This is a genomic window from Microcystis sp. M079S1 (assembly GCF_020246425.1).
Classification (GTDB): domain Bacteria; phylum Cyanobacteriota; class Cyanobacteriia; order Cyanobacteriales; family Microcystaceae; genus Microcystis; species Microcystis aeruginosa.
Genome location: NZ_JADBSZ010000074.1, coordinates 1 through 52,846, shown reverse-complemented (window position 1 = coordinate 52,846; position 52,846 = coordinate 1). Strand labels below are relative to the sequence as shown.

Below are 52,846 nucleotides of genomic sequence, written 5' to 3'. Positions count from 1 at the left end.
GATAGGGGACTTGCGTGGGAATAATATCCCAATCGATCGGAGGGCGCAAGCTTTGCGCCCCTACAGTAACGGATTTTGTCCACAATGTAGGGGCGAACTGCGTTCGCCCAAAAGGTACATTATCAAAGCGCAAGTCCCTAGCCTGTGTTTGTTGTGGGAAAAGGGTTTTATCAATTATGCAGGGCTGATTTGTGAGCAGCCAGTTGCGGGTTCAAATCCCATCACCAGCTTTTAACAACTTTTGAGTCAAGACCTAATTTAGCGGCGTGATTGCTCTAAAATAAGGTCATCGCTTGATCAGTATATAGCAATGACCTTAATCGCTGTCATCGATTACGATATGGGAAATCTCCACTCTGCCTGTAAAGGACTGGAAACCGTGGGTGCAGTGCCGAAAATTACCGATTCTCCCCTCGATCTCGAAAAAGCTGACGCTATTGTCTTACCCGGAGTCGGTTCTTTTGATCCTGCTGTCCGGCAAATTCGCAGCCGTCATCTAGAAAAACCGATCAAAGTTGCGATCGCTAATGGTAAACCCTTTCTCGGTATCTGTCTCGGTTTACAAATTCTCTTTGACTCATCAGAGGAGGGTCAAGAGGCTGGTTTAGGGGTTATTCCGGGGACAGTGCGCCGTTTTCGCTCGGAACCGGGCATTACCATTCCCCACATGGGTTGGAATCAATTAAACTTCACCCAGCCTGATCATGCTCTTTGGCAGGGATTACCCCCGCATCCTCACGTCTATTTTGTCCATTCCTATTATGTCGATCCCCTTGATAGTCATCTAACTGCCGCCACCGTCACCCACGGCAGTCAAACGGTGACAGCAGCGATCGCTCGTGATCGTTTGGTAGCGGTGCAGTTTCACCCGGAAAAATCCTCGACCAATGGCTTAAAAATTCTGGCTAACTTTGTTGAACAGGTGCAAAAATTAGCTTTAGTCTCCTAAATAAGCCTTTAAAACCCGATCGTTTTTTTGGATTTCGCTGGGAATGCCATCGGCTAAATTTGTCCCTTCTGCTAATACCCAAACGTGGTGACAAAGGGACATAATCACATCCATATTATGCTCGATAATTAAAAAGGTAATTCCCTGACGATTCCATTCGATAATATGGTCGCTGATTTGAGCGATTAAAGTGGGATTAACTCCGGCGGCTGGTTCATCTAATAAAATTAATTTTGGCTCGGTCATTAGCGCTCGGCCAATCTCTAATAATTTGCGCTGTCCTCCCGATAAAGCCCCCGCATAATCCTGCGCTTTCTCCCCTAGACCAATCGAATCTAATATGTCCAAAGCTTTGGCACGATTTTCCTGTTCCTGTTGGCGAATTTTTGCCCCCTGAAACCAGACTTTGAGAAAATTTTCTCCCGTTTGCCCCGGACTAGCTAAGAGCATATTTTCTAACACCGTTAATCGGGATAATACCCTTGCTACTTGAAAAGTTCTCACACATCCTTTCAGGGCAATTTGATAGGGAGGCAGCTGATGAATGGGCTGACCATCAAGAAAAACTTCCCCTTTATCTGGGCGAATAAAATTAGATAAAAGGTTAAAAAGTGTGGTTTTGCCGGCCCCATTGGGCCCGATTAACCCGGTGATGCTGCCCTGCGGCACATCCAAATAAGCATTATTGACGGCGCGAATGCCCCCAAAACTTTTCGATAATCCTTTGGCAGAAAGTAACATATATAAATTATGAATTATGAATTATGAATTATGAAGTGGGAAGTGTTTTCAGTGAAGAGTAATCGATGAACTGATAACTGATAACTGATAACTGATAACTGATAACTGATAACTGATAACTGATAACTGATAACTGATAACTTAAATTATTTTCCCAAAGTTAACTCCTCTTTTTTGCCGAGGATACCCTGGGGTCGCCAGATCATTAAAACCATGAGCAGCAGACCGATAATCATAATCCGTAAAGCCCCTAATTGGCTATCATTAAAAATATCTAATTGGGGCAGAATAAAGCGAGTCAGGGAATCGTAAGCCCAGAAAATTACTGCTCCTAGTAAGGTGCCGGCATTGCTACCAGAGCCACCGAGAATGATAATAATCCAAGCGTTAAATGTCAATAACGGTTCAAAATTAGTCGGGTAAATAGTGGTTAATTGCCATGCTAAAAAAGCCCCAGCTAAACCAGCGATTGCACCGCCTAACATCAAAGATTGTAACTTATACCAAAAGACATTTTTTCCTAAAGCCCGGGGAATTTCTTCATCTTCCCGGATAGCTTTGAGGATGCGTCCCCAAGGCGATCGCAAAAGTAATTCTAAACCAGTATAAACGAGAGCGAGGAGGACTAAAACTACCACCATCAGCCCCGCTTTGTAATTATAGTCATTCAAGGCAATTACACCGTTTATATACAGAAAAAGCAGGATTATCGCCCCTAACGACCCCCAAAAGATTAAAGCTCTCTTTTGCGTCGGTTGATAGCTTTTACCGCTAATTTGCCCGGCTTCGCGCCATTGTCGTTGCAGATTGCGCCCCAATTGCCAGAGAGCAAAGATAGCAAGCAGGGTAAACAGGGCAATAATTAATAATTTGACGGGAAAACTGGGATTTATATCCAAAGGTAGGGGATAACGTTGTAGTCCGAAACTGCCTTTCGTTAACCAATCCTCGTTAAGCACCAGTAAACGAATTAACTCAGATACCCCGATGGTGACAATTGCTAGATAATCGGCTCTTAATCTCAGGGTGGAAAAACCGATCGCCAATCCCAACAATGCCCCTAGGATCGCCCCGACAATGGCGGCAAAAATCATCGGTACACCCTGTAAAGTTAATAAAACCGTTGCATAAGCCCCTAAAGTGGCAAAAGCAACGTGACCAAAGTTAATTAAGCCAGTAAATCCCCATTGTAGATTTAAACCGAGGGCAAAAATCGCGTAAATACCCGCCCAAATTGTCAGGGAAACTAAATAATCTGTCATGTTATGGCAATTATCTTAATAGTGAGGTACGAAGTTTTCGGTTTCGGGAGTCAGGAGCCAGAAGTCAGGAGTCAGGAATCATGAGACGACGCCCAATCCAGTTATACTTCATACTTATGAGAAACGCTATAACTAAAAAATGATCTTCAAAGTAAAAAGTAAACAAGGGGTTGGGGGAGTGGGAAGTGGGAAGTGGGGAGAAAAAGCTGAAAACTCACATCTAATCACTGATTACTGATTACTGATTACTGATCACTGAAAAAGCTGATTGCTAACTGCTAGTATAATATCAGTTACAACGGCCTCTGTAGCTTGATGGACAATTGTGACGAGCGGAGGGTGCTAGGCTATCAATACTGAAAAAACCTTGTCCTGTTAATTTCTATGCCTCTTTTGATTCTAATTGCCGATGATGACCCCGGTATCCGCCTAGCGGTCAAAGACTATTTAGAATTAGCAGGTTATAGTGTGGTGGCGGCGAGTAATGGTTTGGAAGCTTTGAATTTATTGGATACCTATCATCCCCATCTTTTGGTATCGGATATCAAAATGCCGCGTTTAGACGGCTATTCTTTGGTGACTAAGGTGCGGCAACAGCCAGAATTTAGGTTATTACCAGTAATTTTTTTAACCGAAAGAGGGTCAACAGAGGAAAGAATTCGCGGTTATCAAGTGGGTTGTGATATCTATCTTCCTAAACCTTTTGAGATGGAGGAATTAAAAGCGGTTATTCGCAATCTTTTAGAGCGAGCGCAAATGGTGCAAAGTGAACGTCAATATCAGAAATTAAAACCAGAAGAAAGCCCCAAAACTAGGGATGTTTTAACTTCTTCTTTACAGGACGATTTTAAGTTAACTAATCGCGAGCGGGAAGTGTTAGAACATTTAGCCCGGGGACTTTCTAATAGTGAAATTGGGCAAAAACTGCATCTTAGTTCTCGCACGATCGAGAAATATGTTAGCAGTTTACTCAGGAAAACAACTACTAACAATCGCGCCGAATTGGTTCGTTTTTCCCTCGAACATAGATTAATCGATTAGCTGAAAGAAAAAACTTAAATTTTGTTTTTTACTTCCTCCAAAAGACTGCCACAGGAGTCTAAAAGTAGCTCGATTACGCGGTCAAAACCTTCCCGACCACCGTAGTAGGGATCGGGAACTTCTTTTTCTGGGTGATAACGGGCATAGTCACACATTAACTTGACCTTTTCTTGATATTTTCCTGTCCGATCTAGGGATAAAATATCTTGATAATTGGCTTTATCCATGGCTAAGATTAGAGCAAAATTCTCGAAATCCTCGCAGGTAAATTGTCTAGCTGTCCCTTGCAGAGGAATACCGCGTTTTTTGGCCGCCGTATTCATGCGAGAATCGGGAGGAGAACCGATATGATAACCGGCAGTCCCCGCAGAATCACAGAGGATTTTATTGCTTAATCCTTCTTGTTCAATCAGATAATTCATGATATTCTCGGCAGCGGGAGAACGACAGATATTTCCTAAACAGACGAAGAGTAGTTTATAGGGCATAAATTGACCGGTAGAATCATTACTAAATTGCCAATTATAGGGCATTTTTAACATCCCGATAAAGATTTATCCTCAAAAAACTCCTCGCTGTCCATTAACCTAATTTTGGCTAATCCCAAGCTTTCTAAATGATCTTGCCACCCTTGGGGGGTATCTTCGATCGCTAATAATCCTAATACCCTAGCTACGTCTGCTACCCAGGGTAGGGTATGAATTCTATAACCCTGCCAGTTTACTTCTAAAGATAACCAAGCGGGAATCTCTTGGGGGTTAAATTGTTGGGAGGCAATATAATCAGCTTGAAAGCAGTAAATCCGAGGGGGTTTTTGACTCTCTAACAAGGGTAAACACTCCTTCTAATCTGGACATTAATCTCTTGACTCGTATTTTAGGGGAACCTCAGCATAATTTCTGTTAAATATGAACTTCTCTTGTCAAGAAATAGTTAAAAAACAACTGATAACTAGGCCGAGTTTCCCCAAGGCAATTTACCCTTAATTCTCCCCTAAGCGAGGACGAATAATTAAATAAATTGCCGGACCGATTAGAGGCAATAGGGAAATTACCGGCAACAGGAAAGGATTTTTTAATCCCCGTCGGGTTAGATCATCTTGCAGCAAAATTGGACATAATAGGGTTAAAAAACAGAAATCTAAACTCATAACATGAATAAAACGGCTAGTTTGCCACTGATGCCAAAAATCAGACCAATTGCCGTTAATTAATCCGTAAGCGATTAAAATTGCCGCAGTAATTAGGGCAATTACTCCCAACCAAGGTGAGTCTAAAAGTTTAATGACCAGATTTTTTTTACCGGTAAAATTGCTGTTGGGTTGACGGAGAGTTAGATAGGGTAAAATAGCGAAAGCACCCACGGCAAAGGAGGCAAAAGCAAAGGGCCAAGCGATGATTTTTTGGTCACGACCATCGATAATTAAAAGGCTAGTGTAGATAAGTGGCCAAACTCCCATCAGGTTAAAAAGAGCGATAATTAACGGGTTGATATATTGCCATTTCCCAGTGGAAAGATCGATAATTAAATTCACTGTATCTGGTGGATCGGGGGGTGCTAGTAAAAAAGCGTATAATCCGAAGCCTAACCAAAGTAAGCCGAGAATAATTTTTGTTAACATGAGAGTAGATAATTAGATTAATTGAGTAATGGATTTTTCATCGGATATTTTAGTACAAAAGTGATCAAAATGTCAAGCAATATTAGCTAATCAATGATCGCTAAGTAGGTAGGCGTTAAAAATTATCAGATGCCCCCCTTATTAAGGGGAGATCCCCCCGCCTATCGGCACCCCCCTTATCAAGGGGGGCAGGGGGGATCGAACCTAAAATCCATTTTTAATTTAATTATAACCAGCTACTTAATTTTTAGGGAAGACGACGAGGATTCATGGTTTCTACTGGGGTAATTTCTGCACTTTTAGAGTGGAGTAAGCGAGTTTGTTCGAGGATAGTTTCTAAGTCTTCATCCGAGAATTCTTGTACATAGTTTAATTTCACTTCTTCTAGGAAGATAATTAATAACATCTCGATTCTTTCTAAACTGTGACGGGATTGTAATTCCTCGGCGAGAGATTGCCCGAAACGCTGGACTAATTGCTGAACTAAACGCTCAAAAACTTCGTCTTCCTGGGTAATATTTTCAGCTATATTAACAAAGGATTGATACAATTGACTAGATAGACGATTGCTCAAGTCAGTTTTTAACCCTTTCATGCCGGGTAATCGCAATAAGCTTTGATAAGCGGGAGTTTGACTGAGAATTTTCTCGATATTGTATTTAATTAAAGCTTCTGCTTCCGGTTTAACTTGCGGTAAAACCTTGTCAACGGTACTATTAACTACTAACCGAAAAATTTCAATAACTTCATTAGTATCATTGAGATTATTATATCCTCCATTGAGGGATCGATGAAGAAGTTTCTCCACTTGTCCCTGTCGAATATATTCCTGAATTTTATTAATGATTCTCAGGACAATTATCTCAGTAATATCTTTAGAAATTAGCGCAACTAAGCCTTTAACTGCCTGTTCTTTAATCAACCTTAAGTTAATAATTTTAACTTGATCTAGGCGAATAACGGTAGGAATAAATCGCAGCCATCTCCAGATAGGAATAAACAGAAAAATATCATACCAACGCCATAACATAGCCTCGCGCCAACGCAGGCCTTTATGAGTGCGAGCAATCCACCAAGTTCTCAGCATAAATTCCCAGAAAAAGATGGTACCAAATAAAAAATCGATCGCCTCAAAGTTATCTATCGGTCTCCCATCTTCTCCCAGGGGACGAAAATAATTAGTTTCTATTAAAGGTTGAATTTCTTGATTAAAAAACTTCAACTCTTTTTCCCAGCCATTTTGACTGAGATAATCCCAAGTCCAAAACTTCTGAAAGGCTGTTTTTGCGGAAACATTTTCTGTTTGAAAAACCCGCAAGCGCGTTTTATTTTTAATCTTCTCTAAAGTCCCAGTTTTCTCCGCCAAGGCAAAGGGATTATTATCAATCATATTGACACTTTTTTGGCGCAAATTGTCTAAAATTTTCTCGATTTCTTGGCGATATTCTTGCAGATTAAACTCTGGGTTAAAGAGCTTTTGATTAATTATTTGATTAAGTTTATTAACCGTCTCTAAATATTCACTGGTACTGCGATAGGGTTTAATTCCTTTCACCACATCATACTTAGCGATTCCTTTAACAAAGGGAATTTCTAGGGGTTTATCGGGAGGTATTTGTAATTCTTGAAAGGAAATCGGCCCGAGTTTTATTGGTTCATTAAATCTTAATAAAGTTATTTGCAAGCGTCCCTGTAACCAAAAATCTCGCAGGGGAATATAGGTTAAATCGAAAATAACCAGAATATAATTGCATAACACCAATAAGGCCATGCAAGTCTCAAAGAGATTGCGCGGGGAAAAACGACGGTTTCTGATCACGGGGTTTTTAGTCAAAGTCATTAGCCTAGAAAGCACACTTTGACCATGGTAAACCGAAAACGCCTAAACAGAGATGAGAAAACTAGAAAATAAACGTTTGGGTCTATAGTCGGCTCTCCAGCTTGTAGATTTTGTAGGCTGCATTAATCAAAGGTAACACACCTTATCTGAGGTGAAAATTTGTTCTTTCTAATTGTTGCTAGAAATGGGTTATGATGTTTATATGTTTAGGGGCTAAAGGAGAAAAATCATGGTACGTTGGTCACTAACCGGATCAGCTTTAGGACAAAAAGGCGCAAAAAAGGGAAGCTTATCCCAATACGTTGAAGAAGCGGTTAAACAAAGACTGAGCTTTGAAGAAACCGTAGATTCTGTCCAAGAACGTAACTTGCGTTATTCCGAGGAAGAAATCGAAGAATCTATCAATGAGGCTATCCGAGAAACTCGTGCTACGTCTCGTTCTTGATACCAATATTCTAATTTCTGCACTGTTACGCAAAAACACACCGCCTTATCTTCTTTATACAGCATATCCCTACCTAGGATGAAAATAATTATAAATTTCCTTAGCTAATTGTTCCCCAATGCCTGTCACCTGTTGCAATTGTTCTAGGGAAGCTTCGCGAATATAATCCAGAGAATGAAAATGAGCTAATAAATCTTTTTGTCGCTTAAAACCTAACCCCGGTATCTCATCAAGACGGGAACGGCGACTTTTTTGCATCCTTTGTTGTCGGTGAAAGCTAACAGCAAAGCGATGCGCTTCATCCCTGACTCGACGTAATAATTGCACTCCGGGTTGTTCCTTATCTGTCTCTAAAGGAGAGGATTCTCCGGGTAAAAAAATCTCCTCTCTCTGTTTAGCTAAACTAACAACTTTTACCTGTTCTAATAAATTCATCTCCCCTAAAACTGCCACCACTGCTGATAATTGTCCCTTTCCCCCATCAATCATGACCAAATCGGGAAAATCATCACTTTCGGCAATATTATCGGGATTTTCGGCATAAAGACGGAAACGCCGCCGAATTACTTCTGCTAAACTGGCAAAATCATCGGAATGGCCGATTTTAACCTCGGGATTTTTGATTTTATAGTGACGATAATGTTGATTAGCGGCCACCCCATCGATAAACACCACTCCCGACGCGACTGCATTAGAACCCTGAATATGAGAAATATCATAACCCTCGATGCGGTGGGGTAGTGCCGGTAAATCGAGAATTACCGCTAAATCCTGCAAAGACTGTAAATCTCGTTCGGCGCTTCTTTTCGTCTTTTCTAACTCATAAAGAGCGTTTTTCTCGACCATAGCTAATAAATCCGCTTTACTTTGCCGTTGGGGGACAGTTAACTCGACTTTGCGACCTTTTTTTTCCCTTAACCACCCCGCTAACACCTCACCTTCCGGTAATTCGCAGGGTAGCAGGATTTCGCTGGGAATTTCCACCCCTTCCACCGATAAATAATGTTCTTCCAGGACTTTTTGCAGGATTTCTCCCTCGTTTGCTGACTGACTATCGGCAAAAAATCCCAAACGTGCCACCAAACGACCAGAACGCACTTGGAATAATTGTATGCAACAATGCTGCTCGTCTTTAGCTAAAGCGATCGCGTCCCGGGATACGGTATCATCGGGTAAAGAGACTTTTTGATCGGTATTAAGAGCCTGTAATCCGCGAATTTGATCCCTAATCGTGGCCGCTTTTTCAAAATCTAGGTTTTCCGACGCTTCTAGCATCTTTGCTGCTAATTTCTCTAATAATTCCCCCGTCCTTCCCTGAAAAATCATCGCCACTTTCTGCAAGGTTTCCCGATAATCTTGGGGACTAATTAATTTTTGACAAACCCCTGGACAACGACCGATATCATAATTTAAACAGGGACGGTCTTTAAACAGAGGTTGGGGACGTTGACGCAGGGGAAAAGTGCGTTTAATTAGGTGTAAAGTGTGGCGCAGCAGCCTGGTATCGACGTAGGGACCATAATAACGGTCTTTTTGGTTATTTATCCTACGTTTGCGGGTGATAAAAATGCGCGGGTAGGTTTCCGACCAAGTAATACAAATGTATGGATATTTTTTATCGTCCTTGAGGAGAGTATTAAAATGGGGCTGATGTTGTTTAATTAGATTAGCTTCCAGGGCCAAAGATTCTGCTTCCGTGTCGGTGACGATAAATTCAATTTCTGTCACCTGTCGCACCATTAAAGCAATGCGGGGACTGAGGGGTTGACTGGGACGAAAATAGGAACGGACTCTAGACCGGAGTTTTTTGGATTTACCGATGTAGAGAATTTCGCCATTTTGGTCGCGCAGGAAGTACACTCCCGGTTCGAGGGGAATTTCCCGAAGACGATTTTCTAGGCGATCGAGGTCTTGGATTAGGGTAGAGTTAAGATTATTCCCGAACATCTTTTTATATTAGGGTTTGCGGCAAAAAGTTTGTCTTGGGTGTGGGGTGTGGGGTGTAGGGTGTGGGGTGTAGGGTTTTACCGATTTTCAGGGAAAAAGTCCCGGAATTTTCCCCCCCATTACTCCAATGGCCGGTACTTTTGGATTTCAAAAAGGTCTAAAAGTCTTATCGAACAATGTTTTTAGATTTATTCAGCAAACCCTATATTAGACAAAAAATTACGCCAGTGGGTATTAGCTGACGTTTGGCAAGATATTCAGGGCAAATCTTCACAAAAATTAATAGGCTTCTGATTCGATTTGCTTAATCGGGACGAAACATTCCCCGGGGAGAAGAATCGGTTTATTGTTAAAAATCAATTGTCCCCGATGATTGTCGCGGTTAATAGCGACACCAAAAGGACGTTTACTAACTCTGCTATTGAGGGTACAGTAGATGCGATAAATGCGTCTGGCCGCCCTTAAGACAGTAGGATCTAACAAAATTGGGATTTCCATATCGACACGTTGTTGTTCTGTTTTCTCGGATAGGGCTACCATATCACTCGTCTCCCCACGATTAAATTGACATATTTATTAAATCAATGTTATACGACGATTTCCGATTATGCCACTTTTGTTAGGATTCTAAAACTTTCAGGATGGCCTGGCCCATAGCTTGGCATCCCACTAAGGTCATACCTTCCGAGAAAATATCTCCGGTACGATAACCGAACTCTAAGACTTTTTCTACGGCTTTTTCCAGCGATGCTGCCGCTAAAGGCTGATTTAGCCCATATTTTAACATCATAGCAGCGCTGAGAATCTGGGCGATCGGATTGGCTTTATCTTGGCCGGCGATATCCGGGGCCGAACCGTGGACGGGTTCAAAAACTCCCACCCCAGCAGTCCCTAAACTAGCGGAGGGTAACATTCCGATACTACCGGTTAACATGGCCGCTTCATCGGAGAGAATATCACCGAATAAATTGCCCGTGACGATAGTATCAAATTGTTTGGGGGCCCGGACTAACTGCATGGCTGCGTTATCGACGTAGAGATGGGAAAGTTCCACATCGGGATAATTAGCGGCCATTTTCGTCATCCGGTCGCGCCAGAGTTGGGAAACATCAAGAACATTAGCTTTATCGACGGAACAGAGTTTATTGCCGCGTTTTTGGGCAATTTCAAAGGCTACCTTAGCGATGCGGTCCACCTCCGATTCCAAGTAAACCATGGTATTTACACCGCATTTTTCTCCCGTTTCTGTCTCAAAAATCCCCTTCGGTTGACCGAAGTAGACACCCCCGGTCAATTCCCGGACGACCATGATATCCACTCCCTCGATAATCTCCCGTTTGAGACTAGAAGCGTCGATTAATTGCGGAAAAATGGTGGCAGGACGCAAATTAGCAAAAAGACCTAAGCCAGATCTTAAGCCTAATAATCCCGTTTCTGGCCTTTGCTGCCGGGGCAAATTATCCCATTTATAACCCCCGATAGCGGCCAGGAGAACAGCATCACTATTTTTACAGGCGCTCAGGGTTGCTTCGGGGAGGGGACTGCCGGTTTCATCAATGGCTGCCCCTCCAATTAAAGCGGTTTGGAAGTCAAACTGGAGGTCAAATTTTTTAGCGATGACTTTCAGTATCTCTACGGTGACAGCGAGGATTTCCGGCCCGATGCCATCGCCGGGTAGTAGGGTAATGCGATACTGTTGCGTCATAGTTCTAGAACGGTAAAATAGGTCAGACTCTTAATTATAACATAGTTAGGGTTGGCTGAATAAATCTAAAAACCTTGTTGGATAAGGCTTTTAGACTTTTTTCCCCTCAAAAAGTGCCAGCGATTGCAGTGATTGGGGGGAAAATTCAGGCACTTTTTCCCTGAAAATCGGTAAAATCCTACACCCTACACCCAGGAAAAACTTTTTGCCGCAAACCCTAATTAAAGGGGTAGTTAATCCCCATTAACTACACTAATTCTACATGGGAATCATCCCCGATCATAAAGCGTAAAGCTTTTGGACGTTGGGGGGCAATTTCTAATTTTGCCCGTCGTCCGATCACACTATCAACTATGCGCTGATGAATGCCAATAATCGTGGCATCTTTGAGAATAACACTGTGTTCTATGTCGGCATCGATTAATTTTACTCCATTAGCCACACTACTATAGGGACCGATAAAACAATTCTCAATGTGACAATTTTCTCCAATAATGACAGGGCCGCGAATGGTACTATTAATAATTTTACTACCCTGACCAATTTGTACCCGTCCGATCGCCTGACTATTAGCATCAATTTCTCCCTGCAAAGCGATTTCTAGACTGGTATCAAGGATAATCCGATTTGCCTCTAATAAATCATCTTTTTTACCCGTATCTAACCACCAACCCAGTAGTTTATTGGCTTCTACTGCTTTATTTTGATTGATTAATTCTTGGATAGCGTCGGTAATTTCTAACTCACCCCGGCCCGAAGGTTGAATAGATGCGATCGCTTGGTGAATGGTGGGGGCAAAAAAATAAATCCCCACCAAAGCTAAATTTGAGGGGGGGTCTTTGGGTTTTTCGACTAAGTATAAAACTTTGCCGGTTTCATCGACTTTTGCCACCCCAAAAGCACTGGGATTAGACACTTTTCGCAGGAGAATTAAAGCATCAAGGGACTGTTTTTGGAAAGAGTCTAAAAAGGGCGATAAATCATCCTCAATTAGGTTATCACCCAAGTACATAATAAAGGGGGAATCTGCTAGGAAAGATTGGGCAGTTTTGACCGCGTGAGCTAATCCGGCTGGTTGATCTTGGCGAATATAAGTTATCTTAGCCCCAAACTGTTCACCACTGCCCGTGGTCTGACGAATTTCTTCCCCGGTTTCGGGACTGATAATAATGCCAATATCAGTAATTCCTGCGGCGACAATTGACTCGATTCCATACCATAAAATCGGTTTATTGGCCACGGGAACTAACTGTTTTGCCCCAGTATAGGTTAGGGGACGTAACCTCGTACCTTTGCCACCGGATAAAATTAGTGCTTTCATAGTTTTAAAGATTAAATAGTTGATTGAGCATAGCTTTGAGAGAATCCCGCCAATAGGGAGGAATATAACCCAATTGTTGCGAGATTTTTTGACTGGAAAGAACCGAGTAGGCTGGACGCACCGCCGGGGTAGGATATTCAGCCGTAGTAATCGGAATTACTCTCTGAATTTTTAAGGGAATACCGCTTATTTTTGCCTCCTCAAAAATCGCTTTAGTTAAATCAAACCAACTGGCGACACCGCTATTAGTAAAATTATAGATTCCTGCGGGATTATCGGCATTAATTAAAAGGTGAGTAATTGCTGCGGCGATATCTTTAGACCAAGTGGGACTTCCCAGCTGATCGACAACTACTTTTAACTCCTCTCTTTCCTTGCCTAATCTCAGCATGGTTTTGACAAAATTACTTTTGCCATAACTGCCGTAAACCCAAGCAGTCCGCAGGATAATTGCCTGAGAATTAACAGTCTTAATCTCCTCTTCTCCCCTTAACTTTGATTGTCCATAAACCCCCAAAGGATTAGTCAGATCGGTTTCTAGATAGGGGGTATTTTTTCGACCATCAAACACATAATCGGTGGAAATATGGAGAAATTTAGCTTGAATTTTCTCGGCAGATTCCGCCATGATTTTCGGGGCTGTAGCATTGATAGAATAGGCTAAATCTGGCTCGGTTTCGGCTTTATCCACTGCCGTATAAGCGGCGGCATTAACCAGATAATCGGGGTGAATTTCCCTAATTAACTGGCCGATTTTTTCCGAGTTAGTTAAATCCAGTTCTTCTCGACCGATACTAATAACTTCGCCCAGGGATGGTAAAGTTACTTGTAACTCTTGTCCTACTTGACCTTTAGCACCAATTAGTAAAACTTTTTTCATTGTCTTTAGGGGAAAACTTCCACGGATTTAAAGGGTTGTCCAGCTTGGTCTTTAGGGGAGAGAATCGGGGGGGGCTCTAGAGGCCAGTCAATCCCTAAATCGGCATCATTCCATAAAATTGTTTTTTCGTATTGAGGATAATAATAATTAGTGGTTTTGTAGAGAAATTCGGCTCGATCAGAGAGGACTAGAAAACCATGGGCAAAACCTTCCGGGACCCAGAAAATACGTTTATTTTCCGCACTTAAAACACAGCCTACCCATTGCCCAAAAGTGGGGGAACTTTTACGCGCATCCACTGCCACATCAAAAACACTACCGCTCACTACTCGCACCAGTTTACCCTGGGGATTGGGGATTTGATAGTGTAATCCTCGCAGGACATTTTTTAGGGACATAGAGTGATTATCCTGGACAAAAGTGGTATTAACCCCAGTTTTTTCTCGAAAATCTTTCTGATTAAAACTCTCCAAGAAAAAACCTCGATCGTCTCCGTAAACTTGCGGTTCAATAATTAAAACATCAGGAATTTCCGTCGGAATAACTTTCATAAAATCGGAGACAAGATAACTTTTGCGGGTAGTCTAGCACAAAAGGGTATTTTTTTCTAAATTTTTTGATTAATCTTTCCTCGGTAACTGAATAATGATAAGATGAGCCTAACTTAGTCAGAGCATAAACGACGTGGTACAAGTCTCTACACACACCGCTACTCAATCTATCCCCGTGGAGGGAGAAGCCTTAAAAAACTGGTTACAGACTAGGGCTAATCAGATTATCGCCGGCGATCGACTCAGTAAGCAAGAGGCCCTAGCTTTAACTGCGATCGAAGGTCAGGAAAATATTTTCAGCTTATGTGAGGCTGCCGATCGCATTCGTCAGGCCTGTTGTGGTAATACGGTGGATTTATGTAGCATTATCAACATAAAATCGGGAAGTTGTTCGGAAAATTGCAGTTTTTGTTCCCAATCCGCCCACCATCCCGGACAAGATTCGCCTATCTACGGTTTAAAAAGTCGTGAGGAAATCGTCAGCCATGCGAAAGCAGCAGCCGACGCGGGGGCCAAACGCTTCTGTTTAGTTAGTCAAGGCCGGGGATTAAAGTATAATAGCCCTAAATCGCAGGAATTCGAGGAAATACTGGCCACAGTTCAAGAAATCATCGAAACGGCCAAGATTAAACCCTGTTGCGCCCTCGGAGAGTTAACCCTTGCCCAAGCGCAAGCCTTAAAAGAAGCCGGAGTTACCCGTTATAATCACAATCTGGAGGCTGCCGAGAATTTTTATCCTAACGTGGTCTCCACCCACAGTTGGCAGGATCGGGTAGAAACGGTTAAAAACCTGAAAGCGGCGGGAATTCAGGCTTGTACGGGCGGAATTATCGGTATGGGCGAAAGTTGGACCGATCGCATTGATTTAGCTTTTTCCCTGGCGGAATTAGAAGTGGAATCAGTGCCGATTAACCTATTAAACCCCAGAAGTGGCACCCCTTTAGGTCATTTACCCAAACTGGATCCCTTGACTGCCCTAAAAGCGATCGCTATTTTCCGGTTTATTTTACCCCAACAAATCCTCCGTTATGCCGGGGGACGAGAGGCGGTGATGGGAGAATTGCAAAATCTGGGGCTAAAATCGGGAATTAATGCTATGCTGATTGGGCATTATTTGACCACTCTAGGACAACCCCCCCAACAGGATCAGGCGATGTTGGCTGATCTTAGTTTAATAGGAGGAGAAGCCCCCATCCCCGGTGAATACCAACCCCAACAGGCAACCTAAATCACGTCGAGGACGAGAATCTCCGCCGCGGCGCACTTCCGTATCGGTTCCCAATGAGTTACTCTGGGCTTTGATTGGTTTGTTGCTGACAATTTTTAGTACATTTGTTCCAGTCAGCCTAGCTAGTTGGTCGGCTACTACGGGTCTATCTTCGCAAAAACTGGGCATAACTTACCAAATTGGCGCAGTATTATTAACGGGCTGTCTGGGGGGCAAAAATGCCGGGCTTCTCGCCCAGGTGGCCTATATTTTTCTCGGTTTAACTTGGTTGCCCGTGTTTGCCCAGGGCGGGGGAATGGGTTATCTGAAAGAAGCCAGTTTTGGCTATATTTTAGGCTTTATGCCGGGGGCATGGCTGTGTGGTTGGCTGGCTTTTCGCTGGCGCGCCAAGATAGAAACTCTGGCTTTAAGTGCTTTTGCCGGTTTGTTAGTTATTCATCTGTGCGGTTTATTATATATGCTGGGATTGTCGATTTTTCAGCCCCAAGCCAGTCAAATCACCTTTCCCGATAGTTTGCCCACCCTATTTATGAATTATTCAGTCTGGCCATTTTTAGGGCAGTTAGTAGTAATTTGTGTGGTGGTAATTATTGCCTTTTTCTTCCGTAAATTATTATTTTATTGATGCCACAGCCAATGTTAAAAAAGAATCGCTGGTTTTGGATAGTGGCGGTGATTGGTCTAAGTTTAGACCAAGTAACTAAGTATATAACCGTGCAGAGTTTTGAGCAAATTGGTGAGACTTTCCCGATTATTCCGGGGGTTTTTCATTTCACCTATGTGATTAATACTGGGGCGGCTTTTAGCGCTTTTCGGGGCGGTGTTGGTTGGCTAAAATGGCTATCCTTATTAGTTAGTTTGGGATTAATGGCTTTTGCTTACTTTGGACCGCATTTAAGCCGTTGGGAACAATTGGCCTACGGTTTTATTTTAGCAGGGGCTTTCGGCAATGGTATCGATCGCTTTTTGTTTGGTTATGTGGTGGATTTTCTCGATTTTAGATTGATTAATTTTCCTGTTTTTAATCTGGCTGATGTCTTTATTAATATCGGGATTATTTGCCTATTAATTTCTACCTTTCCCCACAAGTCTAGGGTCCTGTAGGGGCGAAGCATTCGGGCGATAACCTATCGCTGAAACTGTAGATTTCCTATCCGAATGCTTCGCCCTTACTTTTTCTGTTCAAAAAAATTGGGGATTTAGTATTATATTCCTGGAGTCCTGATAATTTAAATATTTTGGAAATCTAGATAATTCCTGTTGAGTACCAATCATAATAAATCCGTTGAGTATAAGCTACATATCAGCAGAGACACTCATGCAAAAGGCAACCCCCCCAACCCCCCGACATCGGGGGGGGTTGGGGAGAATAGATAATCAGTTTTTAATAACTGGATTTAGTATTACATATTCCTGTGCTTGTTCAAGCAAATAATAAACGTCCTTTAGGTTCAGGAATTTCTCGGCCTAATTCCTGTGCTGTTTCAATCCATTGTTGAATAATGATTTCAGCATTTTGCACAGCTTCTTGATAAGTTTCTCCATCAGCCATACATCCTGCAAGTTCTGGAACTTCAACGATAAATAGTTGATCCTCATTACTCCAGTAAATAATCAGTTCATAACGAATTTTCATCTTGATATCCTAACTTATATTTTAAAATCAGACTACGAATTTGCTTAACTTGATAGACTTTGGCTTTTCCTTGTTTGGGTTGCAGATTTAAAATTTCTTCAACTCCTTCTTTAGTAAAAATATGATGACTTCCTCCTATTCGTTGATCAAATCCTAATTTCCTCAGTAGTTGACAAAGTTGCTCGAAGGCAATGTTAGCATCAGAATTACCTAAAAGAATTTTAATCAATAATTTATCCTGTTTACTCATACATCCGATAAATATAAGTAGGGAGGCACAATTATTTGTAGGATTGGTTAGCGGTAGCGTAACATGATCGGGCGTTGGGTTTCATGCTTCAACCCAACCTACGTTCTGGAAAAAAACTTAATTGAAGCTCATTTACCTAGATAAAAATAAGCTATTATTCCTGTTTTTTATCGGTGCTGGGTGGATGCCAACCTCCCCGGATCCATAATCGACGAACTTTAACGATAAAACCTTCATTATGATTGTCATCATTTAAGTCCAAACGTTCAATAGTTGCCCTAGCGATGGGAGTAAGTCCCACTATTTTTAAAGCATCTGGTGTCCAGATAAAATGTTCTTGCCAATGCTGTTGGCGCGGATTGAATATTTCTACCTCTTGTTCTGTTTTCGGATCAATTGCCTTGATAAAATTGTAGCGATATCTGTTACATCTTTGGCAAGCTAAAGCTAAGTTTGCCAATTCATCTTTGCCTCCTAAAGATTTGGGCTGAATGTGATCTACTTCAAATAATGCGGCACTAATTTCTTCTGGAGAATGACAGTATTCACACAGATAGTTGGCTCTTGCTCGGACTTGTAATCGAGTGGTGATACTAATCATTTAGATTCAGCAACTATTCGCGCATTTAACAGCGTGAAAATCTCGTTTAACTCTAAAATACCGGCCAATTCTGCGGTTTCTTGAGAATTAAGTTGGGAATTTTTTTCTAGTTCCCGTAGTTCCTCCAATCGACACTGCAATTCCTCGGTGAATTTAAAAAGATAATTTTCCCTTACTGGCGATAGCTTAATTCCTTTTTCAATCCAGGAAGAGGGCTTGACCATCAGTTGAGTTAACATCACTTTCTCCCTAACTTTAATCCCTAACTTAATCCTAACACGATTATTTATCCTCGATCGGGTGAGCAATGCCCACCCGAAAAACTATGCTTCTGTTGCAGAATTAGAGCGATCGAATTTACTAACTAACTGAGGATTTTCTGACCAAGCATCGATAATACTCATATTGCCATTGAGAAAATTCTGTTTAATAGCGCGGCGTTGAATTTTGCCACTGGCAGTTTTGAGAATTGTTCCCGATTTAGCCAGAACAATGGCATGGGTCATAATTTCGTGTTCTTCGGCGATTTCCTGACGGATATCGGCGATTAATTTGGCCGTATCTAATTCGCCGCTGCGACGTTCCAATTCCTGGACAATAACTAACTGTTCTTCCCCATTATCTTCAATGGAAAAAGCGGCACCATAATCGGGACGAAAAACCTCATTAAGATGCTGTACTGACCATTCTAAATCCTGGGGATAATGATTACTGCCACGGACAATAATTAAATCCTTAATCCGTCCCGTGATATACAATTCCCCATCGAGAAGAAAACCTAAATCTCCCGTGCGTAAAAACGGTCCTTCTCCTGTATCAGCAAGATAAGCTTGAAAAGTCTCTTTGGTTGCGTCTTCCCGTTGCCAATATCCAGCGGCCATACTGGGGTCACTGGCCCAAATTTCGCCCACTTCATCGGCTGCACAAAGGGTGAAAGTATCGGGATTAACGATAGCTATACGGGTATCACAGACGCGACGACCACAACTGGGGACGGATCTAACTCCCGTGGTTCGATCGGAACCTACAGGGACAATTTTACCGCGTTCGTAGGCGGTTGCATCCAAAGCGGTGATAATTGGGGTGGTTCCCTTGGGTTTATTGGAAATCAAGAGGGTATATTCAGCTAATCCGTAGGCAGGGGCGAAAGTTTGCCAAGAAAAGCCGTAATCTGCAAAAGTATCGACAAATTTGGCCATGACCTTCGGATTAATCGGTTCGGCGGCATTTCCCGCGGCCTGCCAACTGCTCAGGTCTAATTCCGCTAAATCGGCAGCTTTAATCCTGCGAGTACAAAGATCATAGGCGAAGTTGGGGGCCTGACTATGAGTAACTTTGTACTTAGTAATATTTTTTAACCACTGCATCGGACGCTTAATAAAAGCAAAGGGAGACATGAGATAGCAGGGTGTACCGTTGTAGAGGGGGACGGTGATACCCTCGACTAACCCGTAATCGTGGAAATAGGGCATCCAAGTTAGGGTAACGCTATCCGGTTCGTAACCACAAGCTTTTTGCAAGTAACCGCAATGGTGCATCAGGTTAAAATGACTTAGCATCACTCCTTTGGGGATATTAGTCGAACCGGAGGTATATTGCAGATAGGCAAGCGCCGATTTATCCACCTGGGGATCTTGCCATTGGTCCGCGAGGGAAATATCAATACTTTCGGTAGTAATCCATTTCATTTGGTCGAATTCTGGAAATTCTTCCTTAACACCTTCAATAAGAGTCAGAATACTTTCGGTAACTAGGGCAAAGGTGGCATTAGCATCCTTGACAATTGCTCGTAAACGGGGCAGAGTGCGCTTAAGTCGTCCCGATTCCGGTGGGGGGACGGGAATGGCAATCACTCCCCCGTAGAGACAACCACAAAAAGCGGCCACTACTTCTAAACTTTGAGGATAGAGTAACAGGGCCCGTTCTCCCAGCGCCTGGTATTTTTGCAAATAGGCGGCGATTGCTCTTGCTTGGCGATCGAGTTCACTGTAGGTTAAAGGTGGGGTTTCTTTTTTACCATCGATAAGAAAAGTGTAGGCATGGCCGTCTGGTTGTGCCGTGGCGCGGTAACGTAAGAGTTCTACTAGGGTGGCAGGTTGAATTAAGGTTTCAGTCATCGTTGTTATCGGGCTTATTGGGGGCCATTGTATAGAAGTTTTAAGATATTTGCCCATGGCGCTAGGATAAAGTGCCGAAGGCGATCGGTCAAGGTATAGGATTAAGTTATTGGTTAAAATCCCGCCCGCCTTATCTGTGCAATTGTGGTAAAAAGCTATAATTAATCAACCCTAAAATACCGGAAAAAGTCATGACAGCCCTAGACATGATCCCAGATGTCACCTATCTCCCCACAGATTTATGGAGTGATGAACCACCCTTGGAAAGTGATCTACACCTGCAACAGATCATCATTCTCCTTAGTTGTCTAGAATTATTATGGCGCGAGAGGAGTGATTACTACGCTTCGGGAAATCTAACCATCTACTACAACGAGGAACAACTGAAAAAACGTGATTTCTGTGGTCCTGATTTTTTTGTGGTTTTAGATACCGAAAAGCGTCCCCGCAAAAGTTGGGTAGTTTGGGGAGAACAGGGTAAATATCCGGATCTAATTGTCGAGATTCTCTCCGATTCTACGGCCAATATTGACCGCAATAACAAGAAAATTCTCTACCAAAATACCTTTCGCACTCCTAATTATTTTGGGTTCGATCCTAATAGTTTAGAATTGCAGGGATTTAGACTAATTGAGGGACAATATCGAGCCATTTCTCCCAATGACCAAGGTTATTTATGGAGTGAACAGTTAGGATTATATTTAGGCATATTTGACCGTAAACTGCGTTATTTTACCGCCGATGGTCAATTAGTCCCCACTCCTCAAGAAGCTGAGTTACAGCAACGACAGGCAAAAGAACAGGCTATTTTAGAGAAAGAACAGGCTCTTTTAGAGAAAGAAAGGGAACGACAAGCTAAAGAAAAATTGGCCCAAAAACTACGAGAATTAGGCATTGATCCCGATACAATTTAGGGGAAATATTATTTTCTAGTAACTATGGTGACAGCAGCGCCCCTAGTGGGTGTAATTATGGGCAGTGATTCCGACTTACCCACCATGAAAGAAGCGATCGCAGTTTTAGAGGTTTTTCAGATTAGCCACGAAGTCGCCATCGTCTCGGCCCATCGTACCCCCGAAAAAATGTTTGAATACGCCAAAAACGCTCATAGGAGGGGAATAAAAGTGATTATCGCCGGAGCCGGCGGCGCTGCCCATTTACCCGGGATGGTGGCATCTTTAACCCCCTTACCCGTGATTGGGGTTCCCGTAGTCACGCGCACTTTACAAGGGTTAGACTCTCTCTATTCAATTGTACAGATGCCCGCAGGCATTCCCGTGGCCACGGTGGCGATCGGTAATGCCAAAAATGCCGGACTTTTAGCGGTTCAAATTCTCGCCACCGGTAATGCCGATCTTTTAGAGCAAGTTATCGCCTATCGTCAATCCCTCACCGATTCCGTCCTCGAAAAACAAAGCAATCTTCAACGACTAGGCTATCAAGACTATCTAGAGCAGAGTTCACCTAAGTAGGGTAGATTGAGAAAAGATTAAGTAACAAATTATGAAGTAATTATGCGTTGGATCACCGCTTGTGTATTGAGTCTATTGCTCTTTTTTGCCCTACCCATAGCGGCTTATGCCGATAGCCCGACTATTAGCGAAGAACAGATTAGAGAAGGGGAAGTTATCGCCGAAAAAGCCCTAGAAGCCACAGAAAAAGGGGATTACGCCCAGGCCGAAAGCTATTGGACCCAATTAGTCGCCAAATTCCCCACTAACCCCGCCGTCTGGAGTAATCGCGGCAATGCCAGAGTCAGTCTCAATAAATTAGAGGATGCGATCGCTGATTTTAACCAAGCGATCGCCATTGCTCCCGATGCCCCCGATCCCTACCTCAATCGCGGCACCGCTTTAGAGGGAGAAGGCAAATATCAAGAAGCGATCGCCGATTATAATAAAGTTTTAGAACTGGATCCCAATGATGCCTTTGCCTATAACAATCGCGGCAACGCCGAAGGCGGTTTAGGGGACTGGGAAGCCGCCGTCAAAGACTATCGCCAAGCCACTCAACTAGCCCCGAATTTTGCCTGGGCGCAAGCTAATCTGGCTCTGGCCCTGTACGAATTGGGCAGATATCCAGAAGCAGTCCAAAAAATGCGGAATATTGCCCGCAAATACCCCATGTTTCCCGATGTCAGAGCCGCCTTAAGCGCCGTTTTATGGACCCAAGGACAACAGGGAGAGGCGGAAAGCAATTGGGTAGCCGCCGTCGGCATGGATACCCGCTATCAAGACCTCGATTGGGTAAAAAGCGTGCGCCGTTGGCCGCCAAATATGGTTCTAGCCTTAGATAAGTTTCTTAACTTAAAGTAAAGAAGGACTAAATAGCAATTTTTCTCGCAGTAGCGGGACTCAGAGGCAAATTATCCGGAAATCGGCGACTAAGATACAGTTGAGATGTGCTGGGTTGTACTGCATTTAAACTGCGTCGGGGAAATTTTAGTACAAATGCTCAAACTTCCTCGACCCAGATATGGTTAAATTATCATTTCTGGACGACCAGCTACTGTTCCCCGTTCCCCAAAAGGAAAACTTTGTACCTACCATTAAGATAACTGCTGTATCTGCAATTGCCTTTTTTACTCGTACTCAGATTAACCATGACCGAGCCAACCCGATTAAACTATCACGATACCTATTCTTGTCCCGTCTGTCGCCATGGTAAAATTGCCGCTTTACCACTCATGGAAGCCTATGCTTGTAACTTTTGTCAACACATTTTTACTGCTAATTTAGAACAACAAGTTTTAAAAATGGCCGATAGTCAATTACCCTTAACTTGGTATTGGAATGGTAAGTATTGGCAGGGTTTACCGAGAGAAGGAATGGAGATGGCAGGTTTTTACTTAATTATCGGTTTAGGATTTGTGATTTTTCCCACAGCAATTGTGGCTACGGGAGCCTATCTTTTTCCTCCAGTTGAGGGGAGTCCTTTGTCATGGGTGCCTCTATTTTGGTCGATTTTAACCTTTGTTTGCCATGCTATTTGTTTACTCTGGTTAATGATCGAATATTATCAGTTTCCCGTTAATATGTATCTGCGGGCCTTGGCTCGTCGTTGGCAAAATTCTGTCGTCACTAGATTATTATCCTAGTAAACATTCAATCCCAGAAAGGAGAGCAGGAAGTGGGGTGTAGGGTGTGGGGATAAAAAATCTGATAACTGATAACTGATAACTGATTACTGATTACTGATAAATGTTCCCTAAATTATTCCCAAAGGACAAAATTGACCCGATAATTCTAGTTTATTGTTTTGCAGCAGATATAAACCGTATTCAATTCCTTCTACTACTGCTTGATAGGAAGCTTCCAAAATATTACTAGACACTCCCACGGTAGTCCATCTTTGTTGACCGTTACTCGACTCGATTAAAACCCTAGTTTTCGCTGCCGTTCCCGAACCACTATCGAGGATTCTCACTTTATAATCGGTCAGGTGAAAGTGAGCAATTTCGGGATAGAATTTGACTAAAGCCTTTCTTAAAGCTCGATCTAAAGCAGCCACGGGCCCGTTACCCTCGGCCACTTCTAATAAATCTTCCTCTTTTACCCGTACTTTAATTGTAGCGATCGCATTACCACTATCCCGCAGCATATCACAATAAACTTGGAATCCTTTTAATTCAAAAAGGTGGCTTCTCTGTCCCAAAGCTTCCCGCATTAATAACTCAAAACTAGCTTCGGCTGCCTCAAATTGATAACCCTCACTTTCCAAGATTTTTAAACGTTCCAAAATTTGCCGACAGGTGGGATCATCTTTATTTAAATCGATGCCAAAACTGCGCGCTTTCGCTAACACATTACTTAATCCCGATTGGTCAGAAATGACGATGCGGCGCTGATTCCCGATCGCTTCCGGGTTAATATGTTCGTAGGTTAGGGGATTTTTCGCCACCGCAGAAACGTGAATGCCGCCTTTATGGGCAAAAGCGGAGCGTCCGACGAAGGGAGCATGATCATCCGGGGCTAAATTGACCATTTCGCTGATTTTTCGGCTAGTTCCCGCCAATCGGCCTAATTGATTTTCTTCTAGGCAAGAAAAGCCCATTTTTAACTGAAGATTGGGAATTAAAGTACATAAATTGGCATTGCCGCAGCGTTCCCCATAACCGTTAATTGTGCCTTGAATCATGCGTGCGCCCTCGTTAACTGCCGCTAAGGAGTTAGCCACGGCGGTTCCTGCGTCATTATGAGCATGGATGCCTAATTGAGGCGCATTTTCCTCATCGGGATCGATGCCCAATTTCTCCCGCACTTTCTCCACAATAGGGGCGATTTCTTGGGGTAAAGTGCCACCGTTGGTATCACAGAAAACTAACCATTCGGCCCCGGCATCCCTGGCGGTTTTGAGGGTTAAAAGGGCGTATTCGGGGTTATTTTTGTAACCATCAAACCAATGTTCGGCATCATAAATGACTCGTTTTCCCTGACAGCGTAGATACTCGATCGTATCTCCTATCATGGCTAAATTCTCCTCCAGACTGGTTTTTAAGCCCTCTGTGACGTGCAGATCCCAAGATTTGCCGAAAATTGTCACCCAACGGGTTCTAGCGGCGAGAATGGCGGTTAACATCCGATCTTCCCGGGCCTCGATATGGGGGCGACGAGTGGAACAAAAAGCGACTAATTCCGCTTGTTTTAGGGGTTCTTCGTGCAGTTTCCAGAAAAATTGACCGTCTCTAGGGTTTGCGCCCGGCCAACCGCCTTCGATAAAAGGAATACCCATCCGATCTAATTCCCTGGCGATTTTAATTTTATCTTCGAGGGAGAGGGAAATACCTTCTCGCTGGGCCCCGTCCCGGAGAGTAGTGTCATAGACCCAAATGCGCTTACCATTGTTCATATAAATAGTCAATAGGTGTTAATATTAATTAATAACTGTAGCAAGTTAAAATCACGCCCCTAATGCCTAGAATAACAGTTTACGGTCAAACAATCACCTGCGATCGAGGTGCAAATCTCCGTCGCGTATTATTAAAACATGACATTTCTTTGTATAATGGCGGTTCCAAGTTAATCAATTGTCGCGGCATCGGCAGCTGTGGAACCTGTGCGGTGGCAATTGTTGGCGAAGTTTCTGCTATCAATTGGCAGGAAAAAGCGCGCCTTTCTTTGCCTCCCCATAACCCCGATAATAACCGTCGTCTTGCTTGTCAAGTCAAAGTTTTTGGTGATATCGAAGTTACTAAATACGATGGTTTTTGGGGACAAGGAGACTCAGTGATCAGTTATCAGTGATCAGTTATCAGTGATCAGTTATCAGTTATCAGTTTTGAGTTATCAGTGAGCAGTATTAAGTATTAAAGTGTTAAAGTATTAAGTGGCAAGTTCGGAGCCTTCTTTTCACTGTTTACTGTTTACTGATTAAGGTTATCAAATGAACGAGACAATAACTTTTCGGATATCACCAATAATTCGGGTAACTTTATTAAGTTTATATGTGGCGTTAACCATCCCTTTACCCTTTTTAGCAAAAGTCACCAATTCCCCTGTTAATCCCAATTTTCTCTGGGTAGGAATTAGCTTAGGATTAATCGCTTTATACGGAGCTTTAAGTGAAAGAGTCATTTTATCAGAAACAGGGATACAAGTTACCTATCCCCAATGGTTTCCTGCTTTTCTTCGCTCTGGTTGGTGGTTAAATTGGACAGATATAAAAGAACTTAAATGTCGCAGTACAGGACAGGGTGGTTTAGTTTATTATTTCCTTGATCGCTCCTCGGAAAAAGCCTATTTATTGCCGATGCGAGTAGTGGGATTTAATCGCATGGTCAAAATAATCGCGGAAAAAACTAACTTGGATATGACTGATATTCGCCCCCTTTCTCAGCCTTGGATGTATGGAATTCTTTTTATTCTCACCCTATTTTTATTATTAGTCGATGCTTGGACTATTGCTACGGCGAGAACTATTATTCCCTAATAAATTCGGCTCAAAACGTAATCTACTAGCTCGATTAACACATCTTTTGAGGGAGAAGAAGCTAAACATTCAAGGTGTTTTAAGGCACTTTGACCGTATTGATCGGCTAATTCTTTTGAGCGAGGAATACCTTGGCTAGAGTGAATAAAATCAAGAGCTTTTTCGATGTCTCCTTCCTGACTAAATTCCCGCTCGATTAACACTTCTATATAGGGATTTTCCTCCATAGCAAAGAGAGCGGGAGCGGTGATATTACCACTGATCAAATCGGAGCCAGAGGGTTTTCCTAATACTTCCGTAGGGGAGGTAAAATCGAGAATATCATCGACGATTTGAAAAGCTAATCCTAAATCGCGACCATAATTATATAAATGATGATTAACTTCAGCTGATTGCTCGCTTAATACCCCAGCCGCTTTGGCACTGTTGGCAATTAAAGAAGCAGTTTTGTAGTAACTTTTTTCTAGATAAGCTGCCAAGGAGATACTGGTATCAAAGCGATTAATTCCCTGTTGAATTTCCCCTTCAGCAAAATCGCGAATCACTTCTGAGAGCAATTTTACCACTTCTAAATTATCTAAATTTGCTAGATACCAAGAGGATTGAGCGAAAAGAAAATCCCCCGCTAAAACCGCCACGCGATTGTCAAATAAACTGTTAACGGTGGGAACACCGCGCCGCAATTCTGCCTCATCTACCACATCATCATGGACGAGACTGGCAGTGTGGATCATCTCCGTGATTTCCGCTAATCGACGATGACGGGGAGTGATATCCCGGTCTAACATGGTAGCGCGAGACACTAACAACACGATCGCCGGTCGAACGCGTTTACCACCGGCCTCGAACAAATGTTCTGCTGCCGCCGCTAAAATGGGATGACGAGCGCCGACGAGATTTTTTAAGTTATCGGTCAAAAGACGGAGATCATCGTCAACGGGTGCGAATAAAGAAGTTGTTGGGATCATTGGTTAGCCAATTGGCGAGATAGTTACGAAAGTTTACATATCCTTACATTTATTTTAAGCTAACCGTCCAGACTAGGGAAGGGGAAGCATCAGTGATCAGTGAGGGGTTGGGGTTTTAGGGTTTTAGGGTTTTAGTTGAAATTTCCCCACTTCCCCACCTCCCCACCTCCCCACCTCCCCAGTTCCCCATTTCCCCACTTCCCACTTCCCCACTTCCCCACCTCCCCACCTCCCCACTTCCCTGGTCCCTAATCTTTTTCCCGACAAAACTCTTGTCATTGTCAAGACTCTAGGGTAACTTGTATATAAAAATTAATAAAGCGAGAAGTATTAGAACGATGTTGAGACTAATTAGCGACTTTGACGGCCCGATAATGGACGTATCCGAGCGATATTACCAAGTTTATCAAGAGTGTTTACAGAAAACCGCCTATAAAGGTCAAATTATCGGGGAATTATCGAAAGCGGAATTCTGGCAGTTAAAACGGGATCAGGTTTCTGAGAAGCGTATCGGGGAAATGTCAGGATTAGATGAAGATCAAGCGCGTAAATTTGCCCATCTTCGTCGTCAAACTGTCCATACTTTACCCTATCTTGTCCACGATCGCCCGGTGGTTGGTTCTTTGGAAACTCTCCAGAAAATCCAAGAGTTAAAGATCGATTTAGTCGTGATGACGATGCGGCGGGTATCCGAGCTAGATCATGCCTTTAATCGCCACGATATCGGTCGTTTTTTCGCCGCTAATCGTCGTTATTGTCTAAATAACAATTACACCAAAACCAACGACGTGCGCGACAAAACCCTGCTTATGGCTAAGGCCGCTAAAGAACTGCCGGCGGCTGCCGATACTTGGATGGTGGGGGATACGGAAGCGGATATTGCCGCCGCTAAAAGCCAAAATATTAAGGTTATTGGCGTATTATCGGGGATTCGCAGCCGTTCCCGTTTAGAGAGCTACGAGCCTGATTATATCGTCAATAACCTTGGGGAAGCAGTGGACGTGATCTTAGGCTCCCTACGAGCGATTGGTTAACGGAAAAAACTACTAATCACCCAAAAGATTAGAAAAGTGACGAGCGCATAAATTTGGCGATCGCCGAAGATATGCAAATCAGCCTTGGCCGCTAAACTGGCTAATCCCGCTCCCAGAGCGACTCCTAGCACTAAACCAGCGAGAGTGAATAGTAAGGCGCGGCCAAAACGTTTTTCCTTGCGGTTGAAAAAATAGATATTAACGAAAACGCCAAAAGCTAAGAGCAGCGGTAAGAGAGAGCCACTGGGATCGGGAACTAACAGCGTTATTGCTCCTAAACAAGCGTAAATCACTGCTGGTACACCGATATCCCGTGCAGAAGGTGTATCGATTAAGCTTTGCCACCAGTTAGGAGATTTGCTGCTAGTAACCGGTTTACTTTCCACCGGAATCGCCAGACGTTCAGGAAAACGAATGCGATCGGGTACTTTAATTCTACCCTCCTGTCGCATCCGCAGTCGATCCATGAGGACGGAATCGTAGGCCGCCTCGATCAATTCGACAATTTTGCTATCATTTTGATACTGTTGCACCAGTCTTTGTTTGGCCTCTTGAATTTCTTCAAAAGAGGATTCTTCAGTAACCCCAAGTTGTTCGTAGGGATTCTGTTCACTCATGAACATACCTCCTTAATTATGCTCCCGATAGTCATGATCTTAACCCGATGTTCTGTAGTTTAACTTGAGATGCAAGCTTATTTAAATTAATTAAGTTTAGCGAAAATCTGAGCAGAATCGATCGCTTCGTAGGGATAACCACTGGCATCTAAAAGGCTTTTTTCGGCGATTTCTCCTTCTTTAACGATAATTAAGCGGTTTTTGCCACCGTAGGCTTTAATTGTGACAATTTCTAAAGCGAATAACCCCGGGGAGAAACGGGGATTTATGGCCCCATCGTACTCGAATTTACTCTGCATTAACTGCAAAGCATAGACGTTACTGCTATCAAAGGGTGCTGCCTCCCCCATCGTTTTGGCCCGCACCACCGGGATTAAATCTCGAAAAGGAATAGAAATCCTTTGCCAGGTGCGATCAAATGTATCAAAAGAATAACAGTAACCGATACCATCCCAACGTCCTTCACAACGCAGAATTAATTTATAGCGTTTTCCGTCCCCTTCTACCTGTAATTCTATTCCCTCGTAGTTAGATAAATTTAGGGGAGGATTCAGGTTTCTGGTACGAACTGAGGCAAAACCACCGTTATTTTCGGTTCTAACGATACCGGAAAAGAGCGCTCGTCCTCTAGTCAGGGTTATCTGACTCTCGCTCACTCCTCCCATTACCACATCATCCACCGCACCCCAGATTTCTTTTATATCACTGCTGGGATTGCTAAAGTCAAAGAGGGTTTTTTCGGCGGTTATACCAGTATTTTTCAATAAATCGAGTAAATTAGCTAAACTATGGCGGTTATTCTCCCCTTGACAGTAGATAATCTCATCAATCCCTGTTAATAATTGCGGGGTTTGCAGAGCGAATAAATCGACATTTTCGCCGAATAATTGACGTGCATCATCAATATTATCGACTAAAGCGCGAATTTGATAGTTTTGCTGCTGTAATTGGGTGATTACCTTTCTACCGATCGCATTTTCACCACCAATCACTAAAATAGTCTTCATCCCTATCCCTTGCTCATTTGTTAGCTGAATTTTTTTATCTTCCCCGAAACCGAGCAGCTTTTGCAGACAACTCCAGAGGGGAATACTATCAAAATAGTCCAGAGTTTGCCAAAATCTCTGAAAATCCCAGTTTTTTGACTCAGCCATAACTTTTATCTCCTTACTGCCATTAATTTTTATTTTATCGAGTTAGCTTGGCTGTTTGAGATCAAAAGTTCTCCTGTAAAAATCAAAAATCTTCCGTTAGGTGAGTAGAAAAGAGATAGGAGGAGAAAAAAGACAAGAGACAACTATCCTACCCATAAAACCTAAGATTATGTCAAATTTATCTGTGCTTTTAGATATTTTGACCCGATAGCGGCTCGAGAACTTACTTTTGCAGGATATTAATTCTAACAAAAAATCTTTTTGCTTTGTTCGATTCCATACTATCTAAGTTTTTAAGCTCATTAAAACTACTAATTTGCTATAACCAGTCTAGGAGAACCCACGGGAGGAAGTGGAAAAAGTTATGGAGTTAATTAACAATCGTCCCCGAAAATGTCTTGACTATCGAACCCCCTTTGCGGTATTCTATGGAATAGGATCAGATAATGATGCTGTTCAGATTTGAGTTGACTACAAATTTTTTTAATCATCATGCCACAACAATCCTTAATCCCTAAAACCCCGACAGAGCAAGCCATTACCCCCCCCCCCCGCACAAAATGGTTTAAATGTCAAGCTTTTTAGAAAAATATTTTTATTGTCTCCCCTGTTCTTTTGGGAATTATTTGGTTTAGAAGTTAGCTCGGTTAAAGCAGTAGAAAACCTGCAATGTCCTGTCATTTCTAGGGAAGAAGTTGATACTAATGCTCTTAAAAGAGAAATTGCTAATTATTCAGCTACTCTGCGAGCCTATCCTAGCGATCCTAACACGATTAAACTTTACATTCAACGGGGAATAGCGCGAGAAAAAATTAACGATCAAAAGGGAGCGATCGACGATTTCAGTCAATACATTTGGTATAGTAATTATAATGCTCCCGGATTCAAAGATCGACAGTTACTCGCCCAAGCCTATAATCAAAGAGGTGAGTTAAAGTTAGCCATGGCGATGGAGGAAGAAGAAACCCCTATAGCCGAGGAAATCCCTGTTATTGAGGAAGAAACGCCTATAGTTGAGGAAATCCCTGTTATTGAGGAAAAAAAACCTATAGTTGAGGAAATCCCTGTTATTGAGGAAGAAACACCCCTTATTGAGTCAGAAAGGCCAATAAGGAAGCAGCATCAGCTAAAATTATTAGAAGCTGCTCAAGCAGATTTTCGGCAAGCCTTTAAATATAATCCCAATGAAAGTGAAGTTTACTTTAACCTAGCAAGTGTTGCGTCTTTGCTCGATCATCAATCCTTGGCTTTAGATTATTATCAGCGTTTTATCGGTTATGAAACTGAAAATTATCGCGGCTATTATCATCGAGGACAGCTATACTCTCGGTGGGGAAATTATGCAGAGGCTATCAAAGATTATGACCTGGCTATTTTATACCAACCCGATCTAATTGAACTCTATTATAATCGGGCCATAGCTTTAGAAAAGATAGGGAGAAAACGAGATGCTTTTAAGGATTATAAAATCGTTTTAAAATGCTCACCCAAACTATTTTTAGCCAAGAATGCTCCTAGCAGTTATCAAAACCGTGCCAGAGTACAAATTGAAATCGCTGACGAGGAAGTAGAATTAGCCAATTTATCGAATAATTCCCCGGAAGGATATCAAACAGCGATCGAGTATTATAATGGAGCCATCAAAGACTTAGCACTTGTCATCCGTATTAATCCCAACTACGATAAAATTCCCCATGCTAGAGCATTTCTTAAACGGGGTTATGCTCACCTAAGACTCAACAATAATCAAGGGGCAATTCAAGATTATAACCAAGCAATTTATCTGCAACCCCAAGACGCAAAAGCCTATGTATATCGGGGGTTAATGCGGGCCAATAAATATCAAGAATACGCAGGAGCTTTAGAGGATTTTACTGCGGCAGTGGCACGAAATCGTCATGATGCAGCCGCTCACTATCATCGGGGATTAGTGCTGTATAAATTAGGGCGTTATCAGGAGGCAGTAGATAATTATAATATTGCCTTAGACCAAGATGATCGGATCAATACACCTAGTTTTACTTCTCGCTCTGTCTGTAGTGAAAATATCCGAGAATCTGCCAACAAGAATTATTTTTATAACTCCCAAGAAACTGATTTTCGTCCTAATTATAATGTCTCTTGTCATGCTCAGGCGCGAGGAGATGCTTATTTTGCCTTGAAAAATTTTGCCGCGGCCGAAAGAGATTATACTACTTATCTACTTGCCTATCCTAACGATCCAGAAGGGTATCATAAACGGGCCAATGCGCGTTTTGAAAAAGGGGATAAACAGGGAGCGATCGAGGATTATAATGTTTTCTTGCAAAAAGTCCGTGATGCGAGAATTTTCTATAGTCGTGGTAATAGTAGCGCTGACGTGGGAGATGACAAAGGAGCGATTACAGATTATATTCAATCTTTGAGCATTAATCCTATCGATGTGACGGTGTATAGTAATCGGGGAAATGCACGCACCGATACCGCTACTATTCCCGATAATGTACAAGTAACACCGAGAATATCGGCCAATCCGATCGCCTATAATAATCGTGGTATTATTCGACGACAAACTGGGGATAAGGAAGGTGCTTTAGAGGATTTAGATAGAGCAATTAGCTTGAATTCCAATAATCCGATCACCTATAATAACCGGGGAGTTATTCGCTTTGATTTGGGAGATAATGTTGGTGCTTTGGAGGATTTAAATATCGCTATTGCTCTCCAATCTAACTATGCTGAAGCTTACTATAATCGAGGTTTAGTTAAGGAAAAAATCGGCGATAAGAAGGGAGCGATCGCTGATTATCAATTAGCAATTACCTATCAGCCTAATTATGGCGAAGCTTATTATAACTTGGCTCTTGCCAGCTATGATGATAAAAATCCTAGTAGTCGAGTAGTGAGCCTTAACTATTTGCAAAAAGCCGCTAATGCTTTGATAAAAACCGGTAATTTAGAACTGTATGAACGTGCGGTAGAATGGATGTTAAAAATGCAGTAATTTGTCTAAAAAATAAGCTCATTTTTGACAAAGGCTTCAAGATTTTATCATTGATTAGCTTTCTTGCATAATTAATTTTTGGGGGGTCAAAAGGAAGGTGTCCACAGCTAAAAGGCTCCCAGTAAAGAATCTGGCAATTCTCCCCCCTAAAAAGAAGGCTATAAACTAAGTACATGAAAGCTTTTAGCTGAACAAATTAGGTTGTAGATGCAGTCCTTGTTATCAGTTATCAGCTTTTTTCTCCCCCGCTCCCCGCTCCCCCACTGCCAACCCCCAACAGCTAACCCCCATTGAGGACTAGAACGGGCATATTAAAAAAAAACCTGTCCACTGTTCCTGAGAAACGTTAACATAAATTAACAACCCCTTAACAACCGATAAGATCATCCTCAATTTATCAGGAGTTCGACAGCGTGAACAAAAACGGTAATAACAAAAAATGGCGCAATGCGGGACTATATGCCCTATTGTTAATCGTAGTCCTTGCCTTGGCCTCAGCTTTCTTCGATCGCCAGCCAGCAGTGCAACAAACTTGGAAGTATAGCGAATTTTTACAGGAAGTGCGGGAAGGTAAAGTAGAAACCGTGCGCTTAAGTGCCGACCGGCAGCGAGCGATCGTACCCACTCAAGATGGAACAAACGTATTAGTTAACCTGCCCAACGATCCGCAATTAATCAACATCTTGGCAGAAAATAACGTTGATATTTCCGTACTGCCCCAAAGAGAAGAAGGAGTATGGGTAAGAGCCTTCAGTAGCCTCTTTTTCCCCATTTTGCTTCTTGTTGGTCTATTTTTCTTGCTCCGTCGCGCCCAAAGTGGTCCTGGTTCCCAAGCGATGAACTTCGGCAAATCGAAAGCAAGAGTACAGATGGAACCCCAAACCCAAGTTACTTTCGGTGATGTGGCCGGGATTGAAGGGGCAAAATTAGAATTAAACGAAGTGGTAGACTTCCTGAAAAATGCCGATCGCTTCACGGCAATTGGGGCAAAAATCCCCAAAGGAGTCCTTTTAGTCGGTCCTCCGGGGACTGGTAAAACTCTGCTCGCTCGCGCAGTAGCTGGCGAAGCGGGAGTCCCGTTTTTTAGCATTTCTGGTTCGGAATTCGTGGAAATGTTCGTCGGGGTGGGTGCTTCTCGCGTCCGCGACCTATTTGAACAAGCGAAAGCGAATGCACCTTGTATAGTTTTTATCGATGAGATTGATGCTGTCGGTCGTCAACGGGGCGCCGGTTTAGGGGGTGGTAACGATGAACGGGAACAAACCCTCAACCAATTATTAACGGAAATGGACGGTTTTGAAGGTAATACAGGTATTATCATTATCGCCGCCACTAACCGCCCCGATGTGCTGGATGCCGCTTTATTACGTCCGGGTCGTTTCGATCGCCAAGTGGTGGTAGATCGTCCCGATTACGCTGGTCGTAAGGAAATCCTTAATGTTCACTCCAGAGGCAAAACCTTGGCCCAAGACGTGGATCTCGATAAAATCGCCCGTCGTACCCCCGGTTTTACCGGTGCGGATCTGGCTAATTTGCTCAACGAAGCCGCCATTTTAGCGGCACGTCGCAATTTAACCGAGATTTCCATGGATGAGGTCAACGATGCGATCGATCGTGTCCTAGCAGGTCCTGAGAAGAAAAATCGCGTCATGAGTGAAAAACGCAAAACTTTAGTTGCTTACCATGAAGCTGGTCACGCTTTGGTGGGTGCTTTAATGCCGGATTACGATCCCGTCCAGAAAATTAGTATTATTCCTCGCGGTCGCGCCGGGGGTTTAACTTGGTTCACTCCCAGCGAGGATCGCATGGAATCCGGGTTATATTCTCGCGCTTATCTGCAAAATCAGATGGCTGTAGCTTTGGGGGGTCGTTTAGCTGAAGAAATTATCTTCGGTGAGGAAGAAGTGACTACGGGTGCTTCTAATGACCTGCAACAGGTGGCACGAGTAGCGCGGCAAATGGTAACTCGTTTCGGAATGAGCGATCGCCTCGGGCCAGTGGCTTTAGGTCGTCAAAATGGTAATGTTTTCCTAGGTCGTGATATCGCTTCCGATCGAGATTTCTCCGATGAAACTGCGGCAGCTATTGACGAGGAAGTGCGTAACTTAGTGGAACAGGCCTATCGTCGCGCTAAAGAGGTTTTAGTCAATAACCGCGCCATCTTGGACCAGTTAGCGCAAATGTTAGTGGAAAAAGAAACCGTGGACGCAGAGGAGTTGCAAAATATCCTCGCTAATAACGATGTGAAAATGGCGGCTTTAGCTTAAGTTTTGTAACATTTTCTTGACAAACAGCATCCTGATGGGTGCTGTTTTTTTTGTTAAATGAAAATTAATGACAAACTTAATTTCTTGCTGTTAAGCTGTTAATCAGCTTAACAATACCCTGTTTAAATGCGTCTTAAGTAAGTGGTTATAATTAAATTGAAGATATATCCCCCCTTAATCCCCCCTTGATAAGTAGGGTTGATTCATGAATCAACCCTACCTTGATCAGGGGATGTCTGATAATTTTTGATGCCTACCTACTGAGCTTAACATTCCTGTCTTTTCACTGATTATTGTTCACTGTCATGTAGCATCGATGACTACTTCCTCTTTACCTATTCTGATTGTTATTTGTGGGGCAACTGCCACGGGAAAATCCAGTTTAGCCCTACAATTGGCCGAAAAGTTTAATTCAGTAATTCTCAGTGCCGATTCCCGACAAATCTATCGAGAATTTAATATTGGTACTGCTAAACCTAGCTTAGAAGAATGTCAGCGGATTCCCCATTATCTAATTGATATTTGCGCTCCTCAAGATAATTTTACCCTAGCACAGTACCAAGAACAGGCTGAGGATTTAATCAGCAATCTCCACTATTCTCCTCTGTTTTTGGTCGGTGGTACGGGACTTTATATCAAGTCCATTGTCAAAGGTTTAAAAATACCGAGGGTTTCTCCTCAAGCGGATTTAAGACAGCAATTACAAGCTTTAGGACAATCCTATCTTTATCAAACTCTGATGCAGGTAGATGAAGAGGCTGCTAAAAAAATTCATCCCCATGATCAGGTAAGGACTTTACGCGCTTTAGAGGTTTTTTATCTGACAGGAAAACCTATCTCTAGTCAGCAGGGAGAAAATCCTCCCACTTATCCGATTTTACAAATTGGTTTAGATTGTTCCCCAGAAAGTTTAGGCAAGCGGATCACTGTTCGTACTCATCAAATGATCGCCAGGGGATTAGTAGCAGAGGTGCAGAATTTGGGGGATAAATACGGTTGGGATTTGCCACTTTTGCAGACTTTGGGTTATGCAGAGATTAAGCAATATCTCCTCGGCGAAATTTCTTTAGAACAGGCGATCGATCTAATTATCCTCCACACCCGTCAATTTGCTAAACGTCAGCGCACTTGGTTTCGTGCCGATGCTGGTATTGTCTGGTTTCCCGTCGATAAAGAAAATTTATTGGAATCGGTGGAACGACAAATTATTTTGTTTCTTGAGGGGTTGTCAAGGCCCGATATAAAAACACATCATCCTCATTAACGATTAACTGAAAGTTGTCATTTTGATTCAGTTTATTTAAGTGATAATCAATTAGTTCTGGTGAACTAGACCAACCGGGATGACGGCGATCAAGTAGGATATAATTAAATTGATTTAAATCTAGGGATTGGGAACCTTCGATCGCTAATTTGATCATTTCTCGATGGGTAAGATGGGGGGCAATTCTAGAAGCAGTCAAGACACTCTCACTGGTGGTAATTTGGGTTAGAGCTTTTTGGGTGGCGGACCAAGTATCGAGGGAATTTAAATACAGTGACCAAAAATAGCCGTATTTAGCTAAGGCAAAAAAGGCAATAATTGCCCAAGTAATTATCCATTTAGGTTTTTTTAACCAGTTACTATTATGGGCTAAAGTGGCGATAACCGCTAGAAATAAAAAGGGCAAAATTGGCAGGGAATATTGAGTGGTTAAGTTTTTTTGTGGGGCATGATCTGCTAATAAATTTAAAGCGAGTGCGGGAATAGCGGCAATTATTGGGGCAGAATAACGCCAGGATAAACCCCAAACTAAGGGAATAATTAATAGGATTAGGTATTCTAGATTATTGCCAGTAAAGATTTTTCCCAAGACTAGATCGGGTTTGAGGAAAAGATTAAAAATAATTGCTGGTAAACTATCTCCTAGATAACTATATCGAGAATCGGCCATTTCGATAACTGCTGATTTTCCTGTCAGGAGAGGGATTAATAATTTCGTGGTGATAATAAACCAAAGAATGCCGCTAATAATAGCAATTATTCCCGAGATTTTTTTCTTTTCCCAGAGAAGTAACCAGATACCCATTCCCAACAATGTTAAAGAGAGAATTGCTTTACAACCGAGAATAATAATGATTCCCAGACAAAATCCCCAGAGATTATTTAATCTTGCAGCTAAAATTGTCCAAAAAATCGCTGGTACTGCGATAACTTCGGGATGAAAATCAAAGAGATTAACATTAAAAATTAGGGGATAGAGCAGATAAACTAAGGCTAATGTATAAGCTTGTTTTTCTTTTAATCCCGCTTCTATTGCCAATTGCCAGAGGGGAAAAGCGGCAAGGGAAAGGGAAAAAGCTTGTAAGAAAAGCAGCCAATAAACGCTAGGATAAATTTTATAAAGTAAGGCTATAGGATAGAGAATAAAAGCGATATGATCGCCTAAGATATGGTAGTCAACAAAAGATATAATCGGTGGTTTACCTTGAGAAATTAGGTAAACTCCTTGATCAAACCAACCAAGATCGAGAGCATTAGATTGAAATAAAATATGTCTGATCGTGCTGCAAATAAACAGGATTATTGTAGCGCAACCAATTAACCAAAATAAATCATTTTTTTTGTGCATAATCGTTAAGTTTTAATGGGATTTTTCGGGATTATTACGACAATATTGCCAGGTATGTATAAAATAGGCAGCAACTTCATTAAACCATGTTTTAAAAATATTTCTGTTCTCACTGGTGACGATAACCCCATTAATAAACTCTTGCCATTGGGTATCATTAGCGGGAAGAATGAAACCATAATAATCACAATTTAAAGGATTGCGGGGGATAAGTTGATAATCTTTTTCTAAGGATAAACCGAGAATGACAGCTTCTCCAATTAGCAGAATACCATCACTAGCAAAAGCATCTATTCTATTCCTTCTTAAACTTTGGATACCCCGCAGTCTTCCCGTCACTCCTTGAAATTCTTGATAGGTAGCAAGAGGATATTTTTGTCTTAATAATTCTTGAGTGCTGGTATCTCGCAAAACTCCAATACTTATACCTTCTAAGGACGAAGAAAAGTTAAAATTATTCTGATTATCACTCCGAACTAAAAACTGAGTTCCGGTGACAAAAAAAGGACGAGAAAAACTGACACCATCAGGTATATTTTTTCTGATACTATTAGGACCACACTCGAAATCAACGGTTTTATTTTCCAATAACTGGAAGCGATTAAATAAAGTTGATTTATAAATTTTGACACTGATGATCTGGAGGTTTAATTTATGCTTTAGTTCCCCTCTGAGCAATTGGATAAAATCTAAGCATAATCCCTGCAAATTATTATTACTATCTCGATAGCCAAACGGAATGGCATCTTCTCTCATCGCTACTTCTAATAATCCCGTGCGTTTAATTTTTTCCAGAACCGTTTCAGACTTAGCTGGGAGAGCAGCAAAAATATTAGATAAAATAACGAGAGTAAGAATGATTAATTTCATGACTTTTGCCGAGATTATTTAAGATTTGTTATGACCGTGATCCCATTGATCTAAAATGTCTTTGAATAATAATTCATCTAACCATGTTTTTACTACCACTGTCAAAGGTAAAGCCAATAATAAACCTAAGATGCCAAACATTTGAGCAAAGAAAATTTGAGCGATTAGGGTAATTGCCGGTAGTAAAGATACCTGTTTAGCCATGACAGTGGGTGTCAGCCAATAACTTTCGACATTTTGGATAATAAAATAGAGAATCAGAATAGCGACAATTTTCCAAGGTGCATCGATAACAGCAATGAGGATCGGAAAAATCACACTAGCAGTCGGTCCGATATTAGGGATAAAATTGAGCAATCCTGCTAGGATAGCATGAACGAGAACTAGATTAATTTGTAGAACCAAAAGACCGAAACCACTGAATAATCCTACCATAGTTGAACTAATGGCAATTCCCAACAACCAATTACCTAAACCCGCTTCCGATAGGGTAAGAATTTCCTCGGCACGACGACGATAGAAGTTAGGAAATAATTTTAAGAAAGCTTGTCGATAGGGTTGGGGGTTGGCTAACATCATAATTGCTAACACCAGCACGAATAATAATTGCAAAATTGCCGCAACTGAGTTAGAAAAGAAGGTAAAAAAGTTACTAAAAACAAAGGTTCCTAAAGGTTGTAACTGCCGGACTAAATCACTTAAGTTAGGCAGCGACGGCAACCAATCAAATTGAAATTGTTGTCGCCATTGAATCGAGTTATTGCGGACTAAATCCCAAGCTTGCGGTAAAAGTTCAATTAATTTTTGAAACTGTTCGATAAAGGGAGGAACAATAATTACAAAAAATAAAATCACAATTGCTAGACTCGTCAGCAGGGTAATTAAAATAGCCAAACCCCTTTTAATCCCCAATCTCTGCAATCCTTTCACACATCTATTTAAGGCTACGGTAAACACGATCGCCATAAAAATCAATAATAACAGCTGTCGAATCTGCCACAATACATACAGAGCCATTATTAAACAGATAAACCCCAACCACTGACCAAATTTCACAACCTTGATTTATCCTATCGGGACAAGTTTTATCATACAGCAGTCGGTCGTCAGCTTTTTTCAGTTATCAGTTATCAGTTACCAGTTATCAGTGGGACTCTGGTTCTTCGTTACTTAGTATGGTTCGATAGGGGGGCATAAATCGACTAAATCCTTATCTGGCAAGAGATTTAATTGATTAGTTCGCTCTAGATCGAAAACAATTAACAAAAATCGCCAAATGTCTTTCTCTATAAGGGTTTCATCCCTTATAAACCCGTCCATTGCATAACACAAACCGAAGAACCTATATGGATGACAGCAACAGTGCTGTCTTTTCACTGATTACTGTTTACTGTTCACTGATAACTGACCAAATCTCCCCACTTCCCCACTTCCCCACTTCCCTCTCCCTAACCCCCAACAGCATAAATTAAGTTTTGTATCGATAGTTTGCTAATTTTGCTGTTATATGCTATACAGTTACGATCCAAAACAGGATAGAAAAACGAGATTTTCTTAATTACCAGACATTTTCTCAAATTTTATGGCAACTCTCCCAGAGTCAAATTATCCTGAAAGAAATCCTCTCCTAGAAAATCCGACAAGACTCAGCAAAATTGTGGCCATTAATGCTTTTATCCTTGTATTAGGACTTCGATGATGAAAGAATTGGAGCGATACTATAAAGTTTTAGGGTTAGATCATGGGGCATCTCTCGATGAGATCAATCAAGCCTATAAGGATTTGGTGTTTATTTGGCATCCCGATCGCATTCCCAAAGATAATCAGCGTCTCTTGGAAAAAGCCACCGCTAAACTGCAAGAAATTAACCACGCTAGGGAGCAATTGCGGCAAATTCATCAAAATTCTCCTAAACGCTCCAATTCCGCCCCTAAAACTGAAAAACAGCCCGCCCACGCCTATAAAACTGCTTCCCCCTATCAGCCTCACCCTAGCCAACCCGGCCAAAATTCACAAACCCATAGTCAACAAACCCATAGTCAACAAAGCCACTCCCAGAATAACCATCACGTCCCCAATCATGCCGCCGGCCGCCCTCACTATCGGGATTTAAACGGAGCCGATTTACAGGGGGCTAACCTGAAAGAAAAAGATCTCTCTAGTCGCAGTCTCATCGGGGCAGATTTAAGCCATGCCGACTTAAGCGATAGCTTCCTGCACAAAGTTAACCTAGAAAAAGCTAATCTGTACAAAGCTAATCTTTTTCGCGCCAATCTCCTCGAAGCTAACCTTAAAGGCGCAAATTTACAGGAAGCCAATCTCATCGGGGCGGATTTAAGCGGGGCGGATTTAAGTGGGGCAGATTTACGCGGGGCAAAAATTGGCTTTGGTAAGCGTATTATGGTGAAATTAACCCGGGCAATTTTAACAGGAACAATTCTCCCCGATGGCTCGATTCATCAATGAGTAACCTCTTGCTAATTTTGATGTTTCTTTAATATGAACTATCACCTGATGGGCATTTATTACACAATCGCTGCTCTTTTTCTAGGGATACAATTAGCTGCAGGAGAAAATTTATCGGCGGCAAATCCTGATTTTATACGACTACAAAAAGCTTTAGAAAAACACAATTTCATCGTCAAAATTGCCACGCCACCAGTGCGAGGAGCCTACGGTTTATTTGATAGTAAAACTAGAATTATTTGGATTCATCCCCTGGTTTTTGACTTAGGGATTGCCCGACCGACATTAATTCATGAAGCTGTCCATGCCGCCCAACTTTGTCATGGAGGCAAAACAGTTAAAGCTCTTAATTTAGCCATAGAACCACCAGCAATGACCAGAAGATTTTTTATGAATTATGAGGGTTTTAGCAGACAAATTGAAGCCGAAGCCTATACTGTTCAAGTTCAGCCCGATGGTCTAGATTTAGTGATTTCTTTACTGCAAAAATATTGTCCTTAACACTTGCCGGTCAACCAAGCAAAATCAGCTAAATTAACCAGAGTAAACCAGTCGATAAATCTACCAATCCCTTTCTAATTCTTCGGCCACACGACGATAATCGGCCCCGGCTTCTTGGGCATTTTTACCGCGCCAATTGGTAATAGCTACCCCGTCTAAAACGGCTTTTTCGTGGGCCTTATAATTTCTGACAAAAGCATGACAGGCAGGAATACCTAATTCTAATAAAGTATTTTGTGCTTCTAAAGTTTCCTTAAGACTACGAGAATCCACTTTTGTTAATAAAACCCGATAGGCAATTCCTAGGGGTTTAACTGCCGTGCGTACCGTGTCAATTAAAGCCATTAAATCCATCGGTGCGGGAGGAGTCGGTAAAATTAAATAATCTGATTCTGCTATGACTGCCGTAAGTAATTCGGAACGCAAAGCTGGTGGTGTGTCAATCACGATCAGATCGTACTCGATAATTTGACGCAATTCTCCTAATTTCTCTGTATTAATTTGCTTGGCTAAATCAAATACCATACCCGCTTGATTTCTTTCTACCCACCAAGTGGAGGAACCCTGCGGATCCGCATCCACCAGCAAAACACGCTGATTCTGCCCCCAAATTGCCGCTAAATTGACCGCAGTGGTGGTTTTACCCACACCACCTTTACCGTTGACAACAGCGAGAATTTTCGGGCTATTAGGCTTTAATTGCGAGGTTGTTGAGGAATTTGGCATTTTTAGTTATCGGTTATTTTAGCTGTCAGGAGACGGGAGATAGGAGACGGGAGTCAGGAGTCGGTATTCAGCATTTTCTAGTCAGGAGACTGTTTTTATTTATTCTCCCCGCTGATTCTCTCCAACGAGTTCACGAGTCAATTATCGTCTCGCCAATTCTTTTTCCGACTTTCCTAGCCACCAAGCTGATTATCGGGTCTGATGACACCATTGTTACTCCAGTGTGAGTTCAGGAGCCTTCCAGGTTTAGAATATCAGGGTTTACCGCTAGTTTCTCTTTTTCTTTTTAGGGCGCGTAGCGTCCTTCAGTAGCTGATTATGTATTGGTATAATGGCGAATTAATCGAGGATGAGCGAATCAGTCTGGGTATTGATGATATTGGGCTGCTTTATGGGGCCACACTATTCACTACCCTGCGTATCTATCAACAAAGCTTAGAGCATCCCCTGACCCATTGGCAAGAGCATCTTAAACGTCTGCACTCTAGTTTACAAGTTTTCCACTGGCCCGATCCCGATTGGCGGCGAATTCGCCAAGGAGCCGAAAAATTATCCCTATTCTATCCTGTCCTGAGAATCACAATTTTTGCCGATGGTAGAGAGTGGATTAAAGGCAGATTTCTCCCCGAAGATTTAAGCATTAGACAAGAGCAGGGAATTATTGGGTGGGTAATAGATAATCCCGCTTGGCAACGCGTTTTAGGAGAACATAAAACTGGTAATTATTTGACCCCTTGGTTAGCGTCACAAACTGCTCAAAAAAAAGGAGCAAAAGAAGCGATATTAGTCGATCGAGTCGGCAATTGGTTAGAAACTAGCACGGGTAATTTATGGGGATGGAAAGATAATTGCTGGTACAGTCCCCTGCTTACTGCTGATATTTTACCCGGGATCGGTCGCTCGGCTTTGATCGGCTGGTTAAAAAAACAAAATATTTCCCTGCAAGAAAATCTCTGGACCCCCGAATTTGTCAGGACTTTACAAGCGATCGCCTATAGTAATTCTCTGGTGGAAATTATCCCTTTTAATTCTATTCTTGGCTGGGATCTACAGATAAATACAGCCATTTATCGAGAAGTTTTACCAGATTTACAGCAATATTTTTCCAGTCAATTAGAGAATAAATAAGGGTGTGTTACTAGAGGCTAACACACCTAAAATCTGGAAATAATACCGCTCAAGCTTTAAAATTCTCGCTCGGAATTAGCCTCACTATCGCGTTTAGAACCGAGTAAATCTAGTTGATCGACGAGAATCACCGGTTTAGAGCGAGCTAATCCCGTGTTTTTATCATTCCAAGTATCCATTTTTAAAGAACCTTTAATCCCGATTAAACCGCCTTTTTTCACATAATTAGCGGCCACTTCCGCCGTTTTGCCCCAAATTTCCAGATCGAACCAATCCGGCTGATCGCTATTTTTAGAGCGACGATTAACCGCTAAAGTGAAAGTACATAAAACCTTACCCGACTCGAAATACTTGGTTTCCGGGTCTTTCCCCGCTCGTCCCACCAAATGAACCAGATTTAAACTCATGGTCTTAAATCCTCAATTTAGTACAATAGTATGTTTATTTTAGCCCGAAACCCTGACTTTGACCGGTGGCTAGGGAGAAAATTAGGGGCAGGATTTGCGTCAATCTGGAGAGAAAGAAGCGATAATTAACTAGACTTGAGAAACAAAACGTAATAAAATCCAAGTCGATTCGATCGAAAGTCTAGCCATAGCAACGTTGTTATAAGAACAGGAGTGAAAACAAGTGGGTTTTTTTAGAGGTCTAGCCTTATCAAGGGACATAGGTATAGACTTGGGGACAGCAAACACCCTCGTTTATGTGTCAGGGAAAGGTATTGTTTTAGAGGAACCATCGGTAGTGGCGATCGATCAAGATCGTAACCCGATCGCTGTCGGGGAGGAGGCCAAAAAAATGCTCGGTCGGACTCCGGGCCATGTCACCGCTCTGCGACCCCTGCGCGATGGGGTAATCGCCGATTTTTACAGTTGCGAGATCATGTTAGCGGAATTCATCAAACGAGCGCTCGATGGCACGATTGGCAATCCCCGCATGGTAATCGGTGTTCCCAGTGGGATTACTGGAGTAGAAAGACGCGCGGTGGTGGATGCGGCCAAAAATGCCGGCTCGCGAGAAGTGGGGTTAATTGATGAACCGGTTGCTGCGGCCTTGGGCGCCGGTTTACCCGTCTCGGAAGCGACGGGAAATATGATCATCGATATCGGTGGTGGCACGACGGAAGTGGCGATTCTCAGTCTCGATGGGACAGTGATCAGCGAATCCGTCCGTGTGGCCGGGGATGAACTCACGGAAGCAATTATCGCTTATCTAAAAAAAGTCCATAACCTGATTATCGGGGAACGCACGGCCGAAGATATCAAAATTCGCCTTGGTTCGGCTTATCCCTCCCCCGGAGATGAATTTCCTCCTCTGGAAGTGCGGGGATTGCATCTCATGTCCGGTTTACCCCGCACCGTGACGATAAAAGCGGAAGAAGTGCGGGAAAGTATGGATGAACCACTTTCTGTGATCGTTGATGCGATCAAACGTACACTAGAAAAAACTCCCCCCGAATTAGCGGCCGATATTATCGATCGCGGGATCATGTTAGCGGGAGGGGGTGCTTTATTACGGGGACTCGATCGCCTAGTCAGTCACGAAACCGGTATCGTTACCCATGTCGCTGAAGATCCCCTGCGCTGTGTTGTCAAAGGCACGGGAGAAGTGTTAAAAAATCAGAAACTCTTTGAGCGGATCGTTAATGAAACAACTCGCAATGTCTAAAGGTCATTAGGATCGGTTAGCGGCAAAAGACACGGATTCTCACTCTACACAGCCAAGAGGTTTTAAATCGCTCATGTATTCAGCACGACGAAAATGGACACAGCAGGGATGGCGACTTTTTCTGCTCGCTGCCGCTCTGGGGGCAGCTTGGTACATTCGCACCTATCAAAGTGGGGCGATTTTAGAATTGTATGGTTTATTAACCCGCCCTTTTCAGGGAGAGGAAACTAATCTGCAAGAGCAACTTCTGGCCGATCAACGGGTGCGAGAATTACAAAATCGTTTAAGTGAAGTCGAATATCAAAATCAACAATTAAAAAAACAGCTTGGTTATTATCAAACCCAGAAAAAACCCCTGATTTCTGCCCCAATTATTGGCCGCAGCGCCGATGATTGGTGGCAACAGGTAATTATCGGTCGGGGTAGCACCGATGGTGTGCCAGTGGGTGCTTCGGTGACGGGAATTGGCGGTTTAGTGGGACGGATTACGGAAGTTACTCCCCACACCAGCAAAGTTTTATTGGTCAGTAATTCCCAAAGTCGCATCGGAGCAACGGTGAATCGTACTCGGGCCATGGGTTTAATTCAAGGTCAGGATTCCCAAGTCGCCACCCTGCGCTTTTTTGAAAAAGCTCCCGATGTCAAACCGGGAGATGTGGTGACTACTTCGGCTTTTAGTAGTCTTTTTTCGCCGGGGTTGCCCATCGGTCGTATAATTTCCCTTAATTTACAGGAAAATCCCGCCCCCACCGCCAAAATTGAATTTACCGCCACCGTGGACAATCTCGAATGGGTGTTCGTTCACCCGCAACCCCAGCAGTGAGAGGGTGAATTATGCTGAAATTAAGCCGTTTATCAGCCCGTTCTCGTTTTATCCTGAATATTTTAGTCACTATCGCTTCACTGCTTCTCTGTACCTTTCTTTCCTTAATGCGGCTGCCCGGTATGGAGATTTTAGGCATCGCTCCCAATTGGTTACTGATTTGGTTGGTTAGTTGGAGTCTCAATCGCTCTTGTCTCGATAGTGTGGTGGCCGGATTAGCGCTCGGCACTATTCAAGATAGTCTTACCTCTAATTATCCTTCCCATATCATGGTTTTTGGTCTCATCGGCTTCCTCACTTCCCGTTTACACCGACAACGTTATGTTAAAGAAGAATTAATCGCCGTGGTCTTAATTGTCTTTGTTATGACTTTAATTGCCGATGGTGCGCTCGCTTTTCAATACTATCTACAAGGAGGCAAAAATCTCGCTGATCTTTGGCTCGATTATCAACGCATTGGTCTCACTTCTGCTCTGCTTAGTAGTCTCTGGACTCCCCTCGTCTATTATCCCCTCCAGCAATGGTGGCGACAATTTAGCGATCTTTAAGGAGTCAGCTTTTTCAGTTATCAGTTATCAGTGAGCAGTGATCAGATTTGAGTTTTCAGTTCACTGATTACTGATTACTGATTACTGTTCACTGATTACTCACCCTCACCCGCTCAACTAACATGAAATACAAACAAAAACTTAGTCAATTTTTTCATAATCTTGCTAATAAATTAGAGAATTCCGAGCAACCCCCTAAAGTCGATCCTATCGACTCCAAATCTGCGCCAGTTGCGGGGGGAAAGCCAGTAGAAGCCGCTTCCGAAGAAAAAAAGGTCAATTTAGTCTCCCGAACCAGTAGCAAGGCTCTAGAGACGTTAAAACCCTTAAAAAACAAATTTACTACCCTGATCGACAATTCTCCCTTACCGCAATGGCGACAACATCCCCGCTTTGGGTTGTACTTGGGATTGGGATTAGGCGTAACTGGGGGCATTTTAGGGGTAGGTTGGGGCATTTATCGCCTTGAAACCTCTCTACCGCAAAATATCGCCGATATACAAACATATACTCGTCCCGGCACCCTAACCATTCAAGCCGCTAATGGGGAAATCCTCAAGCAAAATGGCCCTAGCACTTACGAAACCGTGAAAATTGCCCAAGTTCCCCCACTGGTACAGGAGGCCTTTATCGCTAGTGAAGACCGCCGTTTTCGCCAACACGGGGGAGTTGATGGCCAGGGTATTGCTCGCGCTCTCTTTTCTAACCTGAGAGCCGGGGGAGTGGTGGAAGGAGGCAGCACCATCACCCAACAATTGGCCCGAATTGTCTTTTTATCCCAAGAAAGGAGTTTTGATCGCAAATTACGGGAAATGCGTATCGCTCAGAAAATAGAAGATAAATATACAAAAGACCAGATTTTAGAGCGTTATTTTCACCTAGTTTATCTCGGTTCCGGGGCCTACGGTCTTGCCGATGCCGCTTGGTTATATTTCAGTAAACCCGTCGATAAATTAACTCTAGCCGAAGCTGCCACCCTTGCTGGCATTGTTCCGGCTCCTAGTCTCTATTCTCCCCTCGAAAACCCTAAATCTGCCCTAGAACGGCGTAATATCGTCCTCAAAACTATGGCCGAGGTGGGATTTATTACTAACGCTCAAGCCGAACAAGCGATCGCATCTCCCCTAGGTCTGAAAACCAGTCCCCTAAAACGTCTGCAACGGCAAGCGGCCTATTTTACCGATTATGTGGAAAAAGAACTGCCGCAACTGGTTCCCGCTAAAACCCTAGAAGCAGGGGGATTGGTGGTAAAAACTACCCTTAATCCTCGTTGGCAAAGGGAAGGGGAGGAAGTGGTAGAAAGAGCGGTTTCTCGTTATGGCAGGTGGCAGAACTTCCAACAGGCAGCTTTAGTGGCAATTGACCCCAAAAATGGACAAATTAAGGCCATGGTCGGGGGAATTGACTACGATAAGAATCAATTCAATCGGGTGACACAGGCAAAACGTCAGCCAGGATCTACTTTTAAGCCTTTTGTCTATGCGGCGGCGATTGCGGCGGGGAAATCCCCCTATTCTAATTATAAAGATGCACAGTATGTGGTGGATGGTTATAAACCGGAAAACTACGGCGATAAGTATAGCGGCCGCGAGGTGTCCATGCGCGATGCTTTGACTTCTTCCCTGAATGTGGTGGCAGTTCAGGTGTTAGTGGCTGTGGGTTGGAATCCGGTGATTAAATTAGCTCAAGATATGGGGATCCAGTCGAAACTTTTACCCACTTATTCTTTGGCTTTGGGTGCTTCGGAAGTCAATCTTTTAGAATTGACCAGCGCCTACGGAACCTTTGCTAATAATGGTGTGCATCAACCAGTTTACGGTATTAATCAGGTACTCGATCGCAATGGTAAGGTAATTTATCAAGCCAATTTTAAACCGAAAACTGCTCTCAATAAAAACACGGCAGCGACGATGACTTGGATGCTGCAGGATGTGGTTAATTCGGGAACGGGAACCCCCGCACAAATTGGTCGTCCAGTGGCGGGAAAAACTGGCACTTCTGACAAGGCTCGTGACCTTTGGTTTGTCGGTTATATTCCCCAATTAGTCACGGGAATTTGGCTCGGTAATGACAATAATAAACCCACCAATGGAGCCAGTACCATGTCCGCTTGGATGTGGCGACAATTTATGTTAGGAGCAATTAAGGATATTCCCTATCAAGGTTTCCCAGAACCGAATTTAGGCAAACGTCCAGTGACAGTAAAAGCGGAACCAATTAAACCCCGACGTACCTACTTTACCCAAACTACTAACAATCGTTTAGCCAGCAGCGATGAGGGTTCCCCCACCGAAGGACCCATCCGCAGACGGCGACGGGTTCGGGTAAGTCGCGAGCAAACTATCGTTCGTTCTAATACTAGCGAACCGGGCCAACGCCGTTCTAGTCGTCGGCGTACTACCGTCGCTCCTACCAGTGCCGCTGCTCCTAGTCCTGAAAATGCAGCCCCCGCGGCAGCCGAACCGATTACCGTTCCCGTCACTGTGGCAGCTCCCGAAACTCGTTCGGTTCCCCTACAGGTAACTCCTCCCCCCGATGTGGCTCCTCCTGCACCCCCGGCAGAAAGACGCTGAATCGGCACGACAACCCTCGCAGGATTTGCGGGGGTTACAGAGGATACTTTATCTCTGCTGATTTCTGAAAGCCTTGTAAATCAAGAGTAAAAATATAGTTGCACACGGGGTTAAATCCGTTGAGTATAGGCTACATATCAGGAGAGGCACTCATGCAAGGGGAGTGACTCTTAAATTATTACAGATGCGTCAGCGGCTGTCCCCCAACGGGGGGTTTGGGTAGGGTTGATTCATGAATCAACCCTACTATCAATCAACCCTACTATCAATCAACCCTACTATCAATCAACCCTACTATCAATCAACCCTACTATCAATCAACCCTAGGAGTTTGGGGGTTCTACCCCCCAAAGGCTTGGATTGAGTGATAAAATCGGAAGTAATACTAAATCCGTTGAGTATAGGCTACATATCAGGAGAGGCAGTCATGCAAAAGTGGGAATAAATAATCAGTTTTTAATAACTGGATTTAGTAGAATAACTTAAAAGCCGTTTAATGCCGATGACCAGTCTTATTTCCCCCACTACCGTCTCCTCAACCCGTTTAAGTCTCAGCTATCAAGTGGCTATGCCGGAACCGACTTCACACCTCTTTGAAGTTACTCTACAGATTACCGGTTGGCAAGCTCCGATTTTAAACCTAAAAATGCCGGTTTGGACTCCCGGTTCCTATCTAGTGCGGGAATACTCCCGTTTAGTCCAAGATTTTCAAGCTGTTAACCTCAACAGTCGCAAAGTTGCTAAAAATCACTGGCAGATTGACAATGGTGACAGTTCCGAAATAACGGTCAAATATCGCGTTTTTGCCCACGATTTAACCGTCAGAACCAACCATCTCGATGATACTCACGGTTACTTCAACGGGGCTGCTTTATTTTTCTATATCCCCGATTATCAAAAACATCCCCTCACCCTGACAATTATCCCTCCCCATGGCGATTGGCGCGTTACCACTGCCTTAAAATCTTTACCCGGACAGAAAAACACCTTTCACGTTCCCGATTTTGATACCCTAGTGGACAGTCCTGTGGAGGTGGGGATTCATCAGTTATACGATTTTGTCGTCGAGGGAAAACCCCATCAATTAGCTATCTGGGGACGGGGAAACGCCAATCCTAGTCAAATTATCGCCGATACCACTAAAATTATTCAAACCGAGTCGGCTATGTTCGGTGGACTCCCTTATGATAATTATCTCTTTTTGCTACATCTTTCGGCGGCTGGTTACGGGGGACTAGAACATAAAAATTCCTGTACCCTTAACTATACGCGTTTGGGATTACGAGATAAGGATAAATATAATCGTTTTCTGCAATTAGTCGCCCATGAGTTCTTTCATCTCTGGAATATCAAGCGTATTCGCCCAAAAGCTTTAGAAAGCTTCGATTATGATGCAGAAAATTATACTTCTTCCCTCTGGTTTGCCGAAGGAACCACCAGTTATTACGATATAGTAATCCCTCTACGGGCGGGAATATACGATAGTAAGACTTTTTTAGAGCTTTTAAGCAAAGAAATCACCCGTTATCTCAATATACCCGGTCGTCTTGTCCAACCTCTAGGCGAAGCGAGTTTCGATGCTTGGATAAAACTCTATCGACGGGATAGCAATAGCGATAATAGTCAAATTTCCTACTATCTCAAGGGGGAATTATTGTCGCTGCTTCTCGATTTACTAATTCGCACCCACACCGATAACCGTCGTTCCCTCGATGATGTTTTACGCTCGATGTGGCAACATTTCGGTAAAGAGGAGATTGGTTATACCGATGGGGAATTGCAAGCAATTCTCGAATCTGCCGCAGGGGTGGATTTAAGCGACTTCTACCGCCGTTATATCGACGGTTTGGCAGAATTACCCTTTAATCAATATCTTGAACCTTTTGGACTCTATCTGCGCGGTGTTGGCAATGGGGAGACGATACCTCATCTGGGAATGCGGGTACAGAGTGAAGCGGGTAAAGAAATAATTAAATTTGTCGAGATGGGTTCCCCTTGCCAAAAAGCGGGAATTAATGCTGATGATGAGTTATTAGCCATCGATGGATTGCGGGTGACGGCGGAACAGTTAAACGAAAGATTAAAAGACTACCGCACAGGTGATATTATTCAGATAACAGTCTTTCATCTCGATGAATTGCGAACCCTTGCTGTTCAACTGGCTGCCCCGCAGACGATTCGCTATGAAATTATCAGGGTAGAAAATCCTTCTAATAGCCAGAAACAAAATTTTTCCGCATGGGTAAATCCCGTTTAGTTCTTGGTTCAATCAAAAAAAAATGTCTATTACCGAAATTCCTTTCCTTCCTCTCGCCTATTTTGAGAATAAATTTATCCCTTTTAGTGAGGCAAAATTATCCGTTGCTACCCACGCACTACACTACGGAACTGCCGCTTTTGGGGGTTTACGAGGTACTCCCGACCCTAACAATCCTGGACAGATATTATTATTTAGATTAGAACGTCATTGTCAGCGTTTAAGTCAAAGTGCTAAGTTTCTTAATTACGAGATTCCTGCCGATAAAATCTATCAAATAATTATCGATTTTGTTAAAAAGAATCAGTGTCATCGACCTTTTTATATTCGTCCCCTTGTCTATAGTTCCGGGTTGGGAATTGCCCCGCGATTGCATGGTATCGAGAAGGATTTTCTAGTCTATGGTCTAGAAATGGATGATTATTTAGCAGCCGATGGGGTTAACTGTCGGATTAGTTCTTGGTATCGTCAAGAGGATAGAAGTTTCCCGTTGCGAGGTAAAATTAGCGCCGCTTATATCACTTCTGCTTTAGCAAAAACGGAAGCGGTAGAATCGGGGTTTGATGAGGCAATTTTGATGAATTCTCAAGGTAAAGTCTGTGAAGCGACGGGAATGAATATTTTTATCATCAGAAATGGTCAGCTAATTACTCCTAGTTTTGACCAAGATATCCTAGAGGGTATTACTAGAGATAGTGTTTTAACTATCGCGCGGGATTTGGGTATTCCGGTTATTGAAAGACCCGTAGATAAGACGGAGTTATTTATCGCTGATGAGGTGTTTTTAAGTGGCACTGCGGCGAAAATTACTCCGATTAAAAGGATTGAAACTTTTTCTTTACCCGCGGCTAAACCGATTACTTATCAGTTAAAAGAAAAGTTAAGTTCTATCGTTCTCAATCAGGAACCAAAGTATCAAGATTGGATTACTAAAGTTCCTTTATAGTTAGACAAATTCACTCAATTTTTCCGGTTCTTCGGTTTGTTTCATGCAATGGACGGGGTCATGAGGGATGAAACCCTTATACACAGAGATGTTCGGCTATCTTTGTCAATTGTTTTCGATCTAGAACGAACTAATCAATTAACTCTCTTGTCGGGTAAGGATTTAGTCGATTTATGTCCCCCGATCTAACCATACCAAGTAACGAAGAGCCTTTTTTCCCAAACCTTGCCAGGAATATTATCTCTTATCTTGACCAGATGGATTGACTTCAAGGGGTGACAAAACAAAGCGAGCAACTGGAACATCTCCCCCTAGATGTTAAGTCTGATTGCCCAGTCATTCTCAACAAGCACTGTTTATTGAGAATGACCGGGGAACCCTGAAATTTTCGGCTTAGTTGCTGGCAGCTTGCCGCCAACTCACTCCTCTAGATAAGTATTTTGACTCAGGCATCTTCCTCTTTTGAGACGTTGTGACACTTAGGGTGCGGAATGTGGGATTTAATTGACATCCTCGCCGCCCTAAAAGTGCGGCGATTCCTAAACCTCACGATTTAAGTTTCTGCTTCCACCACCGTCGCATACCACAGTTAAAAAACCATGTACTGTCTTACACAGAGTCCACAGACTTTCGCCCCATTTC

General features: G+C 42.9%; 52 protein-coding genes and 1 pseudogene. 27 read left to right on the top strand and 26 right to left on the bottom strand.

Features of this window, described 5'->3' with window-relative positions; all coding sequences use genetic code 11:
* Positions 1 to 310 precede the first annotated feature (310 nt).
* Complete coding sequence (hisH, locus tag IM456_RS04900; protein ID WP_149985699.1) at positions 311 to 949, top strand: imidazole glycerol phosphate synthase subunit HisH; 639 nt, start codon at positions 311 to 313, stop codon at positions 947 to 949.
* Here hisH and IM456_RS04895 read toward each other — a convergent pair.
* Positions 938 to 1,690, bottom strand: a complete 753-nt coding sequence (locus IM456_RS04895; protein ID WP_287692092.1) for an ABC transporter ATP-binding protein — start codon at positions 1,688 to 1,690, stop codon at positions 938 to 940. The genes hisH and IM456_RS04895 overlap by 12 nt on opposite strands.
* A gap of 146 nt (positions 1,691 to 1,836) precedes the next feature.
* Positions 1,837 to 2,952, bottom strand: coding sequence for a branched-chain amino acid ABC transporter permease (locus IM456_RS04890; RefSeq protein ID WP_002761333.1), 1,116 nt, complete (start codon positions 2,950 to 2,952; stop codon positions 1,837 to 1,839).
* A 384-nt stretch (positions 2,953 to 3,336) separates the two neighbouring features.
* On the opposite strand from IM456_RS04890, the gene IM456_RS04885 reads away from it, so the two are divergent.
* On the top strand, positions 3,337 to 3,993 hold the full coding sequence (locus tag IM456_RS04885; RefSeq protein ID WP_002797454.1) for a response regulator transcription factor: 657 nt from the start codon (positions 3,337 to 3,339) through the stop codon (positions 3,991 to 3,993).
* A 14-nt stretch (positions 3,994 to 4,007) separates the two neighbouring features.
* Here IM456_RS04885 and IM456_RS04880 read toward each other — a convergent pair whose 3' ends face one another.
* The 4 genes from IM456_RS04880 to IM456_RS04865 form a co-directional block, all read right to left on the bottom strand.
* Complete coding sequence (locus IM456_RS04880; RefSeq protein WP_149985701.1) at positions 4,008 to 4,526, bottom strand: low molecular weight protein-tyrosine-phosphatase; 519 nt, start codon at positions 4,524 to 4,526, stop codon at positions 4,008 to 4,010.
* Positions 4,527 to 4,528: 2 nt separating this feature from the next.
* Positions 4,529 to 4,822, bottom strand: coding sequence for a hypothetical protein (locus IM456_RS04875; RefSeq protein ID WP_002797452.1), 294 nt, complete (start codon positions 4,820 to 4,822; stop codon positions 4,529 to 4,531).
* Between the two features lie 153 nt (positions 4,823 to 4,975).
* The gene (locus IM456_RS04870) at positions 4,976 to 5,614 is read right to left on the bottom strand and encodes a DUF2834 domain-containing protein (RefSeq protein WP_287692096.1); all 639 of its coding nucleotides are present in this window, start codon (positions 5,612 to 5,614) and stop codon (positions 4,976 to 4,978) included.
* A 247-nt stretch (positions 5,615 to 5,861) separates the two neighbouring features.
* A complete protein-coding gene (locus IM456_RS04865) occupies positions 5,862 to 7,454 on the bottom strand; it encodes a hypothetical protein (RefSeq protein ID WP_287693126.1) in 1,593 nt (530 codons plus the stop codon).
* 229 nt (positions 7,455 to 7,683) lie between these two features.
* Between IM456_RS04865 and IM456_RS04860 the strand changes: the two genes are divergently transcribed.
* Positions 7,684 to 7,899 (top strand): ribbon-helix-helix domain-containing protein, encoded by a 216-nt coding sequence (locus IM456_RS04860; protein ID WP_287693127.1) that lies wholly within the window; start codon positions 7,684 to 7,686, stop codon positions 7,897 to 7,899.
* Positions 7,900 to 7,968: 69 nt separating this feature from the next.
* On the opposite strand, the gene uvrC is transcribed toward IM456_RS04860, so the two are convergent.
* The 6 genes from uvrC to rfbC form a co-directional block, all read right to left on the bottom strand.
* A complete protein-coding gene (uvrC, locus tag IM456_RS04855) occupies positions 7,969 to 9,846 on the bottom strand; it encodes an excinuclease ABC subunit UvrC (protein WP_149985706.1) in 1,878 nt (625 codons plus the stop codon).
* A gap of 279 nt (positions 9,847 to 10,125) precedes the next feature.
* Positions 10,126 to 10,386 (bottom strand): hypothetical protein, encoded by a 261-nt coding sequence (locus tag IM456_RS04850; RefSeq protein ID WP_002734814.1) that lies wholly within the window; start codon positions 10,384 to 10,386, stop codon positions 10,126 to 10,128.
* Between the two features lie 79 nt (positions 10,387 to 10,465).
* Complete coding sequence (gene leuB, locus IM456_RS04845) at positions 10,466 to 11,551, bottom strand: 3-isopropylmalate dehydrogenase (protein WP_149985707.1); 1,086 nt, start codon at positions 11,549 to 11,551, stop codon at positions 10,466 to 10,468.
* 247 nt (positions 11,552 to 11,798) lie between these two features.
* The gene (locus tag IM456_RS04840) at positions 11,799 to 12,872 is read right to left on the bottom strand and encodes a glucose-1-phosphate thymidylyltransferase (RefSeq protein ID WP_287692197.1); all 1,074 of its coding nucleotides are present in this window, start codon (positions 12,870 to 12,872) and stop codon (positions 11,799 to 11,801) included.
* A gap of 4 nt (positions 12,873 to 12,876) precedes the next feature.
* On the bottom strand, positions 12,877 to 13,752 hold the full coding sequence (gene rfbD / locus IM456_RS04835; protein ID WP_287692199.1) for a dTDP-4-dehydrorhamnose reductase: 876 nt from the start codon (positions 13,750 to 13,752) through the stop codon (positions 12,877 to 12,879).
* A gap of 5 nt (positions 13,753 to 13,757) precedes the next feature.
* Positions 13,758 to 14,303: a dTDP-4-dehydrorhamnose 3,5-epimerase gene (gene rfbC / locus IM456_RS04830; RefSeq protein WP_149985710.1), complete on the bottom strand. Its 546-nt coding sequence runs from the start codon at positions 14,301 to 14,303 to the stop codon at positions 13,758 to 13,760.
* A gap of 133 nt (positions 14,304 to 14,436) precedes the next feature.
* Here rfbC and bioB point away from each other — a divergent pair, with 133 nt between their 5' ends.
* The 3 genes from bioB to lspA are packed head-to-tail and all read left to right on the top strand — an operon-like array spanning position 14,437 to position 16,635.
* Positions 14,437 to 15,531, top strand: a complete 1,095-nt coding sequence (gene bioB, locus IM456_RS04825; protein WP_149985711.1) for a biotin synthase BioB — start codon at positions 14,437 to 14,439, stop codon at positions 15,529 to 15,531.
* Positions 15,503 to 16,156 (top strand): biotin transporter BioY, encoded by a 654-nt coding sequence (locus tag IM456_RS04820; RefSeq protein ID WP_149985712.1) that lies wholly within the window; start codon positions 15,503 to 15,505, stop codon positions 16,154 to 16,156. The genes bioB and IM456_RS04820 overlap by 29 nt, the downstream gene beginning before the upstream one ends.
* Before the next feature lie 11 nt (positions 16,157 to 16,167).
* Positions 16,168 to 16,635: a signal peptidase II gene (lspA, locus tag IM456_RS04815; protein WP_287692203.1), complete on the top strand. Its 468-nt coding sequence runs from the start codon at positions 16,168 to 16,170 to the stop codon at positions 16,633 to 16,635.
* 319 nt (positions 16,636 to 16,954) lie between these two features.
* On the opposite strand, the gene IM456_RS04810 is transcribed toward lspA, so the two are convergent.
* The 5 genes from IM456_RS04810 to IM456_RS04790 all read right to left on the bottom strand — a co-directional run bounded on the left by IM456_RS04810 (position 16,955) and on the right by IM456_RS04790 (position 20,135).
* A complete protein-coding gene (locus IM456_RS04810; protein WP_002776225.1) occupies positions 16,955 to 17,167 on the bottom strand; it encodes a type II toxin-antitoxin system HicB family antitoxin in 213 nt (70 codons plus the stop codon).
* Positions 17,151 to 17,417, bottom strand: coding sequence for a type II toxin-antitoxin system HicA family toxin (locus IM456_RS04805; protein WP_287692205.1), 267 nt, complete (start codon positions 17,415 to 17,417; stop codon positions 17,151 to 17,153). Before IM456_RS04805 ends, IM456_RS04810 begins: the two co-directional genes overlap by 17 nt.
* Before the next feature lie 154 nt (positions 17,418 to 17,571).
* Positions 17,572 to 18,018, bottom strand: a complete 447-nt coding sequence (locus tag IM456_RS04800; RefSeq protein WP_002797431.1) for an HNH endonuclease — start codon at positions 18,016 to 18,018, stop codon at positions 17,572 to 17,574.
* Entirely contained in the window at positions 18,015 to 18,257 is a 243-nt protein-coding gene (locus IM456_RS04795) for a hypothetical protein (RefSeq protein ID WP_002767156.1), read from the bottom strand. The genes IM456_RS04800 and IM456_RS04795 overlap by 4 nt, the downstream gene beginning before the upstream one ends.
* A gap of 84 nt (positions 18,258 to 18,341) precedes the next feature.
* The gene (locus tag IM456_RS04790; RefSeq protein WP_149985715.1) at positions 18,342 to 20,135 is read right to left on the bottom strand and encodes a fatty acyl-AMP ligase; all 1,794 of its coding nucleotides are present in this window, start codon (positions 20,133 to 20,135) and stop codon (positions 18,342 to 18,344) included.
* Between the two features lie 191 nt (positions 20,136 to 20,326).
* On the opposite strand from IM456_RS04790, the gene IM456_RS04785 reads away from it, so the two are divergent.
* From IM456_RS04785 to IM456_RS04770, 4 genes are all read left to right on the top strand, one after another.
* Positions 20,327 to 21,049, top strand: coding sequence for a Uma2 family endonuclease (locus IM456_RS04785; RefSeq protein ID WP_287692207.1), 723 nt, complete (start codon positions 20,327 to 20,329; stop codon positions 21,047 to 21,049).
* Between the two features lie 24 nt (positions 21,050 to 21,073).
* Complete coding sequence (gene purE, locus IM456_RS04780) at positions 21,074 to 21,607, top strand: 5-(carboxyamino)imidazole ribonucleotide mutase (RefSeq protein ID WP_012263785.1); 534 nt, start codon at positions 21,074 to 21,076, stop codon at positions 21,605 to 21,607.
* A gap of 42 nt (positions 21,608 to 21,649) precedes the next feature.
* Positions 21,650 to 22,450, top strand: coding sequence for a tetratricopeptide repeat protein (locus tag IM456_RS04775; protein WP_002761720.1), 801 nt, complete (start codon positions 21,650 to 21,652; stop codon positions 22,448 to 22,450).
* Between the two features lie 287 nt (positions 22,451 to 22,737).
* The gene (locus tag IM456_RS04770; RefSeq protein WP_149985717.1) at positions 22,738 to 23,232 is read left to right on the top strand and encodes a hypothetical protein; all 495 of its coding nucleotides are present in this window, start codon (positions 22,738 to 22,740) and stop codon (positions 23,230 to 23,232) included.
* 110 nt (positions 23,233 to 23,342) lie between these two features.
* On the opposite strand, the gene cimA is transcribed toward IM456_RS04770, so the two are convergent.
* The gene (gene cimA, locus IM456_RS04765) at positions 23,343 to 24,983 is read right to left on the bottom strand and encodes a citramalate synthase (protein ID WP_149985718.1); all 1,641 of its coding nucleotides are present in this window, start codon (positions 24,981 to 24,983) and stop codon (positions 23,343 to 23,345) included.
* A gap of 62 nt (positions 24,984 to 25,045) precedes the next feature.
* Between cimA and IM456_RS04760 the strand changes: the two genes are divergently transcribed.
* A complete protein-coding gene (locus IM456_RS04760; RefSeq protein WP_002797420.1) occupies positions 25,046 to 25,378 on the top strand; it encodes a 2Fe-2S iron-sulfur cluster-binding protein in 333 nt (110 codons plus the stop codon).
* A 139-nt stretch (positions 25,379 to 25,517) separates the two neighbouring features.
* Complete coding sequence (locus IM456_RS04755; protein ID WP_072927146.1) at positions 25,518 to 26,063, top strand: hypothetical protein; 546 nt, start codon at positions 25,518 to 25,520, stop codon at positions 26,061 to 26,063.
* Here IM456_RS04755 and sds read toward each other — a convergent pair.
* Positions 26,060 to 27,031 (bottom strand): solanesyl diphosphate synthase, encoded by a 972-nt coding sequence (gene sds, locus IM456_RS04750; protein WP_149985719.1) that lies wholly within the window; start codon positions 27,029 to 27,031, stop codon positions 26,060 to 26,062. The genes IM456_RS04755 and sds overlap by 4 nt on opposite strands.
* Before the next feature lie 338 nt (positions 27,032 to 27,369).
* Here sds and IM456_RS04745 point away from each other — a divergent pair, with 338 nt between their 5' ends.
* Entirely contained in the window at positions 27,370 to 28,065 is a 696-nt protein-coding gene (locus IM456_RS04745) for an HAD family hydrolase (RefSeq protein ID WP_149985720.1), read from the top strand.
* Here the strand turns inward: IM456_RS04745 and IM456_RS04740 are convergent.
* Positions 28,062 to 28,682: a CPP1-like family protein gene (locus IM456_RS04740; RefSeq protein WP_149985721.1), complete on the bottom strand. Its 621-nt coding sequence runs from the start codon at positions 28,680 to 28,682 to the stop codon at positions 28,062 to 28,064. The two genes, IM456_RS04745 and IM456_RS04740, sit on opposite strands and share 4 nt — an antisense overlap.
* Positions 28,683 to 28,768: 86 nt before the next feature.
* Positions 28,769 to 29,836, bottom strand: coding sequence for a CIA30 family protein (locus tag IM456_RS04735; RefSeq protein WP_149985722.1), 1,068 nt, complete (start codon positions 29,834 to 29,836; stop codon positions 28,769 to 28,771).
* 346 nt (positions 29,837 to 30,182) lie between these two features.
* On the opposite strand from IM456_RS04735, the pseudogene IM456_RS04730 reads away from it, so the two are divergent.
* The 4 genes and pseudogenes from IM456_RS04730 to miaA all read left to right on the top strand — a co-directional run.
* Positions 30,183 to 30,302, top strand: a pseudogene (locus tag IM456_RS04730) (IS30 family transposase); the annotation flags it as partial.
* A 132-nt stretch (positions 30,303 to 30,434) separates the two neighbouring features.
* Complete coding sequence (locus tag IM456_RS04725; RefSeq protein ID WP_149985723.1) at positions 30,435 to 32,819, top strand: tetratricopeptide repeat protein; 2,385 nt, start codon at positions 30,435 to 30,437, stop codon at positions 32,817 to 32,819.
* Between the two features lie 413 nt (positions 32,820 to 33,232).
* Positions 33,233 to 35,086 carry an ATP-dependent zinc metalloprotease FtsH3 gene (ftsH3, locus tag IM456_RS04720; protein WP_149985724.1) on the top strand — a complete coding sequence of 618 codons (1,854 nt, stop codon included), beginning with the start codon at positions 33,233 to 33,235 and terminating at the stop codon, positions 35,084 to 35,086.
* A 316-nt stretch (positions 35,087 to 35,402) separates the two neighbouring features.
* Positions 35,403 to 36,350, top strand: a complete 948-nt coding sequence (miaA, locus tag IM456_RS04715) for a tRNA (adenosine(37)-N6)-dimethylallyltransferase MiaA (RefSeq protein WP_287692213.1) — start codon at positions 35,403 to 35,405, stop codon at positions 36,348 to 36,350.
* On the opposite strand, the gene IM456_RS04710 is transcribed toward miaA, so the two are convergent.
* From IM456_RS04710 to IM456_RS04700, 3 genes are read right to left on the bottom strand one after another with little or no spacing between them, the layout of a single operon-like run.
* On the bottom strand, positions 36,292 to 37,698 hold the full coding sequence (locus tag IM456_RS04710) for a DUF2079 domain-containing protein (protein WP_287692215.1): 1,407 nt from the start codon (positions 37,696 to 37,698) through the stop codon (positions 36,292 to 36,294). The genes miaA and IM456_RS04710 overlap by 59 nt on opposite strands.
* Before the next feature lie 12 nt (positions 37,699 to 37,710).
* Positions 37,711 to 38,568: an amino acid ABC transporter substrate-binding protein gene (locus tag IM456_RS04705; RefSeq protein WP_149985727.1), complete on the bottom strand. Its 858-nt coding sequence runs from the start codon at positions 38,566 to 38,568 to the stop codon at positions 37,711 to 37,713.
* A gap of 18 nt (positions 38,569 to 38,586) precedes the next feature.
* Entirely contained in the window at positions 38,587 to 39,624 is a 1,038-nt protein-coding gene (locus IM456_RS04700; RefSeq protein ID WP_149985728.1) for an AI-2E family transporter, read from the bottom strand.
* Positions 39,625 to 40,266: 642 nt separating this feature from the next.
* Here IM456_RS04700 and IM456_RS04695 point away from each other — a divergent pair.
* Complete coding sequence (locus IM456_RS04695; protein ID WP_287694402.1) at positions 40,267 to 41,034, top strand: pentapeptide repeat-containing protein; 768 nt, start codon at positions 40,267 to 40,269, stop codon at positions 41,032 to 41,034.
* A 48-nt stretch (positions 41,035 to 41,082) separates the two neighbouring features.
* Positions 41,083 to 41,535: a DUF8637 domain-containing protein gene (locus IM456_RS04690; RefSeq protein WP_149985745.1), complete on the top strand. Its 453-nt coding sequence runs from the start codon at positions 41,083 to 41,085 to the stop codon at positions 41,533 to 41,535.
* Between the two features lie 60 nt (positions 41,536 to 41,595).
* On the opposite strand, the gene IM456_RS04685 is transcribed toward IM456_RS04690, so the two are convergent.
* Complete coding sequence (locus IM456_RS04685; protein ID WP_149985729.1) at positions 41,596 to 42,261, bottom strand: ParA family protein; 666 nt, start codon at positions 42,259 to 42,261, stop codon at positions 41,596 to 41,598.
* Here IM456_RS04685 and IM456_RS04680 point away from each other — a divergent pair.
* Both IM456_RS04680 and IM456_RS04675 read left to right on the top strand, forming a co-directional pair.
* Positions 42,255 to 42,488 (top strand): hypothetical protein, encoded by a 234-nt coding sequence (locus IM456_RS04680; RefSeq protein ID WP_149985730.1) that lies wholly within the window; start codon positions 42,255 to 42,257, stop codon positions 42,486 to 42,488. The genes IM456_RS04685 and IM456_RS04680 overlap by 7 nt on opposite strands.
* A gap of 91 nt (positions 42,489 to 42,579) precedes the next feature.
* Positions 42,580 to 43,389 carry an aminotransferase class IV gene (locus IM456_RS04675; protein WP_287694393.1) on the top strand — a complete coding sequence of 270 codons (810 nt, stop codon included), beginning with the start codon at positions 42,580 to 42,582 and terminating at the stop codon, positions 43,387 to 43,389.
* A 56-nt stretch (positions 43,390 to 43,445) separates the two neighbouring features.
* On the opposite strand, the gene IM456_RS04670 is transcribed toward IM456_RS04675, so the two are convergent.
* Entirely contained in the window at positions 43,446 to 43,796 is a 351-nt protein-coding gene (locus tag IM456_RS04670; RefSeq protein ID WP_149985732.1) for a single-stranded DNA-binding protein, read from the bottom strand.
* Between the two features lie 223 nt (positions 43,797 to 44,019).
* On the opposite strand from IM456_RS04670, the gene IM456_RS04665 reads away from it, so the two are divergent.
* The 6 genes from IM456_RS04665 to IM456_RS04640 all read left to right on the top strand — a co-directional run bounded on the left by IM456_RS04665 (position 44,020) and on the right by IM456_RS04640 (position 52,204).
* Positions 44,020 to 45,057 (top strand): rod shape-determining protein, encoded by a 1,038-nt coding sequence (locus IM456_RS04665; protein WP_149985733.1) that lies wholly within the window; start codon positions 44,020 to 44,022, stop codon positions 45,055 to 45,057.
* A gap of 73 nt (positions 45,058 to 45,130) precedes the next feature.
* On the top strand, positions 45,131 to 45,880 hold the full coding sequence (mreC, locus tag IM456_RS04660; RefSeq protein WP_149985734.1) for a rod shape-determining protein MreC: 750 nt from the start codon (positions 45,131 to 45,133) through the stop codon (positions 45,878 to 45,880).
* Positions 45,881 to 45,891: 11 nt separating this feature from the next.
* Entirely contained in the window at positions 45,892 to 46,428 is a 537-nt protein-coding gene (gene mreD / locus IM456_RS04655; RefSeq protein ID WP_149985735.1) for a rod shape-determining protein MreD, read from the top strand.
* 122 nt (positions 46,429 to 46,550) lie between these two features.
* Positions 46,551 to 49,001, top strand: a complete 2,451-nt coding sequence (locus tag IM456_RS04650) for a transglycosylase domain-containing protein (RefSeq protein WP_287694396.1) — start codon at positions 46,551 to 46,553, stop codon at positions 48,999 to 49,001.
* Positions 49,002 to 49,497: 496 nt separating this feature from the next.
* Positions 49,498 to 51,258: a M61 family metallopeptidase gene (locus tag IM456_RS04645; protein WP_287694398.1), complete on the top strand. Its 1,761-nt coding sequence runs from the start codon at positions 49,498 to 49,500 to the stop codon at positions 51,256 to 51,258.
* Between the two features lie 22 nt (positions 51,259 to 51,280).
* On the top strand, positions 51,281 to 52,204 hold the full coding sequence (locus tag IM456_RS04640; RefSeq protein ID WP_149985738.1) for a branched-chain amino acid transaminase: 924 nt from the start codon (positions 51,281 to 51,283) through the stop codon (positions 52,202 to 52,204).
* Positions 52,205 to 52,846: the final 642 nt, after the last annotated feature.

What these genes read in the sequence shown, in the direction of transcription:
- mreC (WP_149985734.1), top strand. Translation starts at nt 45,131, where the DNA reads ATGTATTCAGCACGACGAAAATGGACACAGCAGGGATGGCGACTTTTT.
- sds (WP_149985719.1), bottom strand. Translation starts at nt 27,031, where the DNA reads ATGATCCCAACAACTTCTTTATTCGCACCCGTTGACGATGATCTCCGT.
- hisH (WP_149985699.1), top strand. Translation starts at nt 311, where the DNA reads ATGACCTTAATCGCTGTCATCGATTACGATATGGGAAATCTCCACTCT.
- rfbC (WP_149985710.1), bottom strand. Translation starts at nt 14,303, where the DNA reads ATGAAAGTTATTCCGACGGAAATTCCTGATGTTTTAATTATTGAACCG.
- IM456_RS04775 (WP_002761720.1), top strand. Translation starts at nt 21,650, where the DNA reads ATGCGTTGGATCACCGCTTGTGTATTGAGTCTATTGCTCTTTTTTGCC.
- uvrC (WP_149985706.1), bottom strand. Translation starts at nt 9,846, where the DNA reads ATGTTCGGGAATAATCTTAACTCTACCCTAATCCAAGACCTCGATCGC.
- leuB (WP_149985707.1), bottom strand. Translation starts at nt 11,551, where the DNA reads ATGACGCAACAGTATCGCATTACCCTACTACCCGGCGATGGCATCGGG.
- IM456_RS04840 (WP_287692197.1), bottom strand. Translation starts at nt 12,872, where the DNA reads ATGAAAGCACTAATTTTATCCGGTGGCAAAGGTACGAGGTTACGTCCC.
- IM456_RS04800 (WP_002797431.1), bottom strand. Translation starts at nt 18,018, where the DNA reads ATGATTAGTATCACCACTCGATTACAAGTCCGAGCAAGAGCCAACTAT.
- IM456_RS04670 (WP_149985732.1), bottom strand. Translation starts at nt 43,796, where the DNA reads ATGAGTTTAAATCTGGTTCATTTGGTGGGACGAGCGGGGAAAGACCCG.
- rfbD (WP_287692199.1), bottom strand. Translation starts at nt 13,752, where the DNA reads ATGAAAAAAGTTTTACTAATTGGTGCTAAAGGTCAAGTAGGACAAGAG.
- IM456_RS04895 (WP_287692092.1), bottom strand. Translation starts at nt 1,690, where the DNA reads ATGTTACTTTCTGCCAAAGGATTATCGAAAAGTTTTGGGGGCATTCGC.
- purE (WP_012263785.1), top strand. Translation starts at nt 21,074, where the DNA reads ATGGTGACAGCAGCGCCCCTAGTGGGTGTAATTATGGGCAGTGATTCC.
- IM456_RS04880 (WP_149985701.1), bottom strand. Translation starts at nt 4,526, where the DNA reads ATGCCCTATAATTGGCAATTTAGTAATGATTCTACCGGTCAATTTATG.
- IM456_RS04790 (WP_149985715.1), bottom strand. Translation starts at nt 20,135, where the DNA reads ATGACTGAAACCTTAATTCAACCTGCCACCCTAGTAGAACTCTTACGT.
- IM456_RS04850 (WP_002734814.1), bottom strand. Translation starts at nt 10,386, where the DNA reads ATGGTAGCCCTATCCGAGAAAACAGAACAACAACGTGTCGATATGGAA.
- IM456_RS04685 (WP_149985729.1), bottom strand. Translation starts at nt 42,261, where the DNA reads ATGCCAAATTCCTCAACAACCTCGCAATTAAAGCCTAATAGCCCGAAA.
- IM456_RS04695 (WP_287694402.1), top strand. Translation starts at nt 40,267, where the DNA reads ATGAAAGAATTGGAGCGATACTATAAAGTTTTAGGGTTAGATCATGGG.
- miaA (WP_287692213.1), top strand. Translation starts at nt 35,403, where the DNA reads ATGACTACTTCCTCTTTACCTATTCTGATTGTTATTTGTGGGGCAACT.
- cimA (WP_149985718.1), bottom strand. Translation starts at nt 24,983, where the DNA reads ATGAACAATGGTAAGCGCATTTGGGTCTATGACACTACTCTCCGGGAC.
- IM456_RS04640 (WP_149985738.1), top strand. Translation starts at nt 51,281, where the DNA reads ATGTCTATTACCGAAATTCCTTTCCTTCCTCTCGCCTATTTTGAGAAT.
- IM456_RS04870 (WP_287692096.1), bottom strand. Translation starts at nt 5,614, where the DNA reads ATGTTAACAAAAATTATTCTCGGCTTACTTTGGTTAGGCTTCGGATTA.
- IM456_RS04770 (WP_149985717.1), top strand. Translation starts at nt 22,738, where the DNA reads ATGACCGAGCCAACCCGATTAAACTATCACGATACCTATTCTTGTCCC.
- IM456_RS04705 (WP_149985727.1), bottom strand. Translation starts at nt 38,568, where the DNA reads ATGAAATTAATCATTCTTACTCTCGTTATTTTATCTAATATTTTTGCT.
- IM456_RS04865 (WP_287693126.1), bottom strand. Translation starts at nt 7,454, where the DNA reads ATGACTTTGACTAAAAACCCCGTGATCAGAAACCGTCGTTTTTCCCCG.
- IM456_RS04805 (WP_287692205.1), bottom strand. Translation starts at nt 17,417, where the DNA reads ATGAGTAAACAGGATAAATTATTGATTAAAATTCTTTTAGGTAATTCT.
- IM456_RS04885 (WP_002797454.1), top strand. Translation starts at nt 3,337, where the DNA reads ATGCCTCTTTTGATTCTAATTGCCGATGATGACCCCGGTATCCGCCTA.
- IM456_RS04785 (WP_287692207.1), top strand. Translation starts at nt 20,327, where the DNA reads ATGACAGCCCTAGACATGATCCCAGATGTCACCTATCTCCCCACAGAT.
- IM456_RS04735 (WP_149985722.1), bottom strand. Translation starts at nt 29,836, where the DNA reads ATGGCTGAGTCAAAAAACTGGGATTTTCAGAGATTTTGGCAAACTCTG.
- IM456_RS04810 (WP_002776225.1), bottom strand. Translation starts at nt 17,167, where the DNA reads ATGAAAATTCGTTATGAACTGATTATTTACTGGAGTAATGAGGATCAA.
- IM456_RS04760 (WP_002797420.1), top strand. Translation starts at nt 25,046, where the DNA reads ATGCCTAGAATAACAGTTTACGGTCAAACAATCACCTGCGATCGAGGT.
- IM456_RS04860 (WP_287693127.1), top strand. Translation starts at nt 7,684, where the DNA reads ATGGTACGTTGGTCACTAACCGGATCAGCTTTAGGACAAAAAGGCGCA.
- IM456_RS04755 (WP_072927146.1), top strand. Translation starts at nt 25,518, where the DNA reads ATGAACGAGACAATAACTTTTCGGATATCACCAATAATTCGGGTAACT.
- IM456_RS04690 (WP_149985745.1), top strand. Translation starts at nt 41,083, where the DNA reads ATGGGCATTTATTACACAATCGCTGCTCTTTTTCTAGGGATACAATTA.
- IM456_RS04795 (WP_002767156.1), bottom strand. Translation starts at nt 18,257, where the DNA reads ATGTTAACTCAACTGATGGTCAAGCCCTCTTCCTGGATTGAAAAAGGA.
- IM456_RS04740 (WP_149985721.1), bottom strand. Translation starts at nt 28,682, where the DNA reads ATGAGTGAACAGAATCCCTACGAACAACTTGGGGTTACTGAAGAATCC.
- lspA (WP_287692203.1), top strand. Translation starts at nt 16,168, where the DNA reads ATGTTAAAAAAGAATCGCTGGTTTTGGATAGTGGCGGTGATTGGTCTA.
- IM456_RS04745 (WP_149985720.1), top strand. Translation starts at nt 27,370, where the DNA reads ATGTTGAGACTAATTAGCGACTTTGACGGCCCGATAATGGACGTATCC.
- IM456_RS04710 (WP_287692215.1), bottom strand. Translation starts at nt 37,698, where the DNA reads ATGCACAAAAAAAATGATTTATTTTGGTTAATTGGTTGCGCTACAATA.
- IM456_RS04890 (WP_002761333.1), bottom strand. Translation starts at nt 2,952, where the DNA reads ATGACAGATTATTTAGTTTCCCTGACAATTTGGGCGGGTATTTACGCG.
- IM456_RS04650 (WP_287694396.1), top strand. Translation starts at nt 46,551, where the DNA reads ATGAAATACAAACAAAAACTTAGTCAATTTTTTCATAATCTTGCTAAT.
- IM456_RS04675 (WP_287694393.1), top strand. Translation starts at nt 42,580, where the DNA reads ATGTATTGGTATAATGGCGAATTAATCGAGGATGAGCGAATCAGTCTG.
- IM456_RS04645 (WP_287694398.1), top strand. Translation starts at nt 49,498, where the DNA reads ATGCCGATGACCAGTCTTATTTCCCCCACTACCGTCTCCTCAACCCGT.
- mreD (WP_149985735.1), top strand. Translation starts at nt 45,892, where the DNA reads ATGCTGAAATTAAGCCGTTTATCAGCCCGTTCTCGTTTTATCCTGAAT.